Raw genomic sequence first — 57,671 nt, 5'->3', positions numbered from 1 at the left:
GGGTTGGCGGTCGGGATGCCAGCACGCAGTGTCGGTGGCCCGGAGATGTCTGAGCTGGAGCCAGCGATGACCGCCAACAGCACCACGCCGCCCGGGCTAAACCCGGTTAGCACATGGGCAATATAGCCGAGTCCGAAGGCAATGAGCCCATTCATCAAAGGGGCGACAGCCGCGTAGACGGCGAACCAATGGGCGACCCGGCGCAACTCGTTCAAGCGGGAGTAGGCCTCGATACCCATGATCAGCATCAACACCGACAGCAGACCGCGGAACAGCGGCTCGTAGAAGGTATCGAACACCCGTTCTGGATTGGTGAACAAGCCGAGGGCGATGCCGAGTAACAACGCCGACAGGGCCGGACCCTGCAGGCTTTCCTTGACGATCGGCCAAATGGCTACCTTGTCGCCAGAGCCATCCTTCTTTTTCAGGTAAACACTGGCGAGCACGATGGCCAGGACCAGCGCCGGGATGTCCATGAACGGGTAGAGTGCCACGGCCCAGGGCTCGTAGCTGATGCCTTCGGACTCCAGCACGACCGTTCCCGCGGCCAGCGTCGAGCCGCTAACAGCGCCGAACAGGCCCGCGGTTGCGATCCCGTCCTCGGTGCGGATACCGGGCAGCAAGGCCAGCGTGTAGCGGCCGATAATGACGCTCAGACAGCCCACCAGCACCGCGAAAAACGCCGGCAGCAGCATCGCCCCGATGTCCGCCTCGCCGATCGCCATGCCGCCCTTCAGGCCGACCTTCAACAGCAGCATAAAGACGATGAACTTGTAGATGGAATCTGGGATCGTCAGCCGTGAGCCAAGCGAGGCAATCAGGATGCCCCCCAACAGGAACGCCAGCGTTGGCGACTGCAACTGGTGCACGAAACGTGCACCGAAGTCGAGTAATACTTCCACGTTCTTTACTCCTCGTTGTCTGCACTTCTAGCAGCGTAGCGTCGCCGTGGCGACGACGCCTTTGCTGCGCGCTTAAGGTGCCCCTCGATGCGATGCGCTGAATCGTCAAGCAATCAGCGCAACGCGATTGGTGTGACGCGGGATGAAGTCGTCCGGCCTCTTGCGCTAGCTGCGTGTTCGACCGACCGCACTGTCTCTCCCGAGCCTCGCTTGGGCGACCTGAAAATCGACCATGATGGTCACGCGGAGAATGATGTGGGCAATCCACCCCGATCGGTTATCGGACTTTAGCGGCATGAATATCAATCAAAATCGATAGGTTCGGCAAATCCGATAGATTGGGTGCTGGATTCCGAATGCGGTTACCCGGCGCTGACCCCAGATCTCGGTGGTCACCGGCGCGGTGGTGCTGACCGGGCCAGAACGTCATCAAGACCCCTTAGTGCTTGAGCAACGCAGGTGAAACGATAATGAAGCAAAGACCAATCGTTCGACGATTCACAGGCCTCGTGATCGCTGGACTCAGCGTGACTGGTGCGGCGAGCGCGGCAAGTGATGCACTGAAATACTATCCGACGTCGGTGGTGCCGACTTTGCCAACACCACATGAGCTGCGTTGGATGCGAGAGGATATGCCGCGCGGCATTCTGGCGGTGCTGCAGTCGGCCTATCGGCGCTCGGTGAGTCAGGCATGGTCCGGTATCCCGGCGCTCGATCGCGGTTCGCTTGGCGCGTCGACAGTCGTACCGGCGCTCAAGCCTGTCGTTGAAGGGGCATCACCCGCAACGCCAGTCGGTGCTAAGCGATCCGCGTTGCAGATTCAGAGACAGGCTGAGGCTGACGAGTGATGCCGATATTTGAGATGAGATCGATGCGCGATGGACCTCAGATGGACCTCAGCTGGGCAGCGTCTGACCGGCCCGTTCCGAGACGGCGCGCTTGAGTGCTGCCGAGCGATTCTCGATCCAGTTCTCTTTCGGGATGATGCGTTTGAGACCGAGATTCTCGAAGCGTTGGCGGGGCTGATCGTGGATGCCGGCAAAGTAGACCCGGCAGCCATGCTCAACGGCCTCGCGCACCACGGTCTCGACCGCGAGCGCCGTGGTGACGCCGATATGGGGGACATCGGTCAGATCGACGACCAGCGAGCGTGCGCCCAAGAGGTCATTTTGTTGGCGCGTAATCGCCTTGGCCGCGCCGAAGATCAGGGGGCCACTGAGGCAGAGCATGACGACGCTGTTACTGGGGTCACGCAGGATGCGGACATCCTCTGGCGAGGCGTTGGGGCAGTCGAGACCGTCCTCGGTGTGGGGTAGACCGAGCACGCGCACGCCCTCGGATTGCAGATCAGCGAGGCGACGGATGGTCAACACATTGGCGACAAAGAGTCCGATGCCGACTGCGGTGATCAGATCGACGAAGACGGTCATCGCGATGACGCCGTACATGATCAGGGCGCCGCGGATCGAGACCTTGTGCGCGCGACGCAGGAAGCCCCAGTCGATGATGTCGATACCGACCTTGATCGCGATACCGGCGAGCACGGCCTTGGGGATCGGCTCGACCAAGGCGCTGGCGCCGAAGACGACGATGGCCAAGATGCCTGCGCGGGTGAGTCCAGACAGGGCACTGCGGCCGCCCGTCTGGATGTTGACCACGGTGCCCATGGTGGCGCCGGCGCCAGGCAGGCCGCCGAACAGACCCGAGGCGAGATTACCAAGCCCTTGCCCCATCAGTTCCTTGTCTGAGTTGTGCTGGGTGCGGGTCAAGCTATCGGCGATAACCGAGGTGAGTAGGGCATCGATGGAGCCCAGCAAGGCCAAGACTAATGCGTTGATGACAATGGTTTGCCATTGCGTTGCGGTGAAGGTGGGCATCTGTAGCGTCGGCAATCCGCCTGGTACCGAGCCGATGGCGCGGTAGGCCTCGCCAGCGAAGAGCTGCGGCAGCACAAAGATGGCTAGCAAGGTGCCCGCGACTAGCGCCAGCAGTTGTGGCGGTACCAAGCGCCTGAGCGACTTCGGCATCAGCAGCAGAATCGCCAACGAGAGCAGGCCCAAAGAGGCCTCGGCTGGCTTGATGTTGGCGATGAAGCCTGGAATCGCATTCAAAGACCCAAGCACGCCACCTGGCGGTGAGGCATAACCGAGCAGTGGCGGCAGCTGGATGATGATCAGAATGAAGCCGATTCCAGACATGAAACCGGAGATGACCGTGTACGGCATCATCGTCACGTAACGCCCGAGCTTGAGCGCGCCGAAGATCACCTGGAAGACGCCAGTGAGCATGACGGTGGTGAAGGCCATCGCCATGCCCAGCTCGGGATTGGCGGCCATCATGGTTGCGATGACCGCGGTGAAGACCACGGTCATCGGGCCTGTCGGCTCGGAAATCAGGGTCGGGGTGCCACCGAACAGTGCGGCAAAGAGGCCGACTAAGACCGCGCCATAAAGTCCGGCTTCAGCGCCTGCGCCGGACGCGACGCCGAAGGCAAGCGCCATCGGCAACGCGATGACCGCCGCTGTGACGCCGCCGAACAGGTCACCCTTCAGATGTTTCAGATTGATCTGATTGAAGACTTGCATTGGTCTCCCTTGTCCCCGCTGCGTGGATATCATTTAGTCTGTGTAGGGTAATGGTTCTGGCGCGGGAACCGAAATCGAAATGGCGGATCGATGCTATAGATCGCCAGAGATCGCCAGCGATGACGTCTCTTGTCGGTCAAGCTTGTTGATCCTCGTCGAACCGCAGGCTGCGGCTGGACGTTATACTGCATCATGCTACGTCTGTGTGGCTCTTGTTACATTCTCTCAAAATCTGAACTCGAACACTGGAAACGCTTCTATGGGCTGGTCTCGATGGTTGTTCGCATCGCTGCTCTTGAGTTCGTTGCTGGCGAGCGCGCCCGCCCTTGCGCAGCCGAGCACCAATGCTTGGCGCCTGCGTCTGGATACCGGTGCCGCGCATCGATGGCAGACCGATATCAACGATGGCGGTGAGGTGGAGCTGGATGCCTGGGCAGTCCGTGTTGCAGCCGATAAGGCGGTAGCTCCGGATCTGCGCCTGGGACTTGCGGCTGGCTATGGCGAGCGCCATTACGGCTTCGAGGGCGAGACGGGTTTTGCGGCCTTGAAGCCTTGGTCGGACGTGCGTCAGCTCCGTCTGAGCGGTAGTCTGAACTGGAAGGCGGACGAGCGTTGGAATCTCTTCGCGATACCGACGATCCGCTGGTTTGCCGAGGAGGGCGCTGACCTTGGCGACGGTCAGATCGGTGGACTGCTGGCTGCTGCAAGTTATCGGGTGAACGATCGACTTAGCATTGGACCGGGTTTTGGCGTCTTCTCCGAGTTGGAGAACGAGGTCGATTGGTTTCCGATCTTGGCCATCAACTGGAAGCTTTCCGAGCATCTGGCGTTGCGCACCGGCGGTGGTTTTGCCGCAACCGAGGGGCCAGGCCTCGTGTTGGACTGGCAACCGTCGGAGCGATGGTCGCTATCGCTCGGTGCGCGTTATGAAAAGGCGCGGTTCAGACTCGATGACAAGGGTGTCGCGGCGGCTGGGGTCGGTCAAGAGCGATCGGTGCCGGTCTATCTGGGGGCAGCCCGGAGCTTCGGCAGCCACCTGCGCTTGAGCCTGATTGCCGGCGTTGAATTTGCTGGCGAGCTGCGGTTGGAGGATGCTGACGGTGTGCTGATCGAGAAATCGCGCTTTGATCCTGCGCCCTTTGGCGGTGCGACGCTCGATCTTCGCTTCTGATCAGCTGTGCGCCTTTCTTGAACGAGCGGCTGCCTGCCTCGTTTGACGGGAGCCGACCCCTTGAAGGTCAATGCATCTGATGTGGAGTAAGCCGGATGGAGATCCTTGAAGAGACGAATGAAAGCGCCTTGGTGTTGACGCCGCAGGGGCGGCTCGATAGCCGAACCGCGCCGCTGCTGCAAGAGCATCTTATAGGTCGTATCGACAGTTCGCCCTCAGTGCTGATCGACTGCTCACGTCTCGATTATGTATCGAGCGCGGGTCTGCGGGTGTTCCTGATGGGCGCAAAGCGCTGCAAGCAGACGGAGCGCGGATTCGCGATCTGCAGTCTTCAAAACACGGTGAAAGAGGTCTTTGAGATTAGCGGCTTTCTCTCGATACTCACCTCTTATCCCGATCGAAAAAAGGCGCTACAGGCGATCTCGGCAGCTGCAGCGGATTGAGGATTCGCCATCTGTAGCCCCGCCTCTCGCGCCCTTGCTCGTCCATGACGACGCGCCCCTTTGCTTTGTCCCTGTGTGTGCCTAATATGATCCGCAATACGCTGCTTGAGAGACATCGCTGTCGTGTTTCACGGCGAGTTTGGAAGCGGGACGAGGAAGGGGGTTCCCATGACTTTTGAACATGATTGTGAGCGTTGCGGTCGACCATCGCCCCCGGCGAGGGAGGCGGGCCGGCTCTTCATTTGGCCACCCCTGGGCCACACGAGACAAAAACTGAGCGCTGCGCTGAACGACAGCCCACTGACGGCCTCCGAGATTCCGGGTCAACTCGGGCTGATCGTTGACGTGACCCCTGAGCGCGAGGGCCTATTAGCGAGCCTCCTTGCTGGATGTCTGACGCGGGCGGAGATCCGCGATAGCCGTGCTCTGTTCATGGTTGGAAATGAAGAACCGGGCTTTGCCCAGTTGGGCGAGGTGGAAAGCCTGGAGACCTTTACCGCGCAGCGGCGCGGCCGTTGGCTGCAAGCGTTGCTGCACGCGGCGCGGGTGACGACCCATTTCCAACCGATCTTTCATGTCGCTGCTCCGGATCGGGTGTTTGCGCATGAATGTCTGCTGCGTGGGATCGATGAGCAGGGTGAGATCGTGCCCCCCGACCTGATGTTCGAACTGGCCATGGAGGCCGATCTCGTCTTTCCACTCGATCGCTTGGCGCGTATCACGGCCGTGCAGAATGCAGCAGCACAGGGGATCAGTAGTCGGATCTTCATCAATTTCACGCCGGCTGCCGTATATGACCCGATCAACTGCCTGCGGACCACCGTTGCTGCCGTCGAGCAGGCGGGGCTTCAGCGCGAGCGCATCGTCTTCGAGGTGATTGAGACCGAGCGTATCGGTGATCCCAACCACCTGGCTAATGTCCTGAGCTATTACCGTGACGCGGGTTTCAAGGTGGCACTCGATGATCTCGGCGGCGGCTATGCCGGGCTTGGCCTCCTGCCGAGTCTGAGTCCCGACTTCGTCAAGCTGGATCGCTCGCTGATCGATGGGGTGAGCAGCAACCGGATTCAGTCGGTGGTGATCGAGCGCGTCACGCAAATGGCACACGATCTCGGTATTGAGGTGATTGCCGAGGGCGTCGAGCAGGCCGAGGATCTCGACTGGCTGCAGGCAAACGAGGTCGATTATGTGCAGGGTTTTCTGCTCGGCAGGCCAGCGCCAACACCGCACGCATCGCTCTAAGGCGATGCCTTGGCTTAGCCCCGAAGCGGTGCCCCGCTCAGGCACTGCTCCTATTGCGCATCTCGCGCAAGGTACCAACCAAGTGTGCTGGTAGCCGCGGCAGGGCACTGATCAACGAGACCAGCATGGCGGCCGCATAAGGCACCGCTTGGACGAGGAGGACCGCCGCCCAGACCCGCACGTCGATCATATAGGCGTCCGGGCGTTGCAGCACCGCGAAGGCGCCGAGCACAAAGGCGCATAGCAGTAGCGCCTCTTCACGCGCATCCATCAGCGCCCGGAACAGGGCGACCGAGGTCGCCAGTTTCGGGGTCCGAAAGAATCCCAGCTTGCCAGAGAAGACGCCGGCCCAGCTTGCGCGGGCAATGGTATGCGAGAGCGCGAGTCCGGCCAGACCCGCGGCGAAGGCCTGACGCCAGGTGGCATCGACGCGGCGTCGATAGAGCACGAAGCTCTTGATCATCTTGAAGCCAAACAGCACCAATGGGACCAGCGCGATGCTCATATAGGGCGGCGTGATCGTCTCCGGGGCCGCGACCATGGCGATGGTCCAGGCCAGCGCGGCAAAGTTGAACAGCAGATTGAAGCCATCCGCAAACCAGGGTAGCCAGCCGGAGAGGAAGTGCCAACGCTGACCGCTGGTGAGTCGCGTGCGACGCAGGCCGAGCAGTTCGCGGCGATGCGCGATCAAGACCCGCACCGCCCCGTAGGCCCAGCGGAAACGCTGTTTCTTGAAGTCGGCAAAGGTATCCGGGATCAGCCCGCGGCCATAGGTCGCCGGGATATAGAGCGCCTGGTGGCCAGCTTCGAACAATCTCAGGCCAAGCTCGGCGTCTTCGGTAATGCACCATTCAGACCAGCCGCCGACGGCCTCCAGCGCGTTGCGCCGGATCATGGTCATGGTGCCGTGCTGAATAATGGCGTTGCGCTCGTTGCGGGTGACCATGCCGATATGGAAGAAGCCACGGTACTCCGCCAGGCACATGGCCTTGAAGGCGTTTTCGTCGCCGTCGCGATAGTCCTGTGGGGCCTGCACGATGGCGACCTCGTCATCGAAGAAGGCCGGAATCAGGTCGCGCAGCCAGTTGGGGCTGACCAAATAATCGGCGTCGATCACGGCAACGATGCCGGCCTTGGGGTCAGTTTCGCGCAGCGCGAAGTTCAGCGCACCGGCCTTGAAGCCGGCCAGCGGGCTGACGTGAAAGAAGCGGAAACGCTGGCCATGGGGCTGACCCTTCAGCATCAGGCGCCGGTTGAGCTGCGCACAATGCGTACGAACCGGCTCCCAAACCGCCGGATCTTTGGTGTTGTTGTCGATCACCAGGACCTCGAAGCGCGGGTAATTCAAGGCAGCGAGGGCGTCGAGGGTCTCGATCAGCAAGGCCGGTGGCTCGTTGTAGGCAGGTACATGCAGCGACACCATTGGCAGCCACTCATCGGGTACCTCGCGGCGCGGAAAGGGGCGCCGCCAGCGCTTAAGCCAAAGCGATTCGGCCCACTCGTGCGCCTCGGCGGAGAGCAGCACCAGCACACCGATGCCGCCAATCAGCAGCAGCACGCCAACCACGGTCGTCAGCGGTGTCATGTATTGTCGGGTGTACTGATAGACCAGCAGCACAGTCGCGGTCGAGACGGCATAGGTGATCAGCGCGAGGAAGCCCTTGCCGGACGAGGAGAGGCTCGAGCTGTCGCGATAGAGGAGCAGCAGCAAGAGCACGGCGATGCCAACCGAGAGGGCGGCGAGCTCATGCCAGTTCGGGATGCGCACCACTGGCTGTGTGAGTGCAAACTTGGGCTCGCGCTCGGCATTATAGACCCCCCAATAGGAGCCAATGGAACCCTCGATCTTCGCCTTCCAGAGCTGGTCGAAGGCCTCCATCACGTAATAGACGATGCCTTCTTGCTCAGCGCGGGCGAGCACGCGGCGCAGGAACCGGGTTTGATTGGCTTGTGAGGGTTCGGCGCCACGATTGCGCCGCCCATGACTCGGCCAGCCGACCTCGCCGATGATCACCTCCTTGCCCGGAAAAGCTTGCTGTACCTCGTAAAGCTTCTTGAAGGAGAAGTCAACGGCCTGGTCGATCGGCACCCCTTCCCAGTAGGGCAACAGATGGATGGAGATGAAATCGACATGCTCGGCCAGCTCAGGATGCTTGAGCCAGACGTGCCAGGGCTCGGCCGTGCCAACGGGGATATCGGTGAGTCGGCGGATGCGATCGAGGTCGCGTGTCAATTCGGCGAGTTCGACGTCTTCGCGCAGGATGGCCTCGTTGCCCACAAAGACGCGCACGATATTCCGATGAGGCTCACGCAGGATGTCGATCAGGCGTTCGAGCTCGGCCTGATTGGCCTTGGCATCGGGGCCGATCCAGGCGCCGAGCGAGACGTTGAGTCCGCGGGCACTGGCAAGCCGTGGGATCTGACCGAGCGGGCCATCAACCGAGTAGGTGCGGATGGCATGGGCTTCGCCTTGCAGCAAGGAGAGGTCTTGATCGATCTCGGCGAGCGACGGATAGATGCGCCGTTGGGGATCTTGGTCGGTGCGCATCGGCTGGAAGGAATAGCCTTGGATGCGGGTTGGCCAAGGCGGCTCAACCGAGGGCTGGTTCATCATCGCCCAGAGTGCGATGCTCAAGCCGGCGATGAGCAGCGGGATGACGATGGAGAGTGTGCGGTGCATGACCTAGGACTCTGGGGCTAAGGCAGCGAGCGCGTAGAGTCGTACCTCACTGGGGGCGAGCAGCCAGCCATCGACGGATAGCAGCGTCGCGCTGGTGACGTATTCATGCTGGATCAGGGCGGTGAGGGCCTGCTGAAGCCCAATCCTGTCGGTCGGTACAGGACGCTGTTGAGCGTTCAGCGCGGCGAGCAGCGGATCGACGAGTCGGTTCACATCCTGCTGTTGCGGATGTTCATCAAGATAGCGCTGACCGAGGCGGCCAGCGGCGACTGGATCGCTGAGCGTAGCGAGCAGTGTGCTTGGGCTGATCGCCTGGGGGCCAGCACCTTCGGCGTCCGGTGCGCCGGGTGCTGAGCCGATAGCGCTGCGCGGGCTCGTTGAGGACGTTGACGTGATTGCGGCAGGTGTCCCTAGCGGAAGCGCGACTAGGCCGAGCACCATGCCGATAAAGGTGCGACGGTCGAGTCTGGCGAGCGAATCGCTTGTGTTGATTGCTGTTCCGGTTGCTGTTCCAGTTGCTGCTCCGGCTGCCGTTCCGATTGCTTTCCTGGTCAGTTTTGATCTTGGCCCAAAGGCTGGCCCAGAGGCGATGCTCATGCCGATTGTTGCTCAAGGTGGTCGGCGAGCCGATAGGCAAGCGCCAGGATGTTCAGCGTTGGGTTAGCCGAGCCGCTGGTCGGGAACAACGAGGAGCCGGCGATGTAGAGATTGTCGATGCCATGCACCCGGCCATTCCGATCGGTCACCCCGTGCTTGGGATCATCGCTCATGCGGGTGGTGCCCATGTGATGGCTGCCACCCGAGACCCGCGGCTCCCAGCGGCCATCGTCTGCTAACCGGGGCCGCATGCGACCGATGCCGGTCGCGCTCAATTCGCGGCCGAGTGCATGGATGTTGGCGATCAGGCTGCGCCGATCCTGCTCGGTCAGCTTCCAATCAAGCCGGGTTCGCCGCAGCCCCAGGGCGTCGAGCTCGTCGCTGAGCGTGACGCGACTGTCGAGATTTGGTATTTGCTCGCAGGCGCAGCCAATCCCCATGCGCACCCCGAGGCCATTGCTAGGTTGCTCGCTGCCCGCTTGCTGGGCGCTGCCGTTGACAGCGCGATCAAGGCCAGTGCTTGGGATGCCACTCGGCTGCGGGGCATCGGTCAGGAAGGGGCGTGCCGCGGCAAGCATGTTGCGCGGCCCGGTCGTTGCCGGATCGGTCGTGCCCAGAGGGGCCGGTGTGGCCGACTCGGGTTTAAGCTCGGGGCCAAGGGTTTCGGTCACTGACATCGTGAAGGAGGCCGACAACATCTGCTCGCGGCGCAAGAAGTCGCCGCGCGGGATGTAGCAGACCCTTGCGGTGCGTCCATCGAAGCGGACCTGTTCGCGGTAGATGCGCGGGAGTCGGCTGAGATCGGCAATGACGACATCAGCGAAGCCACCGAGGTGCGGATGCTCCATGAAGCAGCGCCCGACCATGTCGTTCTGGTTGCCGAGACCCGTCGGCATCACATCGTTGGAGAGCAGCAGCAAGCGCGCGTTCTCGATGCCGCCAGCCGCCAGCACATAGCGCTTGGCATAGACCTGGTGGCGGCGACCGCTGAGCGTCTGAATCTGCAGATGATCGACTGCACGCGCTGAGGGGTGAGCGCGAATCCGGGTCAGGTTGCTGTGCAGCAGGACGCGAATCTGATCGGAACGCTCGAGCTCGTCACGATAGTGCTCGCCGAACCGAGTCGGTGGGCTGTACTGGAAGAAGCGCGTCATGAACCGACCGGCGCGCCAGTCGACCATCGGCTCGCCCGTGGCCTTGGCCCAATAGGCGCCATTCTCATACTGTGCGGGCGCCGTTTCGACCGCTGTGCTCGCGATCTCCCAATAGGGGTCCAGCTCCTCGCGGCCAAATGGCCAGCCGCTGAGCGGAATCCAGTCGCGCTGCTCGAAATCGATTGGGTCGAGCGGTCGACAAAATCCACCCCAGTGGCCAGAGGAGCCGCCGAAATAGCGCAGCCGCGAGCTGCTGAGCGGATAGGTGATGCCGGGGGTCTCGCCTTGATACAGGTCTTGGGTCTCGGCCTCGGGGCTGAGGCCGCCAGACTCGATCAGGCAGACGCTGGTCTTGGCATTGGCGAGCCGGCGGGCGAGGCTAATGCCAGCGGGACCCGCGCCGATGATGGCAAGATCCGCCTCAATGCGGCGGTTATCGTCGAGATGGCGAGCGTCGATGAGCACGCGGGTGAATCGCTCCGAGCTGGGTCAAAAAGAGGTTGACCTTTCAGCTCGCCTGCCTTTGAGGAGGTCTGGGGCAAATCCGCTAGCGAGGCCAGTGTGCACCTCGGCAGGACCACTACACCTGCATCGATACCCGCTCTGGATTGGCGATTGCAGGTGGCGGCGCGAGCTTACTCAGCGTCATCCGAAAACGACTCAGAGGAGCATCAGGGCTACCCAAAGTCGATGAGTTCACTTAAGAGTAGCGCATTCGCCCTACAGATTGCGCGCAAATTTGCTGCCCAGCCGATTGCTATCGGCCGTGCTCAGCCAGCCGCGCTCAGTCAGCCGTGCTCAATCAGCGTCTGGCACAAAGCTCAGCACATTGCCGTTGATGCAGTAACGCTTGCCAGTGGGTGGCGGGCCGTCGTCGAAGACATGGCCGAGATGGATGCCAGAGCTGGCGCTGCGGACCTCGGTGCGGCGCATGCCATAGGCGTTGTCTTCGTGATAGGTCAGGGCGCCTTCAACCGGGTTGAAGAAACTTGGCCAGCCGCTCTTGCTCTCGAACTTGGTGTCGCTGCGAAACAGCGGCGCGCCGGTGATCGGGTCGACGAAAACGCCGGGGCGCTTTTCATCCAGATGTGAGCCGGTGAAGGCGCGCTCGGTGCCTTGTTCGAAGGCGATGCGCTGCTGCTCCGGGGTCAGGATCTGGAAGCCAAGCCATTGCCAGAAGCGCTCCTTGTCGCCCTTGTAACCGGTGTAGCGCGAGACCTCCTTGCCGTCCTCGAACAAGACCATGGTCGGGGTCGCGAACAGCGCCTTATCGAGCGACCAGCCTTCGGGCGGTTGCGGATTCAGGGTCGAGACCACTGGCACCTCTGAGGACCAGCCATCCAGCACCTCGGCACGGAACTGCTGGCAGAAGGGGCAATCCTCGGCCTCGAAGACGATCAGCTGGCGCTCGGCATTGAGCGCCTTGGCGTCGAGCCTTGGCGAAGGCTGGGGCCGCGCCGCCTGATCAGAGGGACCTGCGGCAGCACCGGGGTAGGCGACCTGAGTGCCACCGAGACCGCAGTAGCCATCGGGATTCTTCACCAGATAGTCTTGATGGTAGGTCTCAGCGCGATTGTAGTGGCGCAGCGGGGCGATCTCGGTGGTGATCGGGCCGAAGCCGGCGGCGCTCAGCGCTTGCTGATAGGTCTCGCGGGTGTTGAGGGCGACGACGCGTTGCGCCTCGCTGTTGAAGTAGATCGCGCTGCGATAGTTGCTACCGACGTCATTGCCCTGGCGGTCGCCTTGGGTCGGATTATGGTTCTCCCAGAAGCCGATCAACACCCGCTCGAGGCTGACCTGCTCGGGGTCGAATGTGACCTTGATGACCTCGGCATGATTGCGCTCATCGCTCTTGCCGCGCTGGATGCGCTTCTCGAGGTTGAGCACCTCGCGATAGCTGGTGCGCTCGGCATCGCCACCGGCGTAGCCGGATTCGACATCGAGCACACCGGGGATCTCAGCCATGCGTTTCTCGGCGCCCCAGAAGCAGCCCATGCCGAGGACGATCGATTCGGTCGCGGCCAGGGCTTGCAACGGCAGGATGGCGAAGAGGGCGGCTAGGAAGGTGGCGAAGAGGGCGGGGGTCAACAAACGGCGAGGTGACTGCATGGGGTTTAAGGCCTGATCTGAACGAAGCTGACGCCTATGACCAGCGGGAGGGTCGAGTTGTTTCATCGCCTGCCGCATCGATGGGCAAGTGCCTGTCGAGCGTATCAATCTGCTCGGCCCGGCCCATGGCATCGGAGCTTGCAGCTTTTTTGCAGGGCGCTGTGGCGGTGACAAAGGCGCGCTGAGAGGTTCGCCAAGTGCTCTAAGTCAAGCATTGGCCGGAGCATCAAGCCGCCCGCGAGCCATCGAGTTTTAGATCGAGACGAATCGCGTCCCAAGGCACGAAGACCTTGTTCTGGGCATCTTGATCGATCAGCGCATGTTCGAGCAGTTTGTCGAGATCCTTGCGCACACCCTGATCCCCTTGCCCGAGGCGCTTGGCCAGTGCCTGGATCGAGAGTGGCCCCGTCGCCTTGAGCGTATCCAGTAACCGCAGGCGCGCCGGTGTGAGCTCGGCGAACAGCTGCTCCGCGCTGGGGAAGTTCAGTCGGTAGTCGGCCTCCGGCAAGGCCTCGCCCGCATCGATAGCGCGCGCCAAGCCTTGTAGCTCTGACTTGGTTTGACTCCAGTCACTGAGCCCGACGATCACCTTTGCCATGTTGCGCCTCCCAGTCGTCTAGTTCCCAAATCCGTTGTGAGACCTTATCCACCAGTAGGCATAGGGGACGCCTCGATGCGTTCGGCTCGGAAGCCGGTCGCGCGGAAACCAGTCAACCTCCTGAAATTCATGATCGAAGGGGATGCGTTCAGGAGGTAGCCGATTGGGCAGCGGCACCAGATAGGTGCGCCATCGGAACACAAACGGCACGATGATCGGAGCGACCTGAAAACGCTGTTCATTCCAGTCAGCTCCGTCGGGTAGGGCAAAGACTCGTCCGATGGGCTGCCCCCGGCAGAACTCCTCCTCGGTCTCTCGGATCGCCGTCTCGAACAGCGACGCGTCTTGTTGCGATCGCCGGCCGCCTGGGATGCTCCACTGCCCTTGATGCGGACGATGCGAACGCCGCCCCAGCAACAGGTGAGGGGTTCCTTGGTGATCGGCAACAAACAGGATTCCGGCACCTTCGTACATGGTCCCTCCGCGGGGCGCCCGGCCCCAAACAGACACTGAAGACAGCATTAAGCCACATCCAGAGTCTGCCTACCACGAGGCTCTAGATGCGAGGTCTTTGAGGTATTCTGGTGTTTTCAATAATCAATTTTTTCGGCCCTTGGGTATCAATGGCTTGCGTTGCGATAACTCAAAAAAATTAAAAATAATAAAAAATAGTATATATAAATCAATAACTTGAGAATGAAAAAATGAAATATTAGTTGCGCCGTTCTAGCTTGACCAGGTGAATGAAGAGGCTCTAGCATGCATCCCAATCGTCCTATTGCGTTCATTCAGGAGAGACCATGGCCCGCACCTTGTCGAAGACGAGGACCAGACCCGCTGGAACCCGCAAAACCGTTCGCCAACACCTTGATCCCCTGGTGGCCTATTGGTCCCTACGACTGCTGATCAAACTTCGCTTCTGGCAGCGGCTCTCTGGATACCCTGGGGCGCTGACCTTCGATGGCGACCTGTTGCGCACTCTCGGGCTTGGCCGTTACGAGGATCAGGACATGACGCCAAGCGCCTTTCTGCGTCTCTTGAAGGAGCGCCTACAGGTTCTGGCCGCTCAACAGCCTGAATCGGTGCTTGAGCCCTTGCATGGTCGGTTACAGCGGGACTTGGCGCTCTCCGCAGTCGAGTGCCGGATTCTCACCCTGGTGCTGGCGCTCTGTGCTCACTCGCCCTTTACCCGACTGACCGATGAGTTTGGTGAGATCCCACGCTCGGATGCGATCGCCGCCATCGCCACGGCACTCGCGGTTCCGGTCGCTACCGTGGGCAAGGCACTCTCGCCCGACGGCTACCTGGCCCGCGCTGGCCTGCTGCGGGTCAGTCTGGGTGGCGTTGACAGCCTGGCAGAGAAGTTCCTGCCGCTCGAAGGACTCGAAGCCTTGCTATTCGAGGCCCGCACCTCTGTCGCCACCCTGACGCGACGTTATTTCGCACCCGCCCCGCGCCCAACCTTGAAACGCAGTGACTATCCGCATCTGCGGGCAGCACTGGACGATCTGCTCGCCTATCTAAAGGGTGCCCGGCAAGGCAACGAGCCCGGCTGCAATGTCCTCCTTTATGGTCCGCCCGGCACCGGCAAGACCGAGCTGGCCGGTGTCGTCGCCCAAGCGCTCAAGCTGCGACTCACGGCCATCGCCACCGCCGACGATGACGGCGATGCGATCAGCGATGCCCGTCGCATCGGCGCCTATCAGTTCGCCCAGCAGAGCCTCTCGCGCCAAGCGGACAGCCTGATCCTGTTCGATGAGGTGGAAACCCTGTTTATGCCGTCCTGGTTGGGAGCCCTGTTCGAGAGCGAGCTACCCACGGCGAACAAAGGCTTCACCAACCAGTTACTGGCGACCAATCCTGTGCCAACGCTGTGGATTGCCAATGACATCGAAGACATGGACCCGGCCTACCTGCGCCGCTTCGACCTGGTCATCGAGATGCCGGTACCGCCCCAATCGGTGCGCGCTGGAATCGCCGCCAAAGCGTTCGACGAGCTGAATGTCAGCCAGTCCTTCATCCAGGCGCTTGCTCGCCAGCCAGCCCTCGCCCCGGCGCATCTGACCCGCGCGGCGCGGGTGGCGCAGCTGTGCGCACAGGGTAAGACCTCCCGTGTGCAGGGCAAGACCTCCCGTGTGCAGGGCAAGACCTCGCGTGCACAGCGCAAGACCTCCCAGGCGCAGGGCAAGACCTTCCGCGCGCAGACCGAGGCCCAGCTCAGCCGTCTGCTCAGCGGCACGCTGAAGGCACTCGGGCACGCCACGCCGTTGGTGACCAGCGCCTCCACCGTTACCGCGTATCAGCTGGCGCTGCTCAATCCCGACCGACCGATTGAGCCCGTGCTGCAGGGACTCGCCAAGTCCCAACAGGGCCGCCTCTGCCTCTACGGACCACCCGGCACAGGCAAGAGCGCCTTCGCCGCCGAGGTCGCGCGGCGGCTCGAGCAGCCACTGCTGAGCAAACGCGCCTCTGATCTGCTCGGTGCCTTCGTCGGTCAGACCGAGCAGGCGATCGCGGCGATGTTCGCCGAAGCGCGCGCCGATCAGGCCATCCTGCTGCTGGATGAGGCCGACAGCTTCCTGCGCTCGCGGGCCGCCGTTCAGCAAGGCTGGGAAGTCACCCAGGTCAACGAACTGCTGACCCAAATGGAGGCCTTCGACGGCATCTTCATCTGCACCACCAATCTGGTCGAGCAACTGGATACGGCCTCGCTGCGCCGGTTTGACCTCAAACTGCGCTTCGATCCGCTGCGCATCGAGCAGCGTGTCAGCCTGTTTGCTCAAGTGCTGCGCGAGCAAGGCGTCGCCAAACCAGACGAGCAGCATTGGCGTGGGCCGCTAGCCAGCTTGGACGGACTCACGCCAGGCGACTTTGCCGCAGTGATCCGCCAACTGCGCATCGAGCAGGCCGACTGGACTCCTGCGCTCTTGTTCGAGCGGCTGCGAGGCGAATGCCAGCACAAGCGCCAGGGTCAAGGCCGCCCGATCGGGTTCGCGGCGTCCTTCTGATCTCACCGAGACGCCTGAGATGCAACCTCTTCGATCACACCGATCCGTCATTTTAAGTCGGTCTACGACGACAGAGCCTTGCCCGTCCTCGCCATCCGTGTCTGCTTTTTAGCTGCCCATTTGCAGCAGGAGATGTCCATGATGACCAGCGCGACGCCCAGCGACTCCCTGATCCGCCGCGATCTTGACCAGATTCCCGCCGTCGAACGCCGTCTCGCCCGGCTGACGCTGCAATTCGTCCTCAGCGATCCTGCGCTGCAAAAGCGCCTGAGCGACAGCGATTTCACCACCCCGCTGTGGTCCCTGACCCAGTGCCTGCTAGAACCGGTCGCGCTCGGCTTCTTCGAGGCCACGCTGGCGCCGAAGGGCACCACTAAGCTCAATGCCCGGGTGCGCAATGCCCTGAGCGTCCTGAGCACAGAGAGTCAGCATGGCGACAGCGTTGCTGATGCCGACGCAGACGCTGATGCCGACGAGGAGGAAGACGAAGCAGCATGGTTGCCCCCGTCGATGCGCGGCAAACGCGAGCGCGCCCGGCCCCGGCAGCGTCGTCTACGTCTGTTCTATGCCGGCCTGTCGCGCGCGGTGCTTGAAACTCTGATCGAGGCTGATGGCGAAGATGCGGTCATGCCGCTCGCCGCACTCCTCACGCGCTGCCTGGATCTGCCGCCTGCCGCAGCGAGGCTACTGGACACCCTGATCTTGCGCGAGCACAGCAAGGAACTGCGTCAGTTGCTGAACGAAGCCCGTCCCGGCCCCTATGTCCCGAACGAGCACCGTACCGACATCGCCGCGCTGCTCGGCATCGACGAACAGACCCTGCGCCCGCTGCTCGCCAAGGACAGCCCGCTGTGCGTGCTCGGGCTGATGGAACGCAACCGCTCCTTCCACGCCGATCTGGAAGACTATGTCAACGCTGGCGACCTGCTGCGTGACCTCATCGACGCCGAGCCTCACGACGAACAAGCCCTGCTTGCGTGCTTGCTTGAGCCGGCGCCGGCGGCGGACTGGCCCTTGAGTGCCTTTCCGCATCTGCAGGATCAGGCGCTGCGCGTGCGGGGGGTGCTGAACCGTGCCGCGCGCGATGGGATCGCCGGCGTCAATGCACTCTTCTACGGACCGCCCGGCACCGGCAAGACCGAGCTAGCGCGCGCCATCGCTGCGGACAGTGATCTGAAGGCCTTTCAGGTGCGCAGCGCCAACGAGGACGACGACGGACTCAACCGCCACGGACGCCTGTCGGCATATCTGTTGGTCCAGCGGCTGCTGGCTCGACGCCGCGACGCGGTGATCATCTTCGACGAGATCGAGGATGTTTTTGCCCAGCAGCTCGACCTCTTTGCGCTGTTCAGCGGACGCGCGCCGGCCGGGGAGCAGAAAGGCCGGACCAATCGCATTCTGGAAACCAATCCTGTGCCGACCATCTGGATCACCAACGCGGTCGATGGTCTGGACGACGCCTTCAAGCGCCGTTACCTGCTGCCGGTGCCCTTCGTCACTCCACCGCGCTCGGTGCGCCGACAGATGGCGGAGCGGCATCTGGGCGATCTGACCCTCGAGCCGGCCTTGCTCGATGAGTTGGCGGGCGACGACCTGCTGACCCCAGCCCAGTTCGCAGCCGCGCGGCGACTGGTCGATCTGCAGCCGGAGGCGCCGCTGGAGACCAACATCCGCGAGGGCGTGGCGGCCTGTCGGCAGCTCTTGCATGGCACGCCGGCGCCACGTCGACGCGAGAACGCCACCGCCTTTGATGTCGCCTACCTGAATCTCGGTGGCGGCATCGCTCCCAACGCCCTCGCCCGAGCACTGGAGCGCGAAGGCAGCGGACGGCTGTGCTTCTATGGCCCACCCGGCACCGGCAAGACCGCCTTCGCCGAGCTGCTGGCCGAGGCGTTGGATCGAGAGCTGGTCGCACGCCAAGCCTCGGACTTGATCTCGCCCTATGTCGGCGAGACCGAGCAGCAGCTCGCGCGCCTCTTCGCCAGCGTCGATCCCAAGCGCTCGGTGCTGCTGCTCGATGAGGTCGACAGCTTCCTCGCAGCCCGCCGCCAAGCCCGGCACGGCTGGGAGCGAACCCAGGTCAATGAGCTGTTGCAACAGATGGAGTGCTTTCCCGGCATCTTCATCGCCGCGACCAACCTGATGAGCGGTGTCGACGAAGCCGCCTTGCGCCGCTTCGACTTCAAGCTGGCCTTCCGGCCGCTGAAACCCGAGCAGCGCATCCAACTGTTTGCGCGTGAGGCGCTCGGGGATGCAGAGGCGATGGTGCCAGCGCATCTCGCGCGGCACTTGGCAGCGCTGAACAACCTGACGCCGGGCGACTTTGGCAATGTGGCGCGGCAGCAGCGGTTGCTCGGCGAGCGGTTAGAGCCAGAGGCCTTATTGCGGCGATTGATCGCGGAGTGTCGGCTCAAGGACACTGAGGAAACCTGGCGAGCCGCATAGGCTAGACTAGACGTGGCGGTGGCGGTAGCAGCTGAAGACGATGAGTAAGAACCCATCCGAAGTCGTGCGTCACTGCTATTGATGATCCAGTCGTATTTGACTGTTGGACTTTCGCTGAAGGAGCAAGCTCACATTGCGCGCAAAATATCAACGCCGAATCAGGCAGTTCGCGGAAACCGATCTAAAAAAGCGGCTAGAATCCGCGATAGCGCCAATCATGCACACCCTGCCACCTGAAGTTATATCGACGATGGCCTTGATCATCCCTTGGTCCACTGTTGCTAAGCCGCCACAAGCGTGAGGTGAGGCGGCTTCGCTGGCCGTGGTCGTCGTCGCGCCGGTCGGGCTGGCCAGGGCATGCGCTCAAGCACCTGCTCAAACAGGGAGGGATGGGGCTGAGCGAAGAAGCGCTCGGCGGCGGTGGTGCCATCGGGGCGCGTGATCGAGAAGTTGTGCAGGGCGGTGAGCACCTGCTGCTTGCGCGGACTCAGACGATGATGCCCATGCTGATAGAGCGCGAGGACGCCATTGCGGCCCTCGACACAGGAGCTGCTGCGCTGAAACAGATCGGCACAGTCCCCGGCGACCTGCTCGAGGTGCCGACGGGTCGCCTCATCCAACGACTGGATCGGGTGCGCGGGCTGCTGCAGCGGGGCGAGGCGCTGGGCACTGAGTGCCCGCAGCCGATGGCGTTGCTCAGCACTGGGACTGCGCGCGGCGGCGCGCTCCAGATAGAGCGCTGGGATCAAGTCGTTGAGCATCGCCTGCTCAATCGCCGGTGCGAGGTCCAGCGCCTGGACCCGCGTGTTAACCGTCATGAAGAAGAACGTCAGCGTGGCCACCAGGCTGTGCGTCAAGCGCTTCGCCTTGGCCAGATGCGCGCACAGGCGCTCGGAGAGGTCCACCTCCTGTGCGAGCGCCTCCAGGCGTGCAAACAGCCCTTCTAAGTGCGTCTGCAGTTGCTCGGGCGTTTGCGCTTGTCCCTGCTCGAGCTCATAGGGATGATCCACCGCGCTGAAAGCGCCGATCAGGGCTTTGGACTCCGCGCGCTGCGCCTGGGCGCGCTCGCGCGCGAGGCTGGCTTGCACGTCGGCCTCAAGCGCGCGATCGATGCGCGCAGCAAACGCAGGCGGGCGCCCCGGGCCATGGTGCTGGCGATGATAAGCCTGCTCGGCCGCGCATTCCGCCTGCCAGCGCGCCTTGGCCGTCGTCTCTTCGGCCTCGGCCTGCTGTTGCGTGCGCCTCAACGCCAGGCTCATCGCCTTGCTCACCTCATGCTGGAGATGGAACAGGTCGGTCGAATGATGGGCACCCTGGTCGCGCTTGACATGGGCCAGCAGTCCCTTGGCCTCATCGCTGATGCCTTGCACCACGGTGATCTTGAACCCCGCCAGCCCGCGCTCCAGCGCCTGGCTCCAGGCCGCCGCCGAGCGCGCCGCGCTCGCCTGCTCGAGAAGGATAAAGTTCGAGACCGGTTCAATCGCCACTAAGCGCATGCCGTCCTGCCAGGTCTCGTCTTCGACGATGCTGAGGGTGCGATGCGGCATGGTCTTGGCCAGTGCCGCGCGCAGGTCGGTGGCTTCGCTGACGATCTGCCGCTCCAGCTCCGCCTGGAACGCCTGCTGCGTGCCGTAGGAGGCACCGATGAACACCGACAGTCCACTGAGCTCGAGAAACTGGCAGACCACGCGCACGCCCGCGCCGCCCTGTTCGCTGATGCTCCAGTGCGCGGCCATCTGCACCCGGCGCAGCCACTCCACGCCCTCGGGTGTCTCGACAAAGGCCGCCAGCGCCGCCGGTGCCGATGTCTCAGGGGGTGCGTTCCAGTGCCGCACGGTGCTGCGGGCGAGGCCGGCGCTGGTGATCGCCGCACGCTGGCTCTGCCCAGCTTGCTGCGCTTGCGCTACCGCCTGCCGATGCTTGGCGCGATCCAGGCGATCATGGATTGGCGTGGGGCGTCGTTCTGCATTAGAGTCAACAGCGGTAGGAGCATCGGGCAACGGCTTTTCCCTCGGTTAGTTTGCACTTCCAAGGGTACGCCCTCCCGGCGCTCCTGCCACGCCTTCAGCGTGGATGATCGCCTACCAAAATACTCAGTTTTGGACCGAGCGATGATCAAGGCCGGCGCACCCAGGCAGACGATGATGGTCGTGTGTTTGAATTGATCGATCAGGCGATTGATAGCGAACCCTGGAAGGTGGAATCAGCATGTTAAAAGAGCTGCGTCTTCGCAACTGGAAAAGCTTTGCCGACGCCACCCTCTATATCGATCCGCTGACGATCCTAATCGGCAGTAATGCCAGCGGTAAATCCAATGCCCTGGATGCGCTGCTGTTTCTCAGTCGGGTCAGCCGAGGTATTAGCCTGTTTTCAGCGATTGCTGGTGATCTCAATCTGCCGGCCTTGCGTGGCGGGATCGAATGGGTTTGCCGCAAGCCTGAAAAGCGCTTCAGCCTGACGCTGGTCGTGAGCGGTGAACGGGAGCGAGAAGAGTATCGCTACCATCTCGGCATTCAAGTCAATGCCACCAAAGCCGAAGTCCAGGAAGAGGAATTGATCTGGCTGCACTATGGGCCAGGCAGCCAAACCCCCAAGGAAACGAGTCTATTACAGACCCGCATTGACGAAGCAAACAGTCCAACGATTCCGACTTACTACCGCACAGACATCCATGGCACGGGTACTAAGGGCTGGGGTAAACGCGCCGATCTGGCGCGAACGCAGCTGATTCTGACCCAAACGGAAACCATTCATAACGCCAATCGCGAGGTGCAGCGCGGCGCACAGCAGGTCTTGCGCCAGTTGCAGGGCATCTTTGTCTTTGATCCCATCCCGAGCCACATGCGCGACTATAGCCCATTGGCAGACAAGCTCTCGACCGATGGCTCCAACATCGCGGGGGTTCTGGCGGGGCTGGATGCGGAGCGCAAGCCAACCGTCGAGGCCGCATTGACCCAGTACCTGAAAGCGCTGCCCGAGCGCGATATCAAGCGCATCTGGACCGAACGGGTGGGCAAGTTCGGCACCGATGCCATGCTCTACTGCGAAGAGGGTTGGGACGGTCAGCCAACGCATGAAGTCGATGCCCGCGGCATGTCCGATGGCACCCTGCGCTATGTGGCGATTGTCACCGCCCTGCTGACGCGCGAGCCGGGCAGCCTCCTGGTGATCGAGGAGGTCGATAACGGATTGCATCCCTCCCGCGCCCATCTGCTAGTGAGCATGCTTCAGACCTTGGGCAAAGCGCGGGGGATCGATGTCTTGGTCACGACCCATAACCCGGCGCTACTGGATGCGGCTGGTCTCGCCATGGTGCCCTTTATCACTGTGGCCCACCGCGACGATGCCACCGGCTTCAGCGGTCTGACGCTCCTCGAAGAGATCGAGCAGCTACCCAAGCTGATTGCTGGCGGAAGCCTGGGCACCCTGTCGAGCAGGGGGCGGATCGAAGCGGCCCTCAAGCAGGATCATGGCCAGTGAAGCGGGTGCTCATTCTCGATACCAGCATTCTCTGCGTCTGGCTGGATGTTCCCGGCATGGAGACCTGTGGGCCGGACGATGATCGTTGGGACAAGTCTCGCGTTGAGGCCAAGATTGCCCATGAGCGCAGCAGTCAGACGACCTTTGTCCTGCCGCTGGCCAGTATCATCGAAACCGGCAATCACATTGCGCAGGCTCGCCATAGTCGCAGAGCACGAGGGGAACAGCTGGCGGACTTGATGCGCAAGAGTGCCGATGAAGAATCGCCTTGGGCGGCCTTTTCCGATCAATCGGTCTTATGGTCCGCGGAGCGCTTGAAGACGCTCGCCGATGCTTGGCCGGATCTTGCCGGTCGCAAACTGTCTCTTGGCGATGCCACCATCAAGGACGTTGCCGAACATTACGCCAGCGTGGGCTATGCGGTCGAAATCCTGACGGGCGATCAGGGTCTAAAGGCGTACCAGCCGGCCGCGCCTGTTGCCATTCCTCGAAGAAGACAGAAACGATCCTGACGCCACGAACAGATCATGTAAGGTGACGTCGCTCATCCGGTCGCCGTCCGAATCCACTCCACCCGCTTGCGCATCACCCCATAGTAGACCACCGGAATCACCACCAGCGTCAGCAGGGTGGAGACGAACAGGCCGAAGAGCAGCGACACCGCCAGGCCCGAGAAGATCGGGTCGCTCAAGATGAACGAGACCCCGGCCATGGTCGCCAACGCCGTGAGCACGATCGGCTTGGTGCGCACCACCGCCGAGCCGATGACGGCGTCTTCCAGCCGATCACCGGCACGCACCTGCTGATTGATGAAGTCCACCAGCAGGATCGAGTTGCGCACGATGATGCCGGCGAGCGCGATCATGCCGATCATCGAGGTGGCGGTGAACTGGGCGCCGATCAGCGCGTGGCCGGGCAGGATGCCGATGATGGTCAGCGGGATCGGCGCCATGATGATCAGCGGCACCACGTAGCTGCGGAACTGGAACACCACCAACAGGTAGATCAGCACCAGCCCAAAGGCATAGGCGATGCCCATGTCGCGGAAGGTCTCGTAGGTGACCTGCCATTCGCCATCCCATTTGATGCTGGGCTCGTAGGGGTTCTCCGGTTGGCGGGTGTACCACTGCGACAGGTCCTCATCGAGCTGGCCGGCGATGGTGAAGAGCCCGTACAGCGGGCTGTCGATGGCGCCGGCCATGTTGGCGGTGACATAGACCACCGGCAGCAGATCCTTATGGTAGATGCTGTGCTCGCGCTGGCTGTCGACGACAGTGACGATCTCCGACAGCGGCACCAGTTGGCCGCCGCGCGAGCGTACCCGCAAGGCCAACACCTGATCCAGATCGGCCTTGTCGGCCTCGGCGTATTCGACTCGGATTGGCACCGCGTACTTGACATTGGCGCCGTGCAGATAGGCCATGTCCTCGCCACCGAGCACGCTGGCCAGGGCCTGGGCGACGCTGGCCTGATCGACCCCGAGCTGTGCCGCCTTGGGGCGATCGACCACGAGCACGACCTTGCGCCCTGGATACTCCATCGAGTCATCGATATCGACGATGTCCTCGGTGCCGGCGAAGACCGCGCGCACCTGCTCGGCAAGCGCCATCTGCTCGGCGTAGTCGATGCCATAGATCTCGGCGACCAGCGGCGCGAACACCGGCGGTCCGGGCGGGATCTCGACGATCTTGGCGTTACCGCCATGGCGCTCGGCGATGCTCTGTAGCGGCTCGCGCAGTCGCAGCGCGATGGCGTGGCTCTTGTCCTCGCGCTGATCGTCAGGCACCAGATTGACCTGTAGATCGCCCTGATGGGCCTGATCGCGCAGATAGTATTGGCGCACCAGGCCGTTGAAGTTCATCGGCGAGGCGGTGCCGGCATAGGCCTGATAATCGGCGACCTCGGGCTGCGTCTCCAGATAATGCCCCAGCTCTGCGAGCACGCGCGCGGTCTGCTCCAGGCTGCTGCCCTCGGGCATGTCGAGCACGATCTGCAGCTCGCTCTTGTTGTCGAACGGCAGCATCTTCAGGATCACCGTCTGACTCAGCGGCAGCAGCAGCGAGGCGCCGATCATGAGTAGGATGCCAGCCAGCAGCAGCCAACGGTTGATCAGGCCACGTCGCCCTTCCAGGAACGGCGTGATCACCCGCTCGAACAGCCATTGCAGCTTCGGGTTGGCCTCGTCTTCTCCCGTTTCGTGCTTCTGATGCGCTGGTGCCGATTCGCTGCCAGAGGCGAGACGCGAGTTAGCCTGATCCTGTGGCGCTGCAGCGTCGTCCGATGCGAGATGCGGGTTGGTCGCATCCCGCTGCATCGCATCACCACCAGGTGCGGGACTCGGGCTGGCTCCATCCGGTGCTGAGGCCACGCGGCCTGGCATGTCTGGCCGAGCTTGATGCGCCTGGTCGGCGAGGGCGGCATCCTCGTGGTCGACGAGCGCCGCATCATGACGCCGACCGAGCACCTGATACGCAAGCCAAGGCGTGAGCACGAAGGCGACGGCCTGTGAGATCACCATCCCCATCGAGGCGTTGATCGGGATCGGGCTCATGTAGGGCCCCATCAGCCCGGAAACGAAGGCCATCGGCAGCAGGGCGGCGATGACGGTGAAGGTGGCGAGGATGGTGGGGCTGCCGACCTCGTCGACCGCGCCGGGCATCAGATCGAGCATCTTGCGTCGGCCGATGGCCATGTGGCGGATGATGTTCTCGACCACGACGATGGCGTCATCGACCAGGATGCCGATCGAGAAGATGAGCGCGAACAGCGATACCCGGTTGAGGGTGAAGCCATAGGCCCAGGAGGCGAACAGGGTCAGCATCAGGGTGACGATGACCGCGCCACCGACGACGAGCCCGGCGCGCCAGCCCATTGCCAACCCCACGAGCACGATCACGGTGATGGTGGCGGAGGCCAGCTCGGTGATCAGCTTGCGCGCCTTGGCGTCGGCCGTCGCGCCATCGTTGCGGGTGATGCTGACCTCGACGCCCTCGGGGATGAAGATGCCATCGAGCTGCTCGAAGCGCGCGATGATCTGCTCGGCGACGGCCACCGCATTGGTGCCTTCCTGCTTGGCCACGGCGATGGTGACCGCCGGCGTGGTGCCGACCAGCGCGGGGCTGTCAGCGCCGCTGGCGCTGTCGGTGTCGCCGGAGCCGGAGCCGGAGCCGGAGCTGGCACTGGTACTGGCACTCGAGCCGGCACTGGCACCAGCGCCAGCACCCATCCAGACATAGGCCTGGGGCACCTCGGGGCCGCGCTCGATGCGCGCGACCTCGCGCAGATAGACCGGACGGCCGCCGTGCATGCCGACCACCAGCTCGGCGATGTCGTCGACGCTGCTGAGCATGGTGCCGGCTTGGACTAGGATCTCTTGGTTATCGGCGACGATGGCGATGTCGTCACGGCTACTGTTGCCTGCCTGCAAGGCGCGGCTCAGGTCGCTCAGATCGATGCCGTGCGAGGCCAAGGCTTGCGGATCAAGGATGACGCGCATCACCTGTTGCGGCGCGCCCACCGTGTAGACATCGCGGGTGCCGGGCACCCGTTTCAGCTCCTGCTCGATGGCATGGGCGACCTGGCCCAGCTCATAGGCGCCGAGCCGCTGATCCGCCGACCAGAGGGTGGCAGTGAGGATGGGCACATTGTCGATACCCTTGGGCTTGATCAATGGCTGACCGACACCGAGGCCTTCGGCCAGCCAATCGGCGTTGGAATTGACCTTGCTCCACAACCGCACGATGGCCTCGGTGCGGTCCTCGCCGACCTCAAACTGGACCGAGATCAGCGCCATCCCAGGGCGCGAGACCGAGTACACATGCTTGACGCCCTGGATCTCGGAGAGCACCTGCTCGGCCGGACCAGCGACCAGGTGCTCGACCTCGCTCGCCGAGGCGCCGGGGAAGGGGATGAAGACATCGGCGAAGGTGACGTTGATCTGCGGCTCTTCCTCGCGCGGCGTCATGAGGATCGCGAACAGACCGAGCAGCAGGCCGACCAGCGCCAAGAGCGGCGTGATCTTGGCATCCTGGAAGCGTTGGGCGATGCGCCCGGAGATGCCAAGCGTCGTCTCTTGGCCCGGTGGCGCTGTGGCTCCGTCGGTGCTGGCGGCCTCAGCGGTTCCAGCACTGTTCTGGGTTGTCGTTGGCGACTCAGCCATCTTGGCGATCCTGGCGGCCCTGAAGGTTCGCATCCGCTTGGCGTTTGAGCGCGACACCGGCGGCGATGGGGTCGAGCGCGACCTGCTCGCCTGGGCTCAGGCCGGCGAGGACGACGATCTCGCCATCGAGGCTCGAGCCAATGCGAATCTTGCGCAGTTGGATGCGGCCGTCGTCGCTGACCACATAGGCGCCCGTGACCTCGGAGCGGTAGACCACCGCGGCGCTGGGGATGGTGAGCTCCTCCTTGCTACCGGTGACGATGGCGGTCTTGACGAACATCCCGGGGAAGAGCCCCTCAGTGTTAGTCTCCAGATCGGCGCGCACCTTGAAGGTGTTCGAGCCGAGATCGGCGAAGGGGAAGACGGTGATGCGGCTTGGCGCGGTCACCTCGCCATTGGGCAGATGGATCTTGATCTCGCCGCGTTCGCGCACCGCCGGGATCGCGCTCTGTGGCACATCGATGATCACGCGCAGTTCTTCGAGCGAGATGCCGCTCATCACCGGGCTGCCCGGGCTGGCCACCTCGCCAAGCTCGACATGACGGCGAATGACGATGCCGGAGTAGGGCGCGCGAATCTGGGTGTAGTCCAGCTGCTCCCGTGCCTGCTCCAGGTTGGCCTGGGCCGATTCCAGGCGCGCCTTGGCGCTCTCGAGATCGGCCTCGGCCTGATCCATCGCGGATTCAGAGACGTTTTTCTGTTTGTACAGCCCCTCGATGCGGGCGTACTCATCGCGGGACTGTTCGAGCTGCGCCGAGGCGGATCGCAGATCGGCCGCTGCTTGCGCGAGGCGCGCCCGATGCTCGGTATCGCGCAGGCGGGCAATGACTTCGCCCTTCTCAACGAAGTCATCGACATCATAGAGGATCGCTTCGACCTGTCCGCTGGTCTGGGCCGAGACCGTGGTGCGATTGATCGCTTCGACCACCCCATCGAGCCGGTATTCCTCGGGCACCACGCGATAGCTGGCCTCGGCGGTGGCGAGACCAGCCGCCGCCGGTTCGCCAATCGCTGCGTTAGACAATAGCAGCGTGGCGAGCGTCGCCAGTTGCTGGAGTCGCTGCAGCCGCCGCCGAAATCGGTTGTTTGATGGCATCGATGGAGACCCCGTCAATTCGCATGTGCTGATGGATGTGTAGGTTGGAACCGAGCCGAAAGCACAGGTGACTTGTTCATCACTTGGCGATTCAGTTTAGGCGATTCAGTTTAGGCGACCAGTTTAGGCGACCAGTTTATGCGATGAGTTTAGGCCATCCGCTTAGGCCATGAGCTCGTCTGCTGTGGTTGCGCGATTGCTTTCGAGCATGCGTTGAAAGCGCTGCGGATCGCGTCTCAAGATGTCGACGTACTCATCGAGCAGCCGGGCCCAATGCGGGCCGCCGTGCTCTTGAAACTTGGCCAGTGCGACCAGCAGAATCTTCGCCGCCGCGCGCAGTTCGCGTTGCTCGCCCTCACCGTAGTGCTGTACCAATTCAGCGTAGAGCGCTTCCACGCGTTCGACCGGTGGCTGGGGGTCTTTGGCTTTGGGCATGGGGATCTTTGCCGACTGTGCTGCTGGGTCTTGGGCGCTCAGTATAGTCCAGGAAAGCCCTGGGTTAAGACACCTCAATGAGGTGCACATGGATGCGCAAGCCACGCCGAGCGAGTGGATGATTAAAGTCGATCTCGGCCTCGGTCTTGTCGACACTGAGAATGGTGCCGGGGGTCTCTTGTCCACCAGGTGCTTGAAACTGGATGACCTCGCCCGGTTCCGGGGCGAAGCCTTCCGGCAGATCGCTGAGCGGTACCCGATGCACCAGCCCGGCGTCATGGGCGCCGAACAACGCCGAGCCATCGGCCAGTATCTGCTCATCGGCGCCGGGCCGCAGATCGATCAGCAGGCTTTCGAGGCCGGGCGCTAGCGTGCCATCGCCGATGCGAAAGCGCATCGGCTCGTCACCGAAACTGGAGAGGACCTCGGTGCCATCCTCGAGGTAGACCGCGAGATGCAGACAGACCTGGCTGCCTGGGCTGATCTTGGCGCTATGGGTTGTCAAGCCTTGGATGCCTCGCGATGGAACGGTTGTTGGCGTTGCGGCTCAGTATGCCGTGCTTCACCTAGCCTTGTCTTGAGTCTCTCAGGATCAGCGAGCCTCAGGCGCGAATCACCCAAACGCGCCGTCCGCACGGGCTCGTCGCCTCTTCACTGCGGGTCGGCCCTTCGGTGTTGAAAAAGCGCATGCGCTGCTGGTCTCCGATGCCTCAAGCCAAGGGGCGGAAGGGTAGCATGGGGCGGATCTGGTCGAGCCTCATCGCCGTCTGCTCTGGTTGCCGGATGCGATTCAGCGGGCCGGTCGGGCGCTCACCTCAGGCTGTATTCCGACTTGCAGCATCAGCGGCTTCCAGGCCTTCCTGCGCCTGCGCAGCCAACGCTTGCAGCAGCTGTTCAAGTGAACTGGCGAGTGCCGTGGCACTCTCGATCGCGGCCTGATCATTGGCGCGGGCCTGTTCGCAGAGGCGATCGGCCTGTTGTCGCAACGGCTCGGCGCTGAGGTGGGCGGCAAAGCCCTTCAGCATGTGCCCGATGCGAAAGCATTCCTCGAGGTCGCCCTCAGCGGCCAAGTGTCGCAGTCGAGCTGCGGTATCGCGCTGGCTGCTGAGCGCGGTGTCGATCAGGCGCTGCACAAAACCGGGAGACTGTTCGAAGCGTTGCTGGAGCAGATCCCAGTCGATTGGTGACTCTTGGGTGAGCTTGGCATCAACCCGGCTGGTTGCGCCAGCCGGGATGGCTGCTGTGGCGCGTTCGGGTGATGGTGCCGGTGCCTGCGTGCTGAATGATCCCTGTGGCCGGTTCTGCCGTCGTTGGTCGATCGCGGCCAACAGGGCTTCGAGGTCGATCGGTTTGGTCAGATGCGCCACCATGCCGGCGTTCAGGCAGCGCTCGCGCTCTTCCGCCATGGCATGGGCGGTGAGGCCGATCACCGGCAAGTCCGGCCAACGGGCGCGGATGCGTCGTGTCGCCTCGTAGCCATCCATCACCGGCATCTGCACATCCATCAGCACCAGGTCGATGGCGTCCGCGCCGATCTCCGCGAGGCGTGTCAGCGCCTCTTGGCCATCTCGTGCCGTGGTCATCCGCGCGCCTTCGTGGCTCAGCAGATCCTCGAGCACCATCAGATTCAGCGCGACATCGTCCACCGCTAAGAGGTGCAATCCGGCCAAGGATTGGGTGTCGGCGCGGGTTGAGACGTCAATCGCTGGTTTGCTTGGCTCTGCCGCCGCTGGCAGTGGCAGGCGCAGCTCAAAGCAACTCCCGATGTTGGGTTCGCTGTCAACGCTCAGGCTGCCGCCCATCATCTTTGCCAGAGCCAAACTGATGCTCAGCCCGAGACCGGTGCCGCCATGGCTGCGTGTGGTGCCGACATCCGCTTGTTCGAACGGCTGGAAGATGCGTGCGATCTGCTCCTCGTTCATGCCGATGCCGGTGTCGGTGATCTGGAACCGCCGTTCCTCACCCTTGGACAGCAGCCTCAGTTGGACCTCGCCGATCTGGGTGAACTTGATCGCGTTGCCGAGCAGGTTGAGCAGGATCTGACGCAGCCGCATGGCATCGCCAAGCACCCAGGCGGGGAGGTCGGAGTCCAAGGCTTGGATGCTCAGGCGCAAGCCCTTGGCGTTGGCCTGTGGGCTCAACAACGACTCGATTTCGGCGAGACAATCCGCCAGACAGAACGGTTCTGCCTGGATGTTGAGCTTGCCGGCGCCGAGCTTGGAGAAGTCCAAGATGTCATTCAGCAGGATCATCAGATGCTGCCCGGCGGTCTGGATATGCCGAAACAGCTGCCCTGCCTCCTGGGTGTCATAGTCGCGCCGGCCGATCTGCGCGAGACCCAGGATGCCGTTGAGCGGCGTGCGGATCTCGTGACTCATATTGGCAATGAAGGCGTTCTTGAGCGCCGCGAGGCGTTCGGCCTCAACCAGTGCCTGCATGCGCGCAGACTCCATCCGGTGCCGCTCGGTGATGTCATTGCCGGCGGCGAGCACGCCGACCACCCGGCCAGCCGCGTCCTGCAGCAGGCTGCTGCGCCAGGCAATCAGATGCGTGGAGCCATCGCTGCTGACCAGGCGGCTCTCGAGGTAGCCCTCGGCAGGCACTGTGCCATCAAGGAGTTGCGCAAAGAGGCCGCGCAGTTTGGGGCGATCCTCTGCCGCCAGGCAACGCTCGAACCAGTCCTGACCCAGCAGATCCTGCTCGGTCCAGCCGAGCAACTCGCAGGTGTAGCGATTCGCCAGGGTGACCCGACCCTGGACATCAAGCGAGAGGATGATTGAGTTAGCGGTATCCAGGTAGCGCTGCGCCCGATCGCGCTCCCGGCGCAGCGCATCAGTGGCGCGGCGCAGGGGCGAAATATCGGCGATATTGCCGAGCACCCCTTGGGGCTTGCCATCGCTGCTGCGCAGCAAGGTGGTTGAGAGTAACACCGAGAGCTGTTGGCCATCGGCGCGTTGCAGGGTCCATTCTCGGGTCTCTTCGCCATCGCGTAACAGCGGCTCACTAAAGACCCTGAATCCGACAGGGATCTGTTCGCCAACCTGTGCGGACAGCTCATCGGCGCGTGCCGCGACCTCCTGCTCGAGGTGGAAGCGCAGGGGCGTTTGCTGCCCGATCATCTCTTCGGCGCTGTAGTCGAGTAGGCGTTCGGCGGCGGGATTGAACTGGGTGATTAGGCCCGTCATGTCGGTGGCGATGATCGCGTAGGCGGCGAGATCGATCATTTGCGCGGCGACATGGAGCTGCTCTTGGGCCCGCCGACGCTCACTGATGTCCTCGATCGCGGCGACGAAATAGGCAGGCTCGCTATCGTCGGTGCGCACGAGAGACATGGTCACTAGGGTCCAGATGATCTCGCCGTTGCGTCGACAGTAGCGTTTTTCGAGTTGATAGTGGTCGATCTCGCCGGCGCTCAAGCGTGCGAGCAGCTCGAGGTTTTTGGGGAGATCATCGGGATGTGTGAGGCTTTGAAAACGCCGTTGCCGAAGTTCATCGCTGGAATAGCCGAGCATGGTCGACAGGCGGTCATTGACCCGTAGAAACCGACCATCGGCCGCGACCTGAGCCATACCAAGCGCTGCCTGTTCAAAGGTGGCTTGGAAGTCCTGCTGGCTGAGGAGCCGGGCGCGCTCGGCCTGGCGAAGGTCGGTCAGATCCTTAAACACTGTCGCGATCAGTGGTTTTCCGTTTTGCACAACCATGCGGGCGCTGACGCGAACATCGCGCAGGGTGCCATCCTTGTGGCGATGTTGGGTGTCGAAAATGACCGAGCCGTCGCGCTTGATCGCCTCGACCTGTGCGATCTGTTCGGCAGCCGATTGCACCGCTTCGACATCGCCGATGCCCATGCCGGCAAATTCAGCCTCGGTGTATCCAAGTTGTTGATACGCTGCTGGATTGAATTGGACAAGCTGCCGCGTGTCCGGGTCAATCAGCGCCATGCCGTCCGGTGCCTGACTGACCAGCGCGAGGAATAACTGTTCTTTCTCAGCCAGCGCAAGCTCCGCGCTGCGGTAGTGGGTGACATCGGTGTTGGTGCCTATGATCCGCAAGGCTTGGCCATTTTTGTTCCGCTCTGTGGCGACTCCACGTCCAAGAATCCATCGGTAACTGCCATCCTTGGCGCGTAGCCGATGCATCACGCTGAATTGATCGCTGTCGCCGGTTCGGTAGCGCTCAAAGGCCTCGAGTGTGGCCGAACGATCCTCGGGATGGATGCGGCGCGACCATTCGTCGTAGCGCGGTGCGATCTCCTCCTCGGCATAGCCGAGCATCTCTTTCCAGCGCCGCGAGTAATCGGCCTTATTGGTGCGCGCGTCCCAGTCCCAGATGCCATGGCCGGCACCATCGAGCGCTGAGAACAAGCGCTGCTCGGAGGCGGCGATGTGGTTGTGCAGTTGGCGCTGGTGACGATTGTTGACGACGAGACCGAGCAGCAAGCCGGCAACCAAGAGCGCAAGTACGCCGGTCAGCAGCAGTTCGCGTTGGTAGTAACGCCAGATGTCGTCCAGGCTTGGTGCTTGTTGCTGGGCGAACGGCGGTACGCGCAACTGGCGCATCACCATCTCTAAGGTTCCGTAGTCGGCCGGCAGATCGAAGCCCGCAATCCCAGCGGCTTGTGCTGCGGGATGCTCGGGCGTGAGTTCGATCAAGGCCGCCGTCAACTGACGCCCAACGCTGGCATCCAGGCCGGGGAGGGCCATGATCGGCCATTCGGGATAGAGCCGGGTTGAGTGCAGAAAGGGGAAACCAGGCGCGGTCTTCGGCCCAAGTATCTTGATCTGGCCGAGTTCAATCCGCCCTTCGGCCTGTAATTGCTCCAAGATACCTGTTCGCACGAAGCCGGCATCGCCGCGGCCGTTGAGCACGCCGAACACCACTGCATCATGGGTCGCCGGGTCAAGCTGCATGTTCAGCTGATCCGGCTTCACGCCCACCGCGGTGAGCGCCTCCAAGGGCGCGATATAGCCGCCGAGGAACTCGCGGCCAACCGCCAGAATGTCGCGCTGCCTGAGATCTTGCAGCGTCTTCAGGTCATCCCGCTCGGCGCGGGTGAAGATGACCCCGCCAAGCTGGCTGATGCCTTGCCCCTGTTCTTGACGCATCAGGGTGGCCAGGGCACCGCTCATCGGGAACTGCTGGCGCAGATCCACGTAGTGAACCGGGTTGGTAAACAGCAGATCCAGTTCGTCGAGCGACAGGGCGTGTTTCAGCGCCTCGATGTCGAGTAGGCGCAGGCTGACCTGATGATCCGGTAGCCGCTCAGACAGATAGGTCGCCAGCGGTTGCCAACGCTGACGCAAGATCTCGGTCGGGCGAAAGGCGAACATGCCGAGCACCAACTCGCGGCTGGGCGTCGTCGTGGGTGATGAGGCATCTGATGTGCGTTCTGGAGCGGCGGCAGTTGAGGTTTCGTTTGCAGAGGCTGGTGCGGATATGAGCGCCGTGGGTGCTGATGCGGGCCCAGTGAGTGCTGATGCGGGCGCAGTGGGTGCTGTTGTGGGCGCGGCTGTTGCCTCGGATGTTGGCACCGGCTCAGCGCACGCGGGCTGTAGAGCCGTGACTAACCCCAGCAGCATCGCTGCGGTCATGATCGACGCGCCTGCGAGAAGCCGGTGAGATGGCGCTGATCGGTTCGCGGACGCCATCATCGCCGCGCTCGATCGCTGCGCGCGCTGAGGCAGGGTAAGGTGCTCCAGGGGGGCGGTGCGCGCCTGTCGAGCAGCCGCAAAAAGGCATCCCGCTCAAGCGGGCGCGAGTAGAGATAGCCTTGATGCCATTCGCAGCCGTTGGAGCACAGCCAGGTCGCCTGTGCTTGGGTTTCGATCCCTTCAGCGATGACCCAGAGCCCGAGTTCTCGCGCCAGCGCGACAATGGCGCGCACCACCGTCTCACCGGCGGCGCCAGTGCCAAGGTCCATGACAAAGGACTGATCGATCTTCAGTTCATCGATCGGGAAGCGGCCGAGATAACCGAGCGATGAGTAACCGGTGCCGAAATCGTCAAGCGACAGGCTGATGCCAAGCCGATGCAGGGTGCTGAGAGTGCCGAGCACCGAGTCGAGGCGCGCCATCAGTGCCCGCTCGGTGATCTCAAGCTCCAGGTTCTGCGGTGAGAGCCCGGCACTGGACAGGCGTTCGGCGATCTCTTCTGGTAATCGCTCGTCATCGAGCTGAGCGGCGCTGATGTTGACCGAGACCTTGACCGGGCTCAGTCCTGGGGCATGCATCAGGCTGAGATCGGCGCAGACCAGATCCAGCACCCGGTTGGTCAGGGGCACGATGAGGCCGGTCTCCTCGGCCAGCGGGATGAAACGCCCGGGTGAGATGAGCCCTTCCTCGGGATCGCGCCAGCGCACCAGCCCCTCGGCGCCGATCAGCCTGCCGCTGCGGCCGTCGACCTTCGGTTGATACCAGAGTTCCAGCTCATGCTGATCGATGGCGCGCCGCAGCCGAGCCTCGAGCGTCAGACGGCTGCGCTCGCCGATATCGAGATCGCGGTGATAGGTCTGCACCTTGTCTGCGCTCAGGCAGGCTGTGGCTGCCGCAGCCAGGGCGTGGTGGAGTAGGGTATCGGCGTCTTGATCGCAGTCCAGCGCATCCGACAGACCGACCTTGGCCCTCATTGGCAGCTCGATGCCGGCTACCGCTAGCGGTTGACTGAGGGCGGACAGCAGGCGCTTGGTGAGTTTGAGTGAGGCTTGGTTGTGAGCGGTCGTCAACAGGGCAAAGGCCGCGTCGCTGATGCGCGCGAGCAGCTGCGGTTGGTCTGGGTTCCAAGCCTGAGGCGATGGCAGCGGTGCTTCCGGTGCGGCGATGTCCAGGTCTGCCATCAGTCGTCTTGAGAGGTTTCGCACTAACGGCTCTGTGACCGCCTGACCCCAGCCCATGCCAACCCGTTTCAGGGCATCGATCTCGACCACCAGAACGCAGAGTTCAGCGGTGTCGTCTTGATCGAGTCGACGTTGTAGGGACTCGAGGAAGAAGTCGCGGTTGGGTAGCCCGGTGGCCCGATCGTAGTAAGCCAGCTTGATGATGCGCTGCGCCGAGCGATGCATGGCGGTGACATCTTGGACAGTTCCCAGCCAGCCGCTGAACTCGCTCGAATATTCGACGTTTTGACGCAACACGCGGCCGCCTGTGCAGAGCTGGTGTTCGAACTGAATTGGTGGACGCTGTTCGTGGTCGAGGCTGAGCAGACATTGTTCGACCTCGGTGCGCTCGCGCGGATGCACCTGAGCCAGCAGCTGTTGCAGGCTGAAGCCCCGCGGGCGATGTGGCAGTTGGAGCAGCTCGCACGCGGCCTCGGCGAACTGGAAACGACCTTGTGCTGGGTCGAACTCCCAGTGCCCCAATCGAGCGATGCGCTGCGCAGCGGCCAACTGGCGCTCCTGTCGAGCAAGTGCCTTCAGCGTGGCGTGGGCGCGCAGCAGATAGCCGACACGGTGGGCGATCAGCGCGCTATTGATCGGCTTGGCGATAAAGTCGGTGGCGCCGACCTCGTAGGCGCGCGCGATCGAGTCGAGATCATCCTGCGAGGTCAGCATCACCACCGGTAGGGTTTGACCTTTGCTGTGCGCTCTCAGCACGCGACAGACCTCAAAGCCGTCAAGGCCCTGCATCATCACGTCGAGCAAGATCAGGTCGGGGTTCAGCTGCTCGAACAACTGCAGTGCCTGCTCACCGCTACTGGCGATCTCGACCTGAAACCGATGCGCCAGTGAGTCCTCAATGATCAGGGTTGTGATGGGGTCATCATCAACCGCGAAGATTAGGGGTCGATCGTTTGTCCTGGGCTGAGGGTCCATGTCCACTCCTCTGTCTGCTGTCTTCCCAGCTCGTCTTTCGGACTATCGGCTCGAACCGCTTGTCACTGAAGACTTCAGGCATGCCGTTAGCAGAACATCGCTGGGGTCGAAGGTGGGTTGCATTGACCTAAGCGAAGATTCTGATGCCTCACCTGCGAGCTGATTAGATTTCTTGAGCTGCGTCAGGGTTGTCGTCCTGAGCAGCCCGCGCGTCAGGCTTTCTCATCCGCCCCTGTTTGGCGGCAGGCAACGCGCACATTGAGCCTTTGGCCCCGGCCGTTTATGCTGCACGGCTGGTTTTCTGATTCGGAGCAACGCCCGATGGCGGCTCAACACAACTCACCAAGAACCCTGTTTGACAAGATTTGGGACGACCATGTCGTTCGCACCGATGAGCATGGCACGGTCTTGCTCTATATCGATCGGCAACTGGTGCACGAGGTGACCTCGCCGCAGGCCTTTGAGGGGCTCAGGCTCGCCGGCCGCAAGCCGCGCCGCCCCGAGGCCAACCTGGCGGTGCCGGATCACAACGTGCCGACCAGCGACCGCCATCTTGGCATCGTCGATCCGATCTCGCGTCTGCAGGTCGAGACGCTCGAGGCCAACTGCCGCGAATTCGGCATCCAGCTCTTCGACATGGGTGATCCGCGCCAGGGCATCGTGCATGTCATCGGCCCCGAGCAGGGCTTTACCCAGCCCGGCATGACCCTGGTCTGCGGCGATAGCCATACCTCGACCCATGGCGCCTTCGGCGCGCTCGCCTTTGGCGTGGGCACCTCCGAGGTCGAGCATGTGCTGGCCACCCAATGCCTGCTGCAGCGCAAGCCGAAGAGCATGCTGGTGCAGGTCGAGGGGGCGCTGGGTCGTGGCGTCACCGCCAAGGACATCGTGCTGGCGATCATCGGCGAGATCGGCACCGCTGGCGGTACTGGGCATGTGATCGAGTATGCGGGCGAGGCGATTCAGGCGCTGAGCATGGAAGGCCGGATGACGGTCTGCAACATGACCATCGAGGCCGGCGCGCGCGCCGGGTTGATCGGCATCGATGAGCAGACCATCGATTATCTGCGCGATCGCCCGCGGTCGCCGAAGGGCGAGGCCTTCGAGCAGGCGGCGGCCTATTGGCGCTCGCTGAACACGGATCCGGGCGCCGAGTACGATCGCGTGGTGCGCATCGACGCGGCCAGTATTCGCCCGCAGGTGACCTGGGGCACCTCACCCGAGATGGTGGTGCCGATCGACAGCGAGGTGCCAGATCCCGATGCGGTGGCCGATCCGGTCAAGGCCGGCAGTTATCGCCACGCGCTGACCTATATGGGTCTCAAGCCGCTGACGCCGATTGCCGAGATTGGCATCGATAAGGTGTTCATCGGCTCCTGCACCAATGGGCGCATCGAGGATCTGCGCGCGGCGGCGGAGGTGGCCAAGGGGCGTCGAGTGGCCGAGTCGGTCAAGCTGGCGATGGTCGTCCCCGGCTCCGGTCTGGTCAAGGAACAGGCCGAGGCCGAGGGGCTGGACCAGATCTTCATCGACGCCGGCTTCGAGTGGCGCGAGCCCGGCTGCTCGATGTGTCTGGCGATGAATGCCGACCGGCTCGAGCCGGGCGAGCGCTGTGCCTCGACCTCGAACCGCAATTTTGAAGGGCGTCAGGGGCAGGGCGGTCGCACCCATCTGGTCAGTCCGGCGATGGCCGCCGCGGCGGCGGTTGCCGGGCGCTTCGTCGACGTGCGGGAGTTTTGATGATGAAAGCCTTCGAGACCTTTCGCGGTGTGGTGATGCCGCTCGATCGCGCCAATGTCGACACCGATGCGATCATCCCCAAGCAATTCCTGAAGTCGATCCAGCGCACCGGCTTCGGCCCGAACCTGTTCGACGAATGGCGCTATTTGGATCATGGCGAGCCGGGTCAGGATTGCAGCAACCGACCGCTGAACCCGGACTTCGTGCTCAATGATCCGCGCTATGCCAAGGCCGAGATCCTGCTCACCCGGCACAACTTCGGCTGCGGCTCCTCGCGCGAGCATGCGCCCTGGGCGCTGGACGGTCAGGGCTTCCGGGTGCTGATCGCGCCGAGCTTCGCCGACATCTTCCGGCAGAACGCGATCAAGAACGGCCTGCTGCCGATCGTGCTCGATGAGCAGACCGTTGATGCGCTGTTTGCGCTCGCCGGCGGCGTGACCGCGCTCGAGATCGAGGTCGACCTTGTGACGCAACAGTTGCGGCCCAGCGGCGGTGAGCCGATCGCCTTCGAGATCGACGCCTTCCACCGCCACTGCCTGCTCAATGGGCTCGATGACATTGGCCTGACCCTGGAGCGCGCCGACGAGATCGCCGCCTATGAGCAGCGGCGGCAGCAGCAGGCCCCCTGGCTGTTTGCGTCACCAGCATCGGTCTAGCTGCGACATGGCATAAAGAATAACCACAGATTCAAACAGATGGACACCAAATCCTAGCGCCGCTTAGCCGTTGTCCAGGTTCTCCTTCCCTGGGCGCTTGATCGCTAGCGATCGGCAAAGCGAGACGAACGATGTAGGCACTCCATGAGCAGGCACTCCATGAGCAGGCACTCCATGATCAGTGTTCATCGGTGTCTATCTGTGGTTCAACATCCACGCCTAAAGGCCAATGGGGCGGTGCTCGTCACACGCCCCTTGCTTCAACGGAGACTCGATTGACCAAGAAGATTCTTATCCTGCCCGGCGATGGCATCGGCCCCGAGATCGTCGCCGAGGCGGTGAAATTACTCGACTGCCTGCGCGCTGATTTCGGACTCGACATCGAGACCGAGACCGCCTTGGTCGGCGGCGCGGCCTATGACGACTGCGGCTCGCCGCTACCGGCGTCGACCCTCGACCTGGCCAAGGCGGCCGATGCGGTGCTGCTCGGCGCCGTCGGCGGCCCCAAGTGGGAGCCGCTGGAGATCGCGCTGCGCCCGGAGAAGGGCCTGCTCGGCCTGCGCGCTGGGCTTGGCCTGTTCGCCAATCTGCGCCCGGCGATCCTCTACCCGCAGCTGGCCGAGGCCTCGACCCTGAAGCCCGAGGTCGTTTCCGGGCTCGATATCATGATCGTGCGCGAGCTCACCGGCGGCATCTATTTCGGCCAACCGCGCGGTGTCGAGACGCTGGCCAGCGGCGAGCGGCGCGGCATCAATACCCTGGTCTATACCGAATCCGAGATCGAGCGTATCTGCCGCGTCGCCTTTGAGGCCGCGATGCGGCGCGGCAAGCGTCTTTGCTCGGTCGATAAGGCCAATGTGCTGGAATGCACCGAGCTGTGGCGCGAGGTGGCGATCCGGGTCGGCCGCGACTATCCCGAGGTCGAGCTCAGTCATATGTATGTCGATAACGCGGCGATGCAGCTGGTGCGCGCGCCCAAGCAGTTCGACGTGATGGTGACCACCAACATGTTCGGCGACATCCTCTCCGATGCGGCGGCGATGTTGACCGGCTCGATCGGCATGCTGCCCTCGGCCTCGCTGAACGCCGACAATCAGGGCATGTACGAGCCGATCCATGGCTCGGCGCCGGATATCGCTGGCAAAGGCGTCGCCAATCCGCTCGCCACCTTGCTCTCGGTCGCGATGATGCTGCGCTACTCGCTGGCGGCGCCGGAGCAGGCGGATCGGATCGAGCAGGCGGTGTCTCAGGTGCTGGATCGCGGGCTGCGCACCGGCGATATTGCCTCGCCTGGCACGGAAACGGTCGGAACCGCGGCGATGGGTGACGCGGTGCTCGAGGCGATGCGCGCTGCGGCTGCTTAGAATACAAGCGCGCCTCTTTTTGTGCAGGTCGTGTATTGTTTCGTTTGTTTTTCTTCGCATATCACTGTTCGTGTTGTTCCTGAACGGTGCCTAACAAAGGTGAGCACTCGATGAATCGAGTCGGTTTCGTTGGCTGGCGTGGCATGGTGGGCTCGGTCCTGATGGACCGGATGCGTGAGGAGGATGATTTCGCGCTGATTCCCGAGGCGCGTTTCTTCTCGACCTCGCAACAGGGCGAGCCGGGTCCGGATGTGGGGCAGGGCGCGCAGCCGCTGCTCGATGCCCATGATCTGGACGCCTTAGCTGGGATGGATGCCATCGTCACCTGCCAAGGTGGTGACTATACCGGGCAGGTATTCGAGCCGTTGCGTGCGCGCGGCTGGCAGGGCTATTGGATCGATGCCGCCTCGACGCTGCGGCTGCGTGAAGACAGCACCATCGTGCTCGATCCAGTGAATCTGGATGTGATCAAGCAGGCGTTGGCGGCGGGCAAGCGCGACTTCATCGGCGGCAATTGCACGGTTAGCCTGATGCTGATGGCGGTCGGCGAGCTGTTGCGCCGTGACCTGGTCGAATGGGTCAGCGCCATGACCTATCAGGCAGCGTCCGGCGCTGGCGCGCGCAACATGCGAGAGCTGCTCTCGCAGATGGGCGCCCTGCAGGCCAGTGTCAGCGAGCTGCTGGCTGATCCGCGCAGCTCGATCCTCGATATCGATCGTGGGGTGACGGCGGCGATGCGTGCCGAGGCCTTCCCCGCCGAGCAATTCGGCGCGCCGCTCGCCGGCAGCCTGATCCCCTGGATCGACAAACCGATGGAGAACGGCCAGTCGAAAGAGGAATGGAAGGGCGGCGTCGAGACCAACAAGATCCTGGGCCGGGAGGAGAACGCGATACCGATCGATGGCACCTGTGTGCGCATCGGCTCGATGCGCTGCCACAGTCAAGGGCTGACGATCAAGCTCAAGCAGGCGATCCCGATCGACGAGATCACCGCCATGCTCGCCGAGGCCAACGATTGGGTGCAGGTGGTCCCGAACGAGCGCGAGCAGACCGTCGCTGAACTGTCGCCGGCGGCCGTGACTGGCACGTTGCGCATCCCCGTCGGCCGACTGCGCTCGATGGCGCAAGGTCCGCAGTTCCTAAACGCCTTTACCGTGGGCGACCAGCTGCTTTGGGGGGCGGCTGAGCCGCTGCGCCGGATGCTTCGCATCCTCTTCGAGCGTTGATGCTGCGGCGTGGGGCTGTCGATCGTCAAGCGACTGCGACACCAATCATCTCCGGTCGCTTTTCCTAAGGTGCTACCGCGGGCCTGGCCGCAACGGCCAACGCTAACAGCGCTCAAAGGTGGGGCACTCCGCTGCCGCACGCTGAGCCTATTGCTCGGTATGGCTACCCTTTTGCAAGGTCAGCCGATTGCAGCGCTGGGCCTCGGCGAACTGCACACCCATTCCGCACTCAACCAGCCTTTTTATGCTGAGATCGAGCTGTTCGAGGTCGACCAGAACGCGCTTGATGCGGTTAAGGCCAGTCTGGCCAGCCAGTCAGCATTTGAGCAGGCCGGGATCGAGCGCCCGCATGCGCTGACACGCCTGCAGTTCACGCCGATGATGGGCCCTCGGGGTGAACCGATGATTCAGGTGATCACCCGTGAGCCGATCCGCGAGCCGTACCTGGATCTGTTGGTGGAGGTGATTTGGCCAGATGGGCGGCTAGTGAAAGAGTATGCGGTGCTGCTCGACCCGCCCGCCGTGGGCGGACAACGCACGCCGCGCGCAGCACCGCCGCCCCCTGCGCGAGCGACTCAGTCGCCATTGGCGGCGGCTGCACAGGCCTCGAACGCGTCCCGCATCGAGCCAGACTCAGCCGCATCGTCCGATGTTCAGCGCCCTGAGTCTGTGGAGACCGCAAGCGCTGAGCAGCCCGCAGCCTCGCAGTCGTCGGCAGAAGGTGCCGAACGGGCCGATGTCGAGGGTCTGAGGGTTGACGTTGAGATCCCAGCGTCGGCGGCGGAGCTCGATTTTCCGTTGCGCTATGGCCCGATTCGCCCTGGGGATGGTCTGATCAGGATCGCCCGTCGTCTGACGCCGCCTGGGGCAACTCTCGAGCAGACCGCAATGGCGATCTATCGCAACAGTCAGGACGCCTTTCACAACGCCGATATCAATGAGCTGCGGATCGGTGCCGAGCTGGTCATTCCAACCGCTGCCGAACTCTTCGCGTTACCACCGCAGGCTGCGCTCGCGCAATATCGATCGGCGTTGGCGGGTCGTCCAGCGGTGGCCGCCCCGCTGACCGATCTAGACGTGCGTTTGAGCATTGCGACCGCGGAGGTGGGCCAAATACCCGCTGTGGATAGCGAGGCGGGCGAGGTTGCTGAGGACGCGCAGGCCGACCTCGATCTTCCAGACTTGGCACCAGCGTCTGCCTCGGAGCTGAGCGCGAGACCTATTACCGACAGTGAAGTTGAAGATAGTGAAGTTGAAGATAGCGATGCTGAAGATGGCGATGCTGAGAACGTGCAGGGCGACCTCGATCTGCCAGACTTGGCGACAGCGTCTAATCCAGATGTGACTGAAGCGCCAGCGCCGAGCCCGTCTCAGACGGATGCCGTGCTCGAGGCGGAGATGTTGTTGCTACGCGAGGTGAGCGAGGCCAATCGCCAGGAGGCGACTGAGCTCCGAACACGCGTCAAGGAGCTGGAGGCGCAGCTCGAGGATATTCGACGCCTGCTCGAGCTGCGTGATGCGCAACTGTTCAGCTTGGCCATGGCCGAGGGGCAAACGGCTGACAGCCTGCCCCAAGAGCCGGCTGAGACCGGAGATCACGCTGGTGCGGCGACCCCGTCTACGGCTCTCGACCAGAGCTCCGCAGCCCTCTCAGCTGCTGGGACGAGCCGTGACGATGCCAGCGCTGGCGAACCGGAAACGGTGTCAGAGTCTGATCCAATGACGGTGATCAGCGCCTGGCGCCAAGCGCTACCGAGCTGGGAATTGCCGCTCTTGGGTGTGGGGTTGCTCTTGGCCTTGCTCGGGCTGGTACGGTATCGCCGCAGTCGGCAAACATCTTCGGTCGCTGCATTGGATGCCGATGCCGATGCCGATGTCGAGATCGATGACGACGACATCATGCGCGCAAGAGACATCGACAACGAGCCGTTTTTGGATGATCTGCAGTTAGACCCCGAGTGGCCAATCGCCGAGACGATCGAGTTCGACGCCCTGACCGGCGAACAGACGCTGGCAACGGCTGAGATGACCCAGCACGAGATGCTGGCTCCTGAGCCGGCGGCTGAACCTGTACAGGATGCTGAACGTGGGGCGCAGATCAAACCGGCCCATGTTGGCGAGGGTCCAGAGGTTGAATCACTTATCGAGGAAATGCCAGAGGTTGGCTCTGTTGACGCTGAGGCGCCAGCGGGTGATGCCGTTGTCGACGGTGATGACGGTGATGATGAGGAGCTGTTCCTCGATCTCGACGAACTCGAGCAGGTGGCGGAGTCAGGCCCAGCGCAGCCGCCTGAGCCGCCGTTTGCGCTGGACCAGCCAGCCGTTGGTGATCAGTCGTTGGCCGAGGACCAAGGTCGCTATGAACTCGATCTTGCGGCCCTCGATGCGCTAACCGACGCTGAGCCGAGCCCTGCTGCGCGGCCTGAGCCTGAATTAGGCCCTGTCGTTTCGGGGCCGTCGCAACCGGTCGAGGATCAATCATTCGAGGATCTTGACGATCTCGAACTACCCACCCTTGCCGATCTGCCCGATCCTGACGCAACGGCGTTGGCTGCGTCACCGACCTCCGATCAGGACGCCGAGCAGGATGCCGAGCAGGACGTTGATCAGACCGCCGGGGATCTTGGTCGCGTTGCGGTCGCAGCAGAGGAGGGAGGCGATGAACGTTGGCCCATCGAAGGTGATGAGGGTTGGGATGAGGTTGGCCTCAAGCTCGATTTGGCGCGCGCCTATCTGGACATGGACGACCCGGATGCGGCGAGCGCTATCCTGAAAGAGGTGGTCGCTGAAGGCCGTGATGAGCAGCGACGTGAGGCCGAGGCACTGTTGGCCAAGCTCAGCTAAGAAACTGTCCATCTGGACAGCCACTAAGGGACAGGGCGCGTCCCCACCCTGGACGATGAAGCGCTGGTTTCACGCTAACCCCATGATTCGGCGACGATTGGCCATGAGAGATAAGGATAATATAAGGCATGATGATGAGCCCTGCCGATGCCGTCAGCACGACACCGCGAATCGCGCTTGGCGTCGAATATCTCGGCACGCAGTATTGCGGTTGGCAGTTTCAGCATCACGCGCTCAGTGTGCAGCAGGTGTTGGAACAGGCGCTTGCACAGGTTGCTGATCAACCGATCCGAGTCCACTGTGCGGGTCGCACCGATGCGGGCGTTCATGCGACCGGGCAGGTCGTGCATTTCGAGCCCCCGGTCGAGCGCCCAGAACGCGCCTGGACCCTGGGCGTCAACGCGAACCTGCCCGACGATGTCGCGGTGCGCTGGGCGCGCCCGGTCGGGGCCGATTTTCACGCCCGTTTCTCGGCCGTGGCACGGCATTATCGCTACTTGATTCTGCGTCGGCCGGTGCGCTCGGCGCTCTGGCATCGACGCGCACTCTGGACCCATCGGTCGTTGGCGGTCGAGCCCATGCGTGAGGCGGCCGCGGCGCTGATCGGGCGACATGATTTCACCAGCTATCGCGCGCTGGCCTGTCAAGCGAAGAGCCCGGTGCGCACCTTGCACTCTCTCGATCTGATCGAGCGTGGCGAACTGCTCGAGCTGCGCGTCGGCGCCGATGGCTTCCTGCATCACATGGTGCGGAATCTGGTTGGCGTGCTGCTGGCGATTGGGCGTCGGGATCGGCCCGCCAGCTGGGCTGCTGAGCTACTGGCGCAGAAGGATCGCGCGCGCGGCGGCGTTACTGCGCCCGCACATGGCTTGTATCTAGTCGGCGTCGACTATCCGGCCGCCTATGGACTGCCGCGCGACCTGGAGGATTTGAGCCCGGATGACGGCAGACCAGGCGATGGCGGGCCAGACGAGCATGGCCTGGCTGTGATCTAATGCGCGGTTTCTGATGATGGGGAGCGGCGCGCTCGATGCGAACGCGGGTCAAGTTCTGTGGTCTCACCCGGCTTGCGGATGTCGATGCGGCCGTCGCGCTCGGGGTCGATGCGGTTGGGCTGGTCTTTCATTCGGCCAGCCCGCGTGCTGTGGATGCGGAGCAGGCGGCTGCCTTGGTTGCCGCCGTGCCGGCCTTTGTGACCGCGGTTGGACTGTTCGTTGATGCCGAAGCCGATCGTGTTCGGGCCGTGCTCGAACGGGTTCCGCTCGGCGCGCTGCAGTTCCATGGCAAGGAGCCGGCGGACTATTGCCGCAGCTTTGGTCGGCCTTGGATCAAGTCGGTCGCCGTGCGTGCCGGCGTTGATCTCGAGGCCGAAGCGCAGCGCTACGCTGGCGCGACCGCGCTGCTGCTCGATACCTATGACCCGGCCCTCGCCGGTGGCACCGGCCGCCGTTTCGACTGGGATCTGGTGCCGGCCCAGCAGGCGCAGCGCATGATCCTTGCCGGCGGGCTGTCGGCGGCGAACGTCGCTGATGCGATTCGCCAACTACGCCCTTATGCCGTCGATGTGAGCGGCGGGATCGAGCGGGCGAAGGGCGTCAAAGACCCAGACAAGATGACTGACTTTATGAAAGGTGTACGTGATGGCGACCAGAGCGGATGATCTCGGACTCGGTAAGCCGCCGATGATGGCGGCTGAGCCTTATCAGTGGCCGGATGCCCGTGGCCATTTCGGCCCCTACGGCGGGATGTTCGTGCCCGAGACGCTGATGCATCCGCTGACCGAGCTGCGTCAGGCCTACGAGCGCTATCTCGGTGATCCGGACTTCCTGCGTGAGTTGGACGCCGACCTGCGTGACTACGTTGGGCGCCCGTCGCCGGTCTACCATGCCGAGCGTTGGAGTCGCGAGTTGGGTGGCGCACAACTCTTCCTGAAGCGCGAAGACCTCAATCACACCGGCGCGCACAAGGTCAACAACACCATCGGCCAGGCGTTGCTGGCACGGCGCATGGGCAAGACCCGCATCATCGCCGAGACCGGGGCAGGCCAACACGGCGTTGCCAGCGCGACGGTCGCGGCTCGGCTCGGGCTGGAATGCGTGGTCTACATGGGCGAGGTCGATGTCGCGCGCCAGGAGGCTAATGTCTACCGCATGCGTCTGCTTGGCGCCGAGGTGGTCGCGGTCAAGTCCGGCACCCGCACGCTCAAGGACGCGCTGAACGAGGCGATGCGCGATTGGGTCACCAACGTCGATAACACCTTCTATATCATCGGCACCGTTGCGGGCCCGCACCCCTATCCGGCGATGGTGCGCGACTTCCAATCGGTGATCGGCCGCGAGGCGCGGGGGCAGATGATCGAGCAGAGCGGGCGACTGCCGGACGTGGTGATGGCCTGCGTTGGCGGTGGCTCGAACGCGATCGGGCTGTTCCATCCGTTCATTGGGGACACTGAGGTTGCGATGATCGGCGTCGAGGCCGCCGGCGATGGGCTTGATACGGGCCGTCATGCGGCGCCGCTCTGTGCCGGCACGCCGGGTGTGCTGCATGGCAATCGGACCTATCTGATGGAGGACGCAAACGGCCAGATCCAAGAGACGCATTCGGTCTCCGCTGGGCTCGATTACCCGGGCGTTGGTCCCGAGCACGCTTGGCTCAAGGATACTGGCCGGGCGAGCTATGTCGCGGTGACGGATGACGAGGCGCTCGCGGCCTTTCATGGCCTGACTCGCACCGAGGGCATCATCCCTGCGCTCGAGACCAGCCATGCGCTGGCCTATGCGGCCAAGCTGGCGCCAACCATGCGCAAGGATCAAAGCATCCTGATCAATCTCTCGGGCCGAGGCGATAAGGACATGCAGACCGTCGCGCGCATGGAGGGGCTGCAGCTATGAGCCGCATCCAGACCCTGTTCGAGCGCCTGCGCGGCGAGGGCCGCACCGCGTTGATCCCGTTCATCACCGGCGGTGATCCAACGCCCGCGCTGACCCTGGAGCTGATGCATCGGATGGTCGCTGCTGGCGCCGATCTGATCGAGCTTGGGGTGCCGTTCTCTGATCCGATTGCCGATGGGCCGGTGATTCAACGGGCGACCGAGCGGGCCTTGGCGCAGGGGGTCTCCTTGCGCGATGTGCTGGGCATCGTGCGCCGCTTCCGCGAGACCGATGATCAGACGCCGGTGGTCCTGATGGGCTATCTGAACCCGATTGAGGTGATGGGCAATGCGGCCTTCGCTGAGGCGGCAAGCGAGGCCGGTATGGACGGCGCGCTGATCGTCGATGTGCCGCCGGAAGAGAGTCATCAGCTGGTCGACGCGATCAAGGCGCAGGGGCTCGACCTGGTCTACCTGCTGGCGCCGACCTCTGATGCGGCGCGTATCGAGGCGATCGCTGAGGTGGCCTCTGGTTTTGTCTACTATGTCTCGGTCAAAGGGGTGACCGGCGCCGGTCATCTCGATGTCGACGAGGTCAAATCCAAGTTGGACGCAATTCGCGCACGCATCGAACTGCCGGTTGGGGTCGGCTTCGGGATCAGGGATGCCGCGACAGCGGCGCAGGTGGCGCAGGTCGCCGATGCGGTGATCGTTGGCAGCGCCATCGTCGGCCGCATCGAGGCGCTTGCGCAGGAAGGGCAGGCGGAGCGGATTCCGGCCGTGATTGGCGACTTCCTCAGCGAGCTGCGGGTCGCGATCGACCAGACCAACGACGGAGGCCAGCATGGCTGAGAAGAGCGCCCGTGGTGAAGCGATGAGCTGGTTCGAGAAGCTGATCCCGAGTCGTATCCGGACCGAAGCGATTAGCAAGCGGGCGGTGCCCGAGGGGCTCTGGGACAAGTGCCCAGGCTGCAACGCCGTGCTCTACCGGGCTGAGCTGGAGCGCAACCTCGAGGTCTGCCCCAAGTGCGGCCATCACAATCGGATACTCGGGCGTAAACGGCTCGAGCAGTTCCTTGATCCGGAATCGGCCGAGGAGGTTGGCGTCGAGCTGGACTCGACTGATCCGCTCAAGTTCAAGGACATGAAGAAGTACAAGGATCGGCTCAGCCAGGCGCAGAAGCAGACCGGCGAGAAGGAGGCCCTGATCGTCATGCGTGGGCGGCTCAAGGGCATGGCCTGCGTTGCGGCGGCGTTCGAGTTCCGTTTCATGGGTGGATCGATGGGCTCGGTGGTTGGCGAGCGTTTCGTGCGCGGAGTCGATGCCGCGTTGGAGCAGGACGCCCCCTTCGTCAGCTTCTCGGCGAGCGGCGGCGCGCGCATGCAGGAGTCGCTGTTTTCGTTGTTCCAGATGGCCAAGACCAGCGCGGCGCTCGGCCGTTTGCGCGAGGCACGTCTGCCCTTCATCTCGGTGATGACCGATCCGACCATGGGCGGTGTCTCGGCGAGCCTGGCGATGCTGGGGGATATCAATATCGCCGAGCCGGGCGCGCTGATCGGGTTTGCGGGTCCACGGGTGATCGAGCAGACGGTGCGCGAGACCCTGCCGGATGGCTTCCAGCGCAGTGAATTCCTGCTTGATCATGGGGCGCTGGATCAGATCTGTGACCGACGTGAGCTGCGTGATCGGATTGGTAATCTGGTCGCGATGCTGATGCGACGCTCACTGCTCGATGAAAGTCTCGTCGAGAGCAACAGCGCGAACGAGTCGGTGGTCACCGAGTCGCGCGCCTTGTTGCCGAGTCCGCTCTGAACAAGTCCGCTCTGAACATGGTTGCCGCCAGCCCTTGGGCACCTGCTGATGCTAGCGCGACTGAGTTTGGTCAGACTGCGTCTGGTCCGGCCGATTCTGACCTGAGCAGTGTCGGGTCGAGCCGCTCCGGCCTGATTGAGTCAACAGAGGCTGTTTCAACGGTTTTGAACCTGCGTTTTCAGACCTTGGCAGACTGGCTCGCGTGGCAGGAGACACTGCACCCGAGCCGGATCGATCTCAGGCTCGAGCGCATCGGTGGGGTCTGGCAGCGGTTGCATCCTGAGCTCCGTCCGGGCCGCCTGCCATGCGCCGTGATCACCGTTGGTGGTACCAACGGCAAGGGCTCCTGTGTTGCCTACCTGGAGGCCTGGTATCGGGCGGCCGGCTACCACTGTGGCGCCTATACCTCGCCGCATCTGCTGCAGTACAACGAGCGCGTCCGGATCGACGGCGAGATGGCGACTGATGCCGAGCTATGCGCGGCCTTCGCGCGCATCGATCAGGTCCGGGCCGAGGCGTCGCTGACCTATTTCGAGTTTGGCACCCTAGCCGCGTTGGACCTCTTCGTGCGGGCTGGGGTCGAGATCGCTCTGCTCGAGGTTGGTCTTGGTGGGCGTCTGGATGCGGTGAACATCATCGATGCCGATGTCGCGCTGGTGGCCAGTATCGGTTTTGACCATACCGCTTGGCTCGGTGATACCCTCGATCTGATCGCGTTTGAAAAGGCTGGTATCTTCCGCGCCGGACAGCCGGCGGTGATCGGGCAGCGCGATGCGCCGGCGCGCTTGCGTGAGCGTGCAGGGGAGATCGGCGCGCTGCCGATGCAGCTTGGGCAGGAGTTCGACTGGTCCTCAGAGGCTGGACAATGGGCCTGGCATGGAGCGAACGGTAAGCGGTATGCTGCTTTGCCCGCGCCGGCCTTGCGGGGGCGCCACCAGTTAGACAATGCTGCTGCAGCGCTCTGCGCGATGGAGCAGCTCAGCGATCGGCTCCCCGTCAATCTGGCGGCGATTCGCCAGGGACTGTTGCGGGTCAAGCTCGATGGTCGCTTCACCGTACGACCAGGGCGGCCGACTTGGATTCTCGATGTCGCGCATAATGATCAAGCGGCACTGACCTTGGCCGAGAATCTCGCCCGTTATCCCTGTGCTGGGCGACGTCTTGCGGTGCTCTCATTGCTTGCGGATAAGGATGCCAGCGCCGTCATCGCGCCGCTTGCGCCTTTGATCGAGGCTTGGCACCTTGCACGCTCGGCGAGTGATCGAGGCATGGCCCTAGAGGATTTAACCGCCGCCTTGGCCAAGAGCGAATCGACGGCCAGCTATGTCGCACATCCCGATCTCGATCAGGCACTCGCCGCAGCCGCAGCGCAAGCGGGGCCAGATGATCTGATCCTGGTGTTCGGCTCTTTTGTGACGGTCGAGGCTGCACTGCGCAGTTCGATCATTGCTACTGTATAATCATCTGTTGTGCAACGAGCGGATATCCTGGGGGCATGACGCAGATGGATGAGGCGGCTAAGAGACGTCTGGTCGGTGCGGCCGTATTGGTTGCGCTGGCGGTGATCTTTGTGCCGATGCTGGTCGAGCGGGGCGCTGATGATCTTGGCGAGCCGATTGTCATCCCAGAAGCGCCTGATCTGGATGGTGTGGCTGATGGCGATTCGAGTTTCGCCGAGTCGGGATATGATCCGCAGCTTCCCGATCCTGACGTTGTGTTGTTGCCGCTTCCAACGCCGGAGCCTCCGCCGTCGGCGCTCGATGCTGAGTCCGCCTCGGCCGAATCTCGGTCTGATCGCCAGACTCAGCCCGGCACGTCGCCAGCAGAGCGTCGTGCGAGCGAGTCAAACAGGGTGACAGATACCAACGACGGGCGCGGCGAGACCATCGCCCGTGCGGCCGCGGGTCCTAAGCCGGTGCCCCCTGGCACCAGCGCCTGGGTCATCCAGGTCGCGAGTCTCGGCTCGCCGGAAGCGGCCCAGGCCCTCCAAGACGAACTGCGCAACAAGGGCTATCCAGCCTTTGTCGAGCAGGCGAATGTGAGCGGCCGTCGCTATTACAGGGTTCGGATTGGTCCTGAGATCGAGCGTGCTCGGGCGGACCGTCTTGCCACGCAGCTTGCCGCCGAGACCGGTGGTCAGCCATTGGTTCAGCGCTACCCCTAACGCTCATGGCGCGTTGCCACCCCGGACAATGAATCGCCTGAGATTCAAGTTAAGTGCTGCGACGCCTGTGCTGTTGCGGTCTGCGCCGGCGCATCGAGCCGGTTTCCTGGTCGAAGCTGACGGGCCGAGGCTGCCAGGCATTCGATCTACGCTTGTTCAAGAGAGTGTTCGACGAGGCTTAGGCAGGACTCACTATGATCTGGGTTGATTACGTCATCATCGCGATCATCGCGCTTTCGGCGCTGATCGGGCTGGCAAGAGGTTTGGTGCGCGAGGTGATCTCGCTTGCGGTCTGGGTTGCTGCCTTGGCGGCGGCCTGGCTGTTCTACGAGCCGGTGGCGCTTGAACTGACGCCCTGGATCTCGACGCCGTCCGTGCGCATCGGGGTCGCGGTCTTGATCCTGGTGTTCGGTGTACTCATCGTCGGCGCCATCCTCGGCTATATGCTCGCGACCCTCGTCGATAAGACGGGGCTGAGTGGCACAGATCGGTTGCTTGGCGTGGTCTTTGGCGCTGCGCGGGGCGCGGTGCTGGTTGCCCTGGTGGTCTTCTTGGCTTCGCTGACACCGGTCACCGAAGATCCTTGGTGGGATCAATCGCAACTGCTCGATCAATTTAAGACCCTAGCGGATTGGATGCTGGAGCAGGTGCCGCCGGATGTCTCCGAGCGCATCAAGGCGTTGTGAGGAAGTAAGGCCATGTGCGGAATAGCTGGCATCGTAGGCAAGTCGCCTGTCAATCAGATCCTCTACGATGCCTTACTGGTGCTACAGCATCGTGGTCAGGATGCCGCCGGTATCGTCACCAGCGACAGCAAGAAGTTGCACATGCGCAAAGACACGGGGCTGGCGCGCGATGTGTTCCGCACCCGGCATATGCTGCGACTTCGCGGCAACATGGGTATTGGCCATGTGCGCTATCCGACCGCTGGCGGCTCTTGTTCGTCTGAGGCACAGCCGTTCTACGTCAACTCGCCCTACGGCATCGTGCTGGCGCACAACGGCAACCTGACCAACGCCGAAGAGCTCAAGCGTGACGTCTTTGTCGACGATCTCCGGCATATCAATACCGAGTCCGATTCCGAGATCCTGCTCAACGTCTTCGCGCATGAGCTGCAGTTGCAGAACAAGCTGCGCATCGACGAGCAAGACATCTTCCGTGCGGTTGAGGGCGTGCACCGGCGCTGTCGGGGTGGCTATGCAGCGGTGGCGATGATCCCCGGTTTTGGCGTGTTCGGCTTCCGAGATCCGCACGGCATCCGACCGGTCGTCTACGGTAAGCGCGAGACCGACGCCGGCGAGGAGTACATCATCGCCTCTGAGAGCGTGGCCCTGGATACCATTGGTTTTGAGCTGATCGGCGATGTGGCCCCGGGTGAGTGCGTCTTCATCGATGTCGAGGGTCATCTGCACACCAAGCAATGCGCGCCGCAGCCGGTGCTCTCGCCTTGTATCTTTGAGTTCGTCTACTTCGCGCGGCCAGACTCGATCATCGACAACATCTCGGTGCACAAGGCACGCTCGCGCATGGGCAAGAAGCTGGCGAGCAAGATCAAACGGGACTGGCCCAGTCACGATATCGACGTCGTGATTCCGGTGCCGGATACCAGCCGCACCGCCGCGCTGCAGTTGGCCAATCATCTCGGCGTGCCCTATGCCGAGGGCTTCATCAAGAATCGCTACATTGGTCGCACCTTCATCATGCCGGGCCAGCAGGTGCGGAAGAAATCGGTGCGGCAGAAGCTGAACGCGATCGATCTCGAGTTTCGCAAGAAGAACGTGCTGCTGGTCGATGACTCGATCGTCCGCGGCACCACCTCGCAGCAGATCATCCAGATGGCGCGGGACGCGGGTGCGCGTAAGGTGTACTTCGCGTCTGCCGCGCCGCCGGTCCGGTATCCGAACGTCTACGGGATCGATATGCCCTCGGCCAGCGAGCTGATTGCGCATGATCGGAGCGAGGCCGAGATCGAGCAAGCGCTCGGCGCCGACCGGCTCTTTTTCCAAGACCTCGATGATCTCATCGACGCAGTACAAAAGCGTGGCAAGAGTTTGGTCGACCGCTTCGATACCTCGGTGTTCGATGGGGTCTATGTAACGGGCGATGTGACCCCGGGCTACCTCGAAGAGCTGGAGCGCGCTCGCAACGACGGCGCCAAGGAAGAGCGCCAGTCGCGCCAGGACGAGACCGTGATCGAGCTCTACAACACCGCATGAATCTCGCCACCCGCGCGATCCGCATTGGGCATCAGCGTACCGCTGAGGGTGAGCACTGCGAGCCGATCTTCGCGACCTCGAGCTTCGTCTTCGAGAGTGCCGCTGAGGCCGCCGCGCGCTTTTCTGGCGAGCAGCCGGGGAATATCTACTCGCGCTTCACCAACCCAACCGTACGTGCCTTTGAGCAACGGCTCGCAGCGCTCGAGGGCGGCGAGTCTTGCGTTGCAACCGCGTCCGGGATGGCGGCGATCCTGGCCACCTGCATGGGCTTGCTGCAGGCTGGAGATCGCATCCTCGCCGCACGCAGTCTGTTCGGCAGCACCACCATGCTGTTCGACAAATACCTTGCGCGCTTCGGCATCGCCACCGACTACGTCCCGCTCAGCGACCTCGACGCCTGGGCCGCCGCGATCCGCCCTGAGACCAAACTGCTGTTCGCCGAGACGCCATCGAATCCGCTGACGGAGATGGTCGCAATCCGACCCTTGAGTGAGATTGCCCACGCGCAGGGTTGCCTGCTCGCAATCGATAACTGCTTCTGTACACCCGCGCTGCAGCGCCCGCTCGAGCATGGTGCCGATCTGGTGATCCATTCGGCGACCAAGTATCTCGATGGACAGGGCCGCTGCGTTGGCGGTGCGGTGGTCGGCGATGCCAAGCGGGTGGGCGAAGAGGTGTTCGGTGTCGTGCGCACGGCCGGTCCCTCGCTCAGCCCGTTCAACGCCTGGTTGTTTCTGAAGGGACTGGAGACACTGCCATTGCGCATGCGCGCCCATGCCGCGAGTGCGCAACTGCTGGCTCAGTGGCTCGACGAACATCCGGCCGTGGCGCGCGTCTACTATCCCGGCCTGCCCGATCACCCGCAGCATCATCTCATCGCCAACGGCCCCAGCGCCGGTCCAGAGGCGCAGCAGCAGACCGGTGGCGGCATCATCGCCTTCGAGGTGGCATCGGCCCATTCGAGCCGAGCGCGCGAGGCTGCTTGGTCGGTCATCGACGCCACTCAGATGCTCTCGATCACGGCAAACCTTGGTGACACCAAGACCACCATCACCCATCCGGCGACGACCACCCACGGCCGGCTGAGCCCCGAGGCGCGAGCTGCAGCGGGGATTAGTGAGGGTCTGATCCGGATCGCCATTGGGCTCGAGGATTGGGTTGATATTCAGGCCGATCTGGCGCGCGGGCTGGCCCCGGCCCCGATGTAGCCTCGCTGTCTCGATTGTGTGTCTTTATCACGCTCGGCAAGCTCTGCGTGTTGCGTGCTCTGATTGGCGTCAGCGCCGATGAGCGGGCGCTGTTTGAATGCTGAGGGCCTGGAGCCGTTTGCCGTGGATCGAAGACCCGCGCATCATCGCTGTTGCGCTCGCGCAATCCCTTGCCCTGTGAGGATTCCGCCGCGAATGCCACGGGTAAGTACAGTCGGATAGGCGTCTCAGCAGTTCTTGCAGATCTCGCGGGTAAATTCCTCGAGCTTGTGGGTGTCGGCGGCGAACAGTCGGATACCTTCGGATAGCTTCTCGGTGGCCATCGCGTCCTCGTTCAGGGCCCAACGGAAGCCCGGCTCATCGTAGCTGACACTCGGAATCTCCATCGAACGTGCCGCTTCGGCGTCGAGCTTACGCGGCACTGGGCCGTCGGCCTCGGCAAGCTCGGCGAGGAACTTAGGCGCGATGGTCAGATAGTCGCAACCGGCCAGCTCGAGGATCTCGTCGAGATTGCGGAAGCTGGCGCCCATGACGATGGTCTCGTAACCATGGCGTTTGTAATAGTTGAAGATCTCGGTCACCGATTTGACGCCGGGGTCTTCGTCGGCGGGATAGCCTGTGACGTTCTCGGCATGCTTGTACCAATCGAGAATGCGTCCGACAAAGGGCGAGATCAGGGTCACGCCGGCCTCGGCACAGGCAACGGCTTGGGTGAAGCTGAACAGGAGCGTGAGGTTGCAGTGCACACCCTGCTTCTGGAGATACTCGGCGGCGCGAATACCCTCCCAAGTGGAGGCGATCTTGAACAGCACCCGCTTGCGAGCATCGATGCCGACTTGGTCGTAGAGGTCGATCAGGCCCTCGGCGCGGGCGATCGTGGCCTTGGTATCGAAGGACAGCCGCGCGTCGATCTCAGTGGAGACTCGGCCGGGCACGATCTTGAGGATCTCGGCGCCGAAGTTGACCGCGAGCTTGTCCATGGTCCAACGTGCGTGCTCGTCGGCGTTATTGCCCTTGTCCTTGCCAAAACTCACCGCGTCTTCGACCAGGTGGCGGTAGGCTGGCATCTGCGCGGCCTTATAGAGCAGTGACGGATTGGTCGTCGAATCTTGCGGCTTGTACTCGGCGATGGCCTCGAAGTCGCCGGTGTCGGCGACGACGGTGGTCATGGTCTTGAGTTGATCGAGCTTGCTCATGCAGTCACCTCGTCTGGATTAGTCATGGTTCAGCGTTCACCTGAGCGATCACCATGGTCGATCAAGATAACGATTGTGACATGGTTGCGATAACGGCGGCAGCAAGAGGCCGGAGGCTCCGGAACGGCTTATCGGGTCGCTTGCTCTGTGAGTAACGATCACAATATTGGAGGATTGCTATTGTCGACCAGCGCTGCTGGCGGTGTGCAAGAGGCCTCGGTGTTTGTCGATCTGCCAGGTGGAATCAGCTGTAACTGACATCGCCTCCATCTAAGCCACTGTCGAGAGCTTTCATAAGATGCGCCAAATCACCTCAGGGGCGGCCGAGTTCTTGGTCCCATCTGGGCTCGAGCGGCATGCGCTGATCGATGCGATTGATGAGCTGATCCCTGCTGCGCGAGAACCGGACGTCACGCTGAGTCGTCGCTTTTACGACAGCTTCGACTGGCGGCTGTTCGTTGCAGATGTCAGCCTCGAAGGCTGTTGTGGTGAGACCTCGGCGTCGCCGGATCCAACGACGCCGTATCTAACAATGAGTCTGTTTGCGGGCGCGCAGCCGGCGCGTTCGATACTGTGCTGGCGCGATCTCCGTGAGCCCGATGCTGCGCCGATCATACAGCCGCTCGAATCCGAGCCTGGGCTGCTTGATGAGATGCCGGCTGGACCGGTGCGGGATCGGCTTGCGCCTCTGCTTGAGATGCGTCGGCTGCTGCCAATGGTGGAGGTGATCTCGCAACAGACGCCTGTGCGCTTGTTGAATGAGGATGAGAAGACCGTCGTGCGGCTGGTGGTCGAGCAGAACCGCTTCCGAGAGCCGAATGCTGGCCGTCACGGAGACCTGAGGTGTCGGCTGAGGCTGCTGCCCATCAGGGGCTACGCGGAGGCCTTCGAACAGGCGCGGCTGGTGCTGGAAAAGCGGCTTGGATTATCCGCACTCGAGGAACCGTTAGCACAAGAATCGCTGGCACAGGAGGCGCTGCTGGCCGCGGGTCATCGACCCGGCGCTTATTCGACCAAGCTTGATCAGAAGCTCCATCCTGGTCAGCGTGCCGATCTGGCGACAAAACAGATCCTGCGCGGACTGCTCGAGACGCTTGAGGCCAATCTCGAGGGCGCGCGCCAGAATCTCGATAGCGAGTTCTTGCATGATCTGCGGGTTGCGACCCGCCGCACACGCTCGGCCCTGAGCCAGATCAAGGGTGTGTTTCCAGAAGCCCTGGTCGCTGATTTCAAGCAGCGCTTCGCCTGGCTGCAGCAGGTGACCGGTCCAGTGCGCGATCTGGATGTCTATCTACTCGATTTTCCGGATATGGAGCGACGATTGCCGCCCGCTTTGCGCGGCGACTTGAAGCCGCTGCATGAGCAGCTCGTCTGGCAGCATGCGGAGGCTCAGCGTCAGCTTGCAGCTGAGCTTGGATCGACAGCGTTCAACAGCCTGCTACGAGATTGGCACTGCTTTCTCGAGTCAGAGGTGCTGGTCTCTGAAGCGCCGACCGCTGAAGCGATTGACTTCCGCGATCAAAAGCGACACGCACACCCGCGTCATAGCCCGTTGCCAAGTGATGCTGGGTTGCCGAGACAAGCGCTATTGCCAAAACAGGCCGCGGTGCCGATCAAGCAGGTCGCGGATCAGCGCATTCGCAAGATGCTCAAGCGAGTGCGCGCGGAGGGTAGGGCGATCACCCAGGATTCGCCCCCTGAGTCTCTCCATGAGCTGCGCAAGAGCTGCAAGAAGCTGCGCTATCTGATGGAATTTTTCCAGAGCCTGTACCCAAAGGGGCAGGTGCGTGAGCAAATCAAACAGACCAAGCTACTGCTGGATAATCTGGGGCGATTTCAGGATACCGCCGTGCAGGCACAGCATCTGCGCGAGCATGCCGAGTCGAGCGTCAATGCCAGTGCCGGTACTCGCGCCAATCCCGATGCCAATACGGGTGCCGGTGCCAAGTCCAGCGTCACTAGCACGAGCTCCAATGCCAGCAAGAATGGGCTTCCGCCCGCAACCTTACTTGCAATGGGCGCACTGATTGGTCAGCTCCTGAGTGATCAGGCCAGCGCGCGTGCGACCTTCAATGAGGTCTTTGCCGCTTTCGACAGTGCCGAGAACGCCAAGCGTTTCAAGACCCTGTTCGCGACTCATGCGCATCAGCGGAAATCGCGGTAGACGAACGCGGGATTCCTGTAGTGAGTGGGTGGGTAGCGAGTGGTGAATGAGGGGCTGAGTGTTTATCTGAGTAGTCGGCGCAAGATGTCGCTGTAGATGGCTGAGAGCTGCTCGAGTTCGTCGACGCCAACGCATTCGTTGACCTTGTGGATGGTGGCGTTGATCGGCCCGAGTTCGACGACTTGGGCGCCGGTGGGGGCGATGAAGCGGCCATCGGAGGTGCCACCGACGGTTGAAAGCTGAGTTGGCTGGCCGGTAACGCTGAGGATGGCGGCTTGGGCGGCCTCGACGAGGGCGCCT

The 57,671-nt window shown here is 62.9% G+C and carries 41 protein-coding genes (2 of these 41 only partly in view); 24 read left to right on the top strand and 17 right to left on the bottom strand.

All coding sequences use genetic code 11. From position 1 onward, the window contains the following. Nucleotides 1-902, bottom strand: the 5' portion of a protein-coding gene (locus CCR96_RS20180) for a sodium-dependent bicarbonate transport family permease (protein WP_201222825.1). It extends 103 nt beyond the left edge of the window; 902 of the gene's 1,005 nt are visible here — the first part of the coding sequence; its start codon is at nt 900-902; the stop codon falls past the left edge of the window. A gap of 470 nt (nt 903-1,372) precedes the next feature. Between CCR96_RS20180 and CCR96_RS20175 the strand changes: the two genes are divergently transcribed. After that, nucleotides 1,373-1,750 carry a hypothetical protein gene (locus CCR96_RS20175; protein WP_201222823.1) on the top strand — a complete coding sequence of 126 codons (378 nt, stop codon included), beginning with the start codon at nt 1,373-1,375 and terminating at the stop codon, nt 1,748-1,750. Nucleotides 1,751-1,798: 48 nt separating this feature from the next. Here CCR96_RS20175 and CCR96_RS20170 read toward each other — a convergent pair whose 3' ends face one another. Further along, complete coding sequence (locus CCR96_RS20170) at nt 1,799-3,487, bottom strand: SulP family inorganic anion transporter (protein WP_201222821.1); 1,689 nt, start codon at nt 3,485-3,487, stop codon at nt 1,799-1,801. A gap of 259 nt (nt 3,488-3,746) precedes the next feature. Here CCR96_RS20170 and CCR96_RS20165 point away from each other — a divergent pair, with 259 nt between their 5' ends. From CCR96_RS20165 to CCR96_RS20155, 3 genes are all read left to right on the top strand, one after another. Beyond that, nucleotides 3,747-4,658: a TonB-dependent receptor gene (locus CCR96_RS20165; RefSeq protein ID WP_201222819.1), complete on the top strand. Its 912-nt coding sequence runs from the start codon at nt 3,747-3,749 to the stop codon at nt 4,656-4,658. Between the two features lie 95 nt (nt 4,659-4,753). Further along, nucleotides 4,754-5,101 carry an STAS domain-containing protein gene (locus tag CCR96_RS20160; protein ID WP_201222817.1) on the top strand — a complete coding sequence of 116 codons (348 nt, stop codon included), beginning with the start codon at nt 4,754-4,756 and terminating at the stop codon, nt 5,099-5,101. A 168-nt stretch (nt 5,102-5,269) separates the two neighbouring features. Then, nucleotides 5,270-6,343 (top strand): EAL domain-containing protein, encoded by a 1,074-nt coding sequence (locus CCR96_RS20155; RefSeq protein WP_201222815.1) that lies wholly within the window; start codon nt 5,270-5,272, stop codon nt 6,341-6,343. Nucleotides 6,344-6,380: 37 nt separating this feature from the next. Here CCR96_RS20155 and CCR96_RS20150 read toward each other — a convergent pair whose 3' ends face one another. From CCR96_RS20150 to CCR96_RS20125, 6 genes are all read right to left on the bottom strand, one after another. After that, entirely contained in the window at nt 6,381-9,023 is a 2,643-nt protein-coding gene (locus CCR96_RS20150; protein WP_201222813.1) for a glycosyltransferase family 2 protein, read from the bottom strand. Between the two features lie 3 nt (nt 9,024-9,026). Next, the gene (locus tag CCR96_RS20145; RefSeq protein WP_201222806.1) at nt 9,027-9,464 is read right to left on the bottom strand and encodes a hypothetical protein; all 438 of its coding nucleotides are present in this window, start codon (nt 9,462-9,464) and stop codon (nt 9,027-9,029) included. A 152-nt stretch (nt 9,465-9,616) separates the two neighbouring features. Further along, a complete protein-coding gene (locus CCR96_RS25380) occupies nt 9,617-11,239 on the bottom strand; it encodes an FAD-dependent oxidoreductase (protein ID WP_201222804.1) in 1,623 nt (540 codons plus the stop codon). 333 nt (nt 11,240-11,572) lie between these two features. Then, complete coding sequence (msrA, locus tag CCR96_RS20135) at nt 11,573-12,862, bottom strand: peptide-methionine (S)-S-oxide reductase MsrA (RefSeq protein ID WP_338035922.1); 1,290 nt, start codon at nt 12,860-12,862, stop codon at nt 11,573-11,575. 247 nt (nt 12,863-13,109) lie between these two features. Beyond that, nucleotides 13,110-13,481: an HVO_A0114 family putative DNA-binding protein gene (locus tag CCR96_RS20130; protein WP_201222793.1), complete on the bottom strand. Its 372-nt coding sequence runs from the start codon at nt 13,479-13,481 to the stop codon at nt 13,110-13,112. Nucleotides 13,482-13,499: 18 nt separating this feature from the next. Next, entirely contained in the window at nt 13,500-13,955 is a 456-nt protein-coding gene (locus CCR96_RS20125; protein WP_201222791.1) for an NUDIX domain-containing protein, read from the bottom strand. Nucleotides 13,956-14,281: 326 nt separating this feature from the next. On the opposite strand from CCR96_RS20125, the gene CCR96_RS20120 reads away from it, so the two are divergent. Together CCR96_RS20120 and CCR96_RS20115 are read left to right on the top strand one after the other, a co-directional pair. After that, complete coding sequence (locus CCR96_RS20120) at nt 14,282-16,489, top strand: AAA family ATPase (protein WP_201222789.1); 2,208 nt, start codon at nt 14,282-14,284, stop codon at nt 16,487-16,489. Nucleotides 16,490-16,627: 138 nt separating this feature from the next. Further along, nucleotides 16,628-18,934, top strand: a complete 2,307-nt coding sequence (locus CCR96_RS20115) for an AAA family ATPase (RefSeq protein ID WP_242519238.1) — start codon at nt 16,628-16,630, stop codon at nt 18,932-18,934. Nucleotides 18,935-19,215: 281 nt separating this feature from the next. Here the strand turns inward: CCR96_RS20115 and CCR96_RS20110 are convergent, their stop codons facing one another. Next, complete coding sequence (locus tag CCR96_RS20110; RefSeq protein WP_201222781.1) at nt 19,216-20,934, bottom strand: DUF6399 domain-containing protein; 1,719 nt, start codon at nt 20,932-20,934, stop codon at nt 19,216-19,218. 208 nt (nt 20,935-21,142) lie between these two features. Here CCR96_RS20110 and CCR96_RS20105 point away from each other — a divergent pair, with 208 nt between their 5' ends. Beyond that, nucleotides 21,143-22,414 (top strand): AAA family ATPase, encoded by a 1,272-nt coding sequence (locus tag CCR96_RS20105; protein ID WP_201222779.1) that lies wholly within the window; start codon nt 21,143-21,145, stop codon nt 22,412-22,414. Continuing rightward, nucleotides 22,411-22,926 (top strand): hypothetical protein, encoded by a 516-nt coding sequence (locus tag CCR96_RS20100; protein WP_201222777.1) that lies wholly within the window; start codon nt 22,411-22,413, stop codon nt 22,924-22,926. Before CCR96_RS20105 ends, CCR96_RS20100 begins: the two co-directional genes overlap by 4 nt. Nucleotides 22,927-22,958: 32 nt before the next feature. On the opposite strand, the gene CCR96_RS24815 is transcribed toward CCR96_RS20100, so the two are convergent. From CCR96_RS24815 to CCR96_RS20070, 6 genes are all read right to left on the bottom strand, one after another. Next, nucleotides 22,959-26,573 carry an efflux RND transporter permease subunit gene (locus tag CCR96_RS24815; RefSeq protein WP_242519237.1) on the bottom strand — a complete coding sequence of 1,205 codons (3,615 nt, stop codon included), beginning with the start codon at nt 26,571-26,573 and terminating at the stop codon, nt 22,959-22,961. Next, nucleotides 26,566-27,669 (bottom strand): efflux RND transporter periplasmic adaptor subunit, encoded by a 1,104-nt coding sequence (locus tag CCR96_RS20090; RefSeq protein ID WP_201222775.1) that lies wholly within the window; start codon nt 27,667-27,669, stop codon nt 26,566-26,568. Before CCR96_RS20090 ends, CCR96_RS24815 begins: the two co-directional genes overlap by 8 nt. Before the next feature lie 162 nt (nt 27,670-27,831). Continuing rightward, complete coding sequence (locus CCR96_RS20085) at nt 27,832-28,104, bottom strand: hypothetical protein (RefSeq protein WP_201222773.1); 273 nt, start codon at nt 28,102-28,104, stop codon at nt 27,832-27,834. 64 nt (nt 28,105-28,168) lie between these two features. After that, on the bottom strand, nt 28,169-28,609 hold the full coding sequence (locus CCR96_RS20080; RefSeq protein ID WP_201222771.1) for an FKBP-type peptidyl-prolyl cis-trans isomerase: 441 nt from the start codon (nt 28,607-28,609) through the stop codon (nt 28,169-28,171). 310 nt (nt 28,610-28,919) lie between these two features. After that, a complete protein-coding gene (locus CCR96_RS20075) occupies nt 28,920-33,434 on the bottom strand; it encodes a PAS domain S-box protein (RefSeq protein WP_201222764.1) in 4,515 nt (1,504 codons plus the stop codon). Nucleotides 33,435-33,751: 317 nt separating this feature from the next. Beyond that, nucleotides 33,752-35,911 carry a putative bifunctional diguanylate cyclase/phosphodiesterase gene (locus tag CCR96_RS20070; protein ID WP_201222762.1) on the bottom strand — a complete coding sequence of 720 codons (2,160 nt, stop codon included), beginning with the start codon at nt 35,909-35,911 and terminating at the stop codon, nt 33,752-33,754. A 321-nt stretch (nt 35,912-36,232) separates the two neighbouring features. Here CCR96_RS20070 and leuC point away from each other — a divergent pair, with 321 nt between their 5' ends. The 15 genes from leuC (at nt 36,233) to CCR96_RS19995 (ending at nt 54,011) form a co-directional block, all read left to right on the top strand. Further along, entirely contained in the window at nt 36,233-37,651 is a 1,419-nt protein-coding gene (gene leuC / locus CCR96_RS20065; protein WP_201222760.1) for a 3-isopropylmalate dehydratase large subunit, read from the top strand. Between the two features lie 2 nt (nt 37,652-37,653). Then, complete coding sequence (leuD, locus tag CCR96_RS20060; protein WP_201222987.1) at nt 37,654-38,307, top strand: 3-isopropylmalate dehydratase small subunit; 654 nt, start codon at nt 37,654-37,656, stop codon at nt 38,305-38,307. A gap of 275 nt (nt 38,308-38,582) precedes the next feature. Continuing rightward, nucleotides 38,583-39,671: a 3-isopropylmalate dehydrogenase gene (gene leuB, locus CCR96_RS20055; protein WP_201222758.1), complete on the top strand. Its 1,089-nt coding sequence runs from the start codon at nt 38,583-38,585 to the stop codon at nt 39,669-39,671. Between the two features lie 110 nt (nt 39,672-39,781). Then, nucleotides 39,782-40,897, top strand: a complete 1,116-nt coding sequence (gene asd / locus CCR96_RS20050) for an aspartate-semialdehyde dehydrogenase (RefSeq protein ID WP_201222756.1) — start codon at nt 39,782-39,784, stop codon at nt 40,895-40,897. 159 nt (nt 40,898-41,056) lie between these two features. After that, on the top strand, nt 41,057-43,741 hold the full coding sequence (locus CCR96_RS20045; RefSeq protein ID WP_201222754.1) for a motility hub landmark protein FimV: 2,685 nt from the start codon (nt 41,057-41,059) through the stop codon (nt 43,739-43,741). Nucleotides 43,742-43,869: 128 nt separating this feature from the next. After that, entirely contained in the window at nt 43,870-44,736 is an 867-nt protein-coding gene (gene truA / locus CCR96_RS20040) for a tRNA pseudouridine(38-40) synthase TruA (protein WP_242519236.1), read from the top strand. 35 nt (nt 44,737-44,771) lie between these two features. Continuing rightward, nucleotides 44,772-45,401, top strand: coding sequence for a phosphoribosylanthranilate isomerase (locus CCR96_RS20035; protein WP_201222752.1), 630 nt, complete (start codon nt 44,772-44,774; stop codon nt 45,399-45,401). 22 nt (nt 45,402-45,423) lie between these two features. Continuing rightward, a complete protein-coding gene (gene trpB / locus CCR96_RS20030) occupies nt 45,424-46,632 on the top strand; it encodes a tryptophan synthase subunit beta (protein WP_201222983.1) in 1,209 nt (402 codons plus the stop codon). Then, a complete protein-coding gene (trpA, locus tag CCR96_RS20025; RefSeq protein ID WP_201222750.1) occupies nt 46,629-47,462 on the top strand; it encodes a tryptophan synthase subunit alpha in 834 nt (277 codons plus the stop codon). The genes trpB and trpA overlap by 4 nt, the downstream gene beginning before the upstream one ends. Nucleotides 47,463-47,484: 22 nt before the next feature. Continuing rightward, entirely contained in the window at nt 47,485-48,423 is a 939-nt protein-coding gene (accD, locus tag CCR96_RS20020) for an acetyl-CoA carboxylase, carboxyltransferase subunit beta (RefSeq protein WP_201222981.1), read from the top strand. Nucleotides 48,424-48,587: 164 nt separating this feature from the next. Beyond that, nucleotides 48,588-49,883 (top strand): bifunctional tetrahydrofolate synthase/dihydrofolate synthase, encoded by a 1,296-nt coding sequence (folC, locus tag CCR96_RS20015; RefSeq protein ID WP_338035921.1) that lies wholly within the window; start codon nt 48,588-48,590, stop codon nt 49,881-49,883. A gap of 35 nt (nt 49,884-49,918) precedes the next feature. Next, complete coding sequence (locus CCR96_RS20010) at nt 49,919-50,587, top strand: SPOR domain-containing protein (RefSeq protein ID WP_201222740.1); 669 nt, start codon at nt 49,919-49,921, stop codon at nt 50,585-50,587. Between the two features lie 194 nt (nt 50,588-50,781). Next, entirely contained in the window at nt 50,782-51,273 is a 492-nt protein-coding gene (locus CCR96_RS20005; protein WP_201222738.1) for a CvpA family protein, read from the top strand. A 12-nt stretch (nt 51,274-51,285) separates the two neighbouring features. Then, a complete protein-coding gene (purF, locus tag CCR96_RS20000) occupies nt 51,286-52,803 on the top strand; it encodes an amidophosphoribosyltransferase (RefSeq protein WP_201222736.1) in 1,518 nt (505 codons plus the stop codon). Next, the gene (locus CCR96_RS19995; protein ID WP_201222734.1) at nt 52,800-54,011 is read left to right on the top strand and encodes an O-succinylhomoserine sulfhydrylase; all 1,212 of its coding nucleotides are present in this window, start codon (nt 52,800-52,802) and stop codon (nt 54,009-54,011) included. The genes purF and CCR96_RS19995 overlap by 4 nt, the downstream gene beginning before the upstream one ends. 227 nt (nt 54,012-54,238) lie before the next feature. On the opposite strand, the gene tal is transcribed toward CCR96_RS19995, so the two are convergent. Further along, on the bottom strand, nt 54,239-55,207 hold the full coding sequence (tal, locus tag CCR96_RS19990; protein WP_201222732.1) for a transaldolase: 969 nt from the start codon (nt 55,205-55,207) through the stop codon (nt 54,239-54,241). Between the two features lie 298 nt (nt 55,208-55,505). On the opposite strand from tal, the gene CCR96_RS19985 reads away from it, so the two are divergent. After that, nucleotides 55,506-57,371 carry a CYTH and CHAD domain-containing protein gene (locus tag CCR96_RS19985; protein WP_201222730.1) on the top strand — a complete coding sequence of 622 codons (1,866 nt, stop codon included), beginning with the start codon at nt 55,506-55,508 and terminating at the stop codon, nt 57,369-57,371. 62 nt (nt 57,372-57,433) lie between these two features. On the opposite strand, the gene dapE is transcribed toward CCR96_RS19985, so the two are convergent. Continuing rightward, nucleotides 57,434-57,671: the 3' portion of a succinyl-diaminopimelate desuccinylase gene (dapE, locus tag CCR96_RS19980; RefSeq protein WP_201222728.1), read on the bottom strand. 920 nt of this gene lie beyond the right edge of the window; the window shows 238 of its 1,158 coding nt (coding positions 921-1,158); the start codon falls outside the window, past its right edge; it ends in the stop codon at nt 57,434-57,436.

It is taken from the genome of Halochromatium roseum, from assembly GCF_016653315.1.
Taxonomy (GTDB): Bacteria; Pseudomonadota; Gammaproteobacteria; order Chromatiales; family Chromatiaceae; genus Lamprobacter; species Lamprobacter roseus.
This window is presented reverse-complemented; position numbering and strand designations above follow the sequence as displayed.

Bases quoted from the DNA above. Each gene is read 5' to 3' on its own strand.
- CCR96_RS20175 (WP_201222823.1), top strand. From the start codon at position 1,373: ATGAAGCAAAGACCAATCGTTCGACGATTCACAGGCCTCGTGATCGCT.
- CCR96_RS20170 (WP_201222821.1), bottom strand. From the start codon at position 3,487: ATGCAAGTCTTCAATCAGATCAATCTGAAACATCTGAAGGGTGACCTG.
- CCR96_RS20165 (WP_201222819.1), top strand. From the start codon at position 3,747: ATGGGCTGGTCTCGATGGTTGTTCGCATCGCTGCTCTTGAGTTCGTTG.
- CCR96_RS20160 (WP_201222817.1), top strand. From the start codon at position 4,754: ATGGAGATCCTTGAAGAGACGAATGAAAGCGCCTTGGTGTTGACGCCG.
- CCR96_RS20155 (WP_201222815.1), top strand. From the start codon at position 5,270: ATGACTTTTGAACATGATTGTGAGCGTTGCGGTCGACCATCGCCCCCG.
- CCR96_RS20150 (WP_201222813.1), bottom strand. From the start codon at position 9,023: ATGCACCGCACACTCTCCATCGTCATCCCGCTGCTCATCGCCGGCTTG.
- CCR96_RS20145 (WP_201222806.1), bottom strand. From the start codon at position 9,464: ATGGTGCTCGGCCTAGTCGCGCTTCCGCTAGGGACACCTGCCGCAATC.
- CCR96_RS20130 (WP_201222793.1), bottom strand. From the start codon at position 13,481: ATGGCAAAGGTGATCGTCGGGCTCAGTGACTGGAGTCAAACCAAGTCA.
- CCR96_RS20125 (WP_201222791.1), bottom strand. From the start codon at position 13,955: ATGTACGAAGGTGCCGGAATCCTGTTTGTTGCCGATCACCAAGGAACC.
- CCR96_RS20120 (WP_201222789.1), top strand. From the start codon at position 14,282: ATGGCCCGCACCTTGTCGAAGACGAGGACCAGACCCGCTGGAACCCGC.
- CCR96_RS20115 (WP_242519238.1), top strand. From the start codon at position 16,628: ATGATGACCAGCGCGACGCCCAGCGACTCCCTGATCCGCCGCGATCTT.
- CCR96_RS20105 (WP_201222779.1), top strand. From the start codon at position 21,143: ATGTTAAAAGAGCTGCGTCTTCGCAACTGGAAAAGCTTTGCCGACGCC.
- CCR96_RS24815 (WP_242519237.1), bottom strand. From the start codon at position 26,573: ATGGCTGAGTCGCCAACGACAACCCAGAACAGTGCTGGAACCGCTGAG.
- CCR96_RS20090 (WP_201222775.1), bottom strand. From the start codon at position 27,669: ATGCCATCAAACAACCGATTTCGGCGGCGGCTGCAGCGACTCCAGCAA.
- CCR96_RS20085 (WP_201222773.1), bottom strand. From the start codon at position 28,104: ATGCCCAAAGCCAAAGACCCCCAGCCACCGGTCGAACGCGTGGAAGCG.
- CCR96_RS20075 (WP_201222764.1), bottom strand. From the start codon at position 33,434: ATGTTCGCCTTTCGCCCGACCGAGATCTTGCGTCAGCGTTGGCAACCG.
- CCR96_RS20070 (WP_201222762.1), bottom strand. From the start codon at position 35,911: ATGGACCCTCAGCCCAGGACAAACGATCGACCCCTAATCTTCGCGGTT.
- leuC (WP_201222760.1), top strand. From the start codon at position 36,233: ATGGCGGCTCAACACAACTCACCAAGAACCCTGTTTGACAAGATTTGG.
- leuD (WP_201222987.1), top strand. From the start codon at position 37,654: ATGAAAGCCTTCGAGACCTTTCGCGGTGTGGTGATGCCGCTCGATCGC.
- asd (WP_201222756.1), top strand. From the start codon at position 39,782: ATGAATCGAGTCGGTTTCGTTGGCTGGCGTGGCATGGTGGGCTCGGTC.
- CCR96_RS20045 (WP_201222754.1), top strand. From the start codon at position 41,057: ATGGCTACCCTTTTGCAAGGTCAGCCGATTGCAGCGCTGGGCCTCGGC.
- truA (WP_242519236.1), top strand. From the start codon at position 43,870: ATGATGATGAGCCCTGCCGATGCCGTCAGCACGACACCGCGAATCGCG.
- CCR96_RS20035 (WP_201222752.1), top strand. From the start codon at position 44,772: ATGCGAACGCGGGTCAAGTTCTGTGGTCTCACCCGGCTTGCGGATGTC.
- trpB (WP_201222983.1), top strand. From the start codon at position 45,424: ATGATGGCGGCTGAGCCTTATCAGTGGCCGGATGCCCGTGGCCATTTC.
- trpA (WP_201222750.1), top strand. From the start codon at position 46,629: ATGAGCCGCATCCAGACCCTGTTCGAGCGCCTGCGCGGCGAGGGCCGC.
- accD (WP_201222981.1), top strand. From the start codon at position 47,485: ATGAGCTGGTTCGAGAAGCTGATCCCGAGTCGTATCCGGACCGAAGCG.
- CCR96_RS20010 (WP_201222740.1), top strand. From the start codon at position 49,919: ATGACGCAGATGGATGAGGCGGCTAAGAGACGTCTGGTCGGTGCGGCC.
- CCR96_RS20005 (WP_201222738.1), top strand. From the start codon at position 50,782: ATGATCTGGGTTGATTACGTCATCATCGCGATCATCGCGCTTTCGGCG.
- purF (WP_201222736.1), top strand. From the start codon at position 51,286: ATGTGCGGAATAGCTGGCATCGTAGGCAAGTCGCCTGTCAATCAGATC.
- CCR96_RS19995 (WP_201222734.1), top strand. From the start codon at position 52,800: ATGAATCTCGCCACCCGCGCGATCCGCATTGGGCATCAGCGTACCGCT.
- tal (WP_201222732.1), bottom strand. From the start codon at position 55,207: ATGAGCAAGCTCGATCAACTCAAGACCATGACCACCGTCGTCGCCGAC.
- CCR96_RS19985 (WP_201222730.1), top strand. From the start codon at position 55,506: ATGCGCCAAATCACCTCAGGGGCGGCCGAGTTCTTGGTCCCATCTGGG.